This is a genomic window from Sphingomonas sp. PL20, assembly GCF_017875905.1.
Classification (GTDB): Bacteria; Pseudomonadota; Alphaproteobacteria; order Sphingomonadales; family Sphingomonadaceae; genus Sphingomonas; species Sphingomonas echinoides.
Genome location: NZ_JAGINH010000002.1, coordinates 1,741,201 through 1,798,133 on the forward strand (window position 1 = coordinate 1,741,201; position 56,933 = coordinate 1,798,133).

Genomic DNA, 56,933 nt, shown 5'->3' on the forward strand with positions numbered 1-56,933 from the left:
CGCGGTTTCATCGAACGGACTCATGGGGAGCGCGCCGTCTTTGCATTCGATCGCTGCGACAACTCCGCGATGAAGGCCGATTTTTTCCGTGTCGCATATCTTGTCGCGGAAGGCGGGCTCTACATCGAGGCCGACGACGCGTGCCTGCGCCCGCTGGTGGAACTGCTCGGAGCGATCGGCGGTGCCGACTTCGCAGCCTCGTTTTCCGGCGACGTCGCACCCTACGTGCACAATTGCTTTGTCGCGGCCGCACCGGGGGCACCGATATTGAAGCTCGCGCTCGCGGATATGATCGATCGCATCGACCGGGCGCATGTGCGGGGCATCAAGGCCGACATCTGGCACACAACAGGCCCCGGTCTGATCACGCGCTCGGTCGCGCGATGGCTGGCGGAAAATCCGGAGGCCGGCGGCGACGCCGTGTTCCTCACGACCCGGCAGTATCGCGGCTTTGCGAGGAGCGTCGAGGATCTTGAAGACAAGAAGGCGTCGGCGGGCAAGCTCGACGTACCAGTAACGGAAACGCAGGGTACACCAATGCAGAAAACGGGTTTCGATCAATTCTCAGGTCTCGCCATGGAAGGCCGCGTGAACGGGGGCGGGGGCGACGCGCTAATCTCCACCGACATGCTGGCTGGCCGGTCGTTTCGATTTGGTCGACTGGACGGCTCGGTCATCGGTCATCTCGAATTGGCTCCCGGGGGTACCATCGCCGGACATCGTCACCCCAATGAAAGCGCCTGGTCGGTCGAGGCGGGCAAGCTCGTCTTTCGTGATGATGTCGGCGTCCCTTCGACGGTCTTCAGCCTGCTGCATCGGGACGATGGCCTGTATGTCTTTCGGGGCGAATTTCTTCCCAGAGGCCCGGAGCCGTGGCATACGCTTGACGAGGTCGACAAACGCCCCGTCACACGACGCATCCTCGATGAACTGCGCGACGAATTGTACGGCGGTGACTCGCCGCTCGCCCATAGCGACCCACGACACGAAGACACCGGCTATCCGCACACGAATTTGGTATCCGACATCGTCGAGAGTGTGCTCGACGTCGTGCGTCCGTCCTTCTGGCTTGAACTCGGCTCCATGCTGGGCGGCTCCGCCATCCGGCTCGCTGACACCGTCAAACGCAATGGCCTTGATGTCGATATTGTGTGTGTCGATCCGTTCACCGGCGACGTGAACATGTGGGCCTGGGAGCAGCCAAAGAGACAGCAGGGCCACTGGCAGTTTTTGAGGCTGGAGCGCGGCCGACCCTCGATCTATGATCGGTTCCTGGCCAACGTCACGGCCGCTGGTCACGCGGATATCATTCTGCCGATCGCCGCGACGTCGATCGTCGGGATCAAGCTGTTGCGGCGCCTTTTGGAAGAACATCGCATCTCGTCGCTGCCGAGCGTCATCTATCTCGACAGCGCGCACGAGCCGGACGAAACCTTGCTCGAGCTGCAAAACTGCTGGGCACTGCTTGAACCGGGCAGCGTGTTGATGGGCGATGATTGGAATTGGCCGGCGGTTAGGAACGACGTTCGTCGCTTCGTGAAGACGGTTTCGGTCAATCGCGACGTGATCGAAAAGCTGGTCTTGCGCCACAGCCAGTTCATCGAGGAGGGGGGAGTCCTCCTCGATCGCGGCCAGTGGGTGATTGCCAAATAAGCAGCGGGCAGTCGCGTGTTCCCGGTGCGCGCCTATTGGCGCGTCCGGCTACGGTTCGACGAAGAAGGCGGGCAACGGTGCGCCGTGGCGCGTCAGATCGAGAATTTGATCTGCGGCGGCGAGTGCTTCCCCAATCGTCACGTCCATATCGAGATACCGATATGTGCCAAGGCGTCCGACGAAGCTGACGCCGGATGTGGCGCGTGCGAGGTCGACATATTTTTTGAGCATCGCCTGCTCGTCCACCTGCCGGACCGGGTAATACGGGATGTCGCCCGGACGCATGGCGCGGCTATATTCGCGATAGCAAATCGTATCCTCAAACGCATCCTTGCTCCACGGCGCAAAGTGCTTGTGTTCCGTTATCCGTGTAAAGGGGACGTCGACGTCGCAATAATTCATCACAGCGGTGCCCTGAAAATCCCCTTTGGTCCGGAACGTTTCGAAATCAAGCGTTCTATAGCCCAGTCGCCCAAGACGATACTCGAAATATCGGTCGATGGGTCCGGTGTATATAATGTGATCGAACGCTTCGGGGAGATCTTCAAATTTGGTCGCGAGGCGTATTTCCAGCTTCGGCGTCGCCAATATTCCCGCGATCAGCATCGTATAGCCTTCTTTCGGCATACCCTGATAGGGATGTGCGAAATAGCTATCGTTATAGTCAAACCGGAGGGGCAAGCGCTTTAGCACGGAGGCCGGCAACATCGTCGGATCAAGACCCCATTGCTTTTGCGTATAACCCCGGAAAAAGGCGTGATAGAGTTCAGCACCAATGGTGCTGAGCGCTTGCTCCTCAAAATTGCGCGGCTGTTCGATCTGGATTGCTTTGCTGGCGACAAAGGCGCGCGCCTCGTCGGGGCTCATCGTTGCGCCGAAGATCTGGTTTATGGTCGCGAGGTTGACGGGAAGGGAATAGACCGCGCCGCCGAATATCGCCTTAACCCGATGATCATAAGGCTGCATCGTGGCGAATTGCTGAACATAGGACCAGACCCGCGTATCGGCCGTATGGAAGATATGCGGACCATAGACGTGGGTTAAGATGCCGGTTTCGGCATCGGTGGCGCAATGGCAATTGCCACCGATGTGGCTGCGCTCGTCAACGATGACGACGTCGTGATCCGCTTGCGCGAGCGCGCGCCCGATTACGGCCCCGCTGAATCCGGCCCCGACAATGCAAAATTTCATCGCTAAGCCTTCTGTGCCTGGTTGTGATCATGGGCGCGTTTCAGAAATCGCTCTCTAATGTCGCGAGCAACCAACTCGGCACCGAGACCGTTCAAATGCTCAACGAACGGCCTTGTGTTTTCCCCGATTTTGTAGCGACTTAAGAGCCTCCCCAAATATTCCGCGGCATCCAGGACCGGATGGACCATCTCTATATTTGGTCTGAAAGAATATTTCCCACCAAGAAGAAAATTATAGCTTGAAGGACTCGACGCGTAATAGGACTGCCCATTCACGCAATTCGGAATGACATCATTGATTGCCTTGCAGCGAAATTCCGGATGATTCATGATCGTCGTCAAGACAAATGCCTCGCAATGGGTGAGTTCGCCTTGCGAGTTTGCGCTCACTCCCTCGGCTTGCCGGACTTCCAGCAGTCGCTGCGCAGCACGTTTTGAAACGGCGATGACCGCAAACAAGCCTCCCCAATAGACGTTTTCATACAGTCGCGCAGCCTGCTTATACCAATCCCCTGTGGGGCCGATCGGCGCGATATGGCCGCAAATGAGATCCAGCGCCTGTCCGTCGAGGCTTTGGAGGCGATTGATCAGCGCTTCGAGCAGGAATGGATTTTCGCGCGTAAAATGCACATCATATTCGATCATGAAATAATAGTCGTAATTCGGTTGCGCCGATATGCCGCAATACAGCGCATAGTCGCCGCACAGCCAAAGTGCGTTCTCATGATTGCTGGGATTTGTTTTCAAGCCCAGCGAGGCGCACATCTCGATGCTATGTGAAAGGACCGGAGCCATTGAATCGGCAAGCGGAAGGGGCCCGCGTGTTTCGTCCGCAAGAACATAAAGATCGAAAAGCGGACTGCCATTGAGGCTGTCGATGAGATGGTGGAGCTTCTCGTTCGCAAGATGTGTTCTGATGAAGACGGCGACTCGTGGCTTTTGAAGCAGCGGTTGCCCGCGCCCCCATGCCGTTCCCAACGCTTCCAGGGCATGAAAGCCGGGTTGATCCGGGGGTGCCACGAGCACCTTTCCCGTCAGTTTCAGCGATCCTTCCTGTGTTGCGTCCGCGAGATTGAAGCGCGTGGTGACGATCCCGTCTTGGGTGCAAAATTCGAGCGCCTCGTCGGTGAGCCGCCAGCTATATTCATTAGGGTGGCTGTAATTTCCGATCCGACCGTTCGGCAGAAGCCGAAGATTGGCAGAGAATATTTCTCCACCGACACGCGAGAACTGCCAGTGTTCGCGCAACAAGCGGCTTCGAAGGTTGTCGGAGTAGGACATCAGCTTGATTTCCCTCGCAAATGCTTCACCGGTCGAACTGGTCTGCATCTACCGCGCCTTGTACCAGTTCGGGCGCAGGGATCTCTGCGCAAATCGCCTCGACGATAAGGACCGCCCCCTCCGCCGCATCGGGCAGGATTGGCATCTCGTCCGGCAGAGTGCCGGAGCCATCCGTTTCTTGATCCGCGACAATGGGTTCGGGAGCATTTGGCGATGCCGACAGCACTGCCGGGATATCAATAATGGGCGTTTCTGTCATGCTGGCGAGCAGTGCCCCTGGCAGCATCACGCCGGTCGCGAGCGCTTCGACAAAGGCCAGACGCGCGCCGATGTCATCAGCCCGGCAGGCGTAAAAGCCCAATAGACCGGGGCCGACCGTGCGACCGTCCTCGCCGTTGGTGACGGATGAGAGGTTGACCACGCGGTCGCTGCGCAATTCGATGAGAACGGGCTCATCAGACGGTTGAAACGCCAGCGGGAGCCACCGGATTTCCGATCCGGGAAGCTGTGTTTCGATGACGTCCTTACCGTCGACGGACACCGTCACCACCGTTGCTGCCCCGGGCATGCCCAGCAGGCCCAGATATGCCCTTATGGGGCTACCGGCTGGAAAACGTCCTTCGATAGCCACCGCCAAACCTCTGGTCCAAGAACCAAAGTCCTCTGGCGAATACCACCCGGTCCCTGTGCGCAGCGCGTATCCCGAAACCAGATCGGGCCGCAGCCGGCGCGCTTGATTGCGGCCGAACGCGTAAAAGCTCCCGAGCCGGACCTCGGGAGTGCCGGGAAGGGGATCTCCGGCGTCTCCCGCGAACCGTTCTGCAATCGCGTCCCTGATCTGGGTGGCGAGTTCATCCCAAGCCCGCGGCTTGAATTCGGTGGCGATGCGTTGCTCAAGTTCCCTGCGGTAATCAGCATCGCCAATCAGCTTGCGCAACGCGGAAACCAAAGCGGGTTGGGAGCCGCTTTGAAAATAAACGCCAAAGGGACCAGCCGCTTCCGGAAGCGACGAGCTATCCGACAGCAGCGGAATCTTGCCGTGGCAAAGGGACTCGGTAACCGGAAGCCCCCAACCCTCATAGTGGCTGGGGAAAAGCGTGAACAGGCAGGCGTCGTAACAGGCCCCGAGCTCGACATCCGAAAGCCCGTGAAGGAATGTCACGTGGCGCGCGAGTTCCTCGTTAGCCGACACCAGCCCGAAGACGTCATCATTCATCCATCCCTTGCCGCCGACGCAAATAAGCTTGGGCATGTGCGGCCCGAACTCGCGGAGCAGCGTGGACCAGGCATTGATCGCGGCAAGATGGTTCTTCCTCGGCTCTACCGTCGATACAAATAGAACGAATGATTGAGGTTTCAGCCCTTTGCTCCGTAAGAAAGCGCGTCGCGCTTCGGGAGTGTCGGCCGGCGAGCTGAACTGTGCATCGAGGGGAATGACGAGGACATCCTCTTCCGCAAGCATGTGCCCGAGGCTGTGCGCCGCCGCAATGAGATCGGCGCGCGTCGACCGCGAGTTGGTGAGGAAGAAGTCGGCATGATCGAACACCGATAGCAGCCACGCGACATAGTCGCGGGTCAGATCGGCAAGCACATATTGCGATGCGACGATCGGAATGAGATCGTGAACGAAGGGTACGAACCGGATGCCGAACTCCCGTTTCGCCGTGCGGATCTTGAGGAGATAGTCCACGTGCCAGGACGTGCCGAGATTGATGAGGCACGCGCCAGCGGGGAACTGATAGGATCGGTCGGTGTTGAGCGCGATCTCCAACCGTGTTGCGGCGGTTCGCCAGTCGGGCGCGTTGATGTCCCCGCCGCGCGTCGAAAGGTCCGCCAGCGAAAGGAAGAGGCTGGTCGGGATATGTGTCCAGCGTTCGTCATAAGAGGCGCAGATCTGAACTGTCTCGGGATCTGCGCGCACCACGCTTCGGATGATTTCGAGCTGGACGCGCTGGATGCCCGTCGGAAGTCGACTGTGCCGCAGGTAGTGGACCAAGTCTGACGCGTCGAAAACGATCGAGATTTCCGATTTTCCCCGATCCTCGACTCCTTGCAAGCCGTCGTTTGAAAGCTCTCGTAGACGTGCGGCAACACGGTCTAGCATGGCTTTATCGTCGGCACCGAGTTTTGCAGCCCCCAGGCGTTCAAGCGCTGCTGCGAGCTCTGCCGCATTGCCGCCCGATGGCGACGGCGCGATGTCGAACTCCGCTTTGGGGGAAAGCCGGTCCATGGCGGCCTCCAGCCTGTCGGCGGGCACGGGCGTGCCGCGCAAGGCCAGGTCCTGAATTTCGCGCAACGCTTCCGACAGGCTGGGGTCGAGTTCAAACGCGGCCATATAGGCTCGGGCCGCCTCCGCCAACCGACCGCTGATCTTGAGTGCGTGGCCGAGCTGGACATGCGAATCCGCATTTTGGTCGTCGATGGAGATTGCGCGTCGATACGCCGCTTCGGCTTCCTCGACTTTTCCGCTTTCCTTGAGCGCATGGCCGTATTGGACCCAGATCGCCGCGCGGTTGGGATCCAAATCGAGGGCCTTTTCATAGGCGTCGGCGGCACCCGCCCAATTACGGGCATCCCGCAGCGCATCGGCCGCCGCAACGGCGCGTCTTGCAGGCGATCGCGTGAGACGCTTGATATTCTTCGCAACGTCCATGGCTTGGCTTTCTATGGTTATGACGGTCAGGCCGCGTGCTCACGGACCCCGGCGGCGATGAGCCAGCCGATACCGTAAGCGAGGAGAAGGCCCCCGAAGATGGACAGAAGGGTCACGAGACGCTGTGGATAGAGCGGCTTCACCGGCCAGTTGGGCTCAACCACGCGCACCACGAACAATTGTTGACGCCCGGCTTGCTCGCGCGCCGCTTCAAGCGCCGCTGCGGCGGCAGAATAGCGCTTTGCCGCAAAATCCTGGCGAAGTTGAAGCTCTTCATAGACCCCGAGACCGACCGCCATCGTGCGACTGGTGCCCGTCATCCGCGCTTCCTGGGCACCGAGCTGCGCGGCGAGCGCGTCGACCCGCTTTTTCGCAACGCGATATTGCGGCGCGGACGGACTGATCCCACCCGCCATGCTCGCAAGTTGAGCGCGCGCCGCTGCAAGCTGACCGCGCATTCCCGAGACCAGCTCGATTTGGGCGGTGCTCGAACGGACCGGGTCGATATCATGGCCTTTTTGACGAAATTGCGTCAGCCGTTGCTGCACCGACGTAAGCTCGGCCTCGGCCTCGGCAAGTTGAACACGCGTTACCCGCAGCGCGTCGTCATAGCCGCGCTTGTTGAGCGTGTTGACGCGGGCCTCGCCGATATCGAGCAAGGTGGAGGCGATGCGATAGGCGTCGTCAGGTCGGAACGCACGGACGGTCATCGTGGTGATGCCGGTTTCGCTGCTGTAATGGAGATTGACCTGCTTCCGATAGTATTTGAGCAGGGTTTCCGGTGCCGCTTGCTGCCAAAGGCGGCTGAGGAGGTCGATTTCAGGACGCTGAAACAGGCTGGCCAGGTGCAGGCGCGTGTCGAGCGCCGTCACCGCATCATGCGATGTCAGATAGTCTCCGAGCGCCAGCGATTCTGTCTGGGAGGCCGGCATCGCGCTGTTTATCCCGAGCAACTGCCCGAGGCCCGAGGCGGCAGTCTGGCCACTGCCGGCGGCGCGCACCACGAAATGCGCCTCGGACACATATTGGTTCGACGTGATCGGGCCGAGATACAGCGCCACAAGGAGCATCGGTACCACCACCACGAGAAGAAAGGCGCGATGGGCCTTTAGCCGCGTGCCCAGCGATGCGAGCCTGTCACGGTGCGTGGCCGGAGCAGTATCCTTCGGCACCTCGAACAATTCTGGCGGCGTATGGGCGTGCATGCGGGACGCTTTCACTAGAGATGGACGCTGCGACGCACGGCCTTGAGCGCCAACAGGCCGATGAAGAGCAGGAACAGGTTCGTGCCGATGAGATAGGGAAAATCGACATAGGTCAGGGTTGCGCTCTCGAACTGACCGTAGCGGGCGAGCTCGAAGATTTGCGTCAGCGGAAACCAGGACAGCCAGGTTCGATAGGGTTCGGGCAGCCATTGCACCTGGAAGAAGGCACCAGACGCCGGCATGAGCAGATAGGTCACCGGATGGATGAACTTTGTGACCAACTTGTTGTCGTAGCTCACCGCCGCAAGCAGCATCGAAAGCCCGAACGACAACCACAGCATGAAGAAGATCGCGCCAACCAGCGCGACGGGACGCACAGGCAGGTCGGCGAACCCCAAGACCGTCGCGAAGAGGATCAGGATGCCCAACGTGCAGACGGTCGACGCACCTTCTATCAGGGCGCGTGCTGTCAGCATGTCGTAGATCGTGACCATGCGGTGAAACAGCAGCGCTTTGTTGGAATCGATGGTCGATTCGGCGCGGGTGATGATCGAGCGGAAGAGAATGAAGATGCAGTAGCCGAGGATCGCGAACGGGACCGAGCGAATATCCGACGCGTAGTGCGTCCGTTCGCCGACATGGATCGCCGCGACCGCGCCGGCGAGCAGCATGGGCTCGACGATCACCCAGAGATAGCCGATATTCTCGCGGCCATAGCGCGTGTGCAGTTCCCGCATCATCAGCGCCCCGATGACGTGGCGCTGATTGTCGAAGGCGAGCCGGAATGCCGCGAAGCTGCCGGTGCGCGTGTCCGCGTTCAGCATGCTGCAACCTCCTCGATCAAAGACAATGCAGTTTCGACATGTTGTCGCCACGTCACGGGCTGCCAGCGCGTGATGCGCTCGATCTGCGCGAAGCGTCGGGGATTAGCAGGTGCCTGATAGGCCAGGATTGCGGTGCGCCATCCGGCCCCATCGATCGGATCGATATATTCGGGAATTGCGCCGCCAGCTTCACGATGGGCGGGAATGTCACTCGCCAATACGGGAACACCGGCGGCCAGCGCCTCGGCGATGGGGAGGCCAAAGCCCTCTATGAAAGATGGCATGAGCAGCGCGCGCGCGCCGTGTAACACACTGCGCAGCTCGGCATCTGCAAGGCGGGGCATTTCATGCACGACCCCTTTGAGGCTGGGGCATCGCTCGAGCATGTCGATGATGTTCTCATTCTCCCATCCGCGGCGTCCCACCAGCAGAAGCTGCGGGGCTTGCTGCGGACCGATCGCTTCGACGATCGATCGCCAGATGTTGAGGAGAAGCAGGTGGTTCTTGCGCGGTTCAATGGTTGCGACACAGACGAAATAGGGTGCCCTGTTCCGCTCCGGCGTGCGAACCGGTCGAGAGACCTCGACCCCGAGATGCGCGATGCGGGAAGGCCGGTGTCGAAAGCCGACCCCGGCACCATGGATCAAGGAATCGAGCGTCGCTTGCGAGTTTGCCAGAATGCCGTCCGCGAAGGCATCGATCGTCTGTAGCCGGCGGGTGTGCCGACCATGGCCGTTTGGCCGGGCATATTCAGGGTGTGTGATTGGGATCACATCGTGGACCAGGCACACGAAGCGGGCGCGCTCGCGCTGCAGCTTCCGCGCAACGGTCGATGGGCGGTCGAGGTGATGCGGTGAAACTTGCAGGAGCACACGCGGGCCAGTTGTTCGAGCAACCGTGCCCGGTCGCAGCGCCCAGCATTGCTCCAAGCCGAACCGGCGGGAGGTGGCCGCCGTCTCCCAATGTCCAACGCTCTCCCAACGCCGTTCGGTCTGGTCCAGGAATCGCTCTACGCTCGGGCCGTTGAGACGGCCGTAGACTCCACTCGGATGGAGCGCAGCATAGCGGAGTTGGTTCGGAACCAGCCGCTCAAGCGTGCGCGCATAAGCGAGCTCCACGCGGTCAACGCCAGTGGGCGAAGGATGGAGCACACGTGAGAGCAACCTCGACAGATCAAGGACAATCTCGATGGCAGACCGATGGGTTGGCAGGCGGGTTGAACCCATCGGGCGATCTTGAAAGGGCTTTGCAGCCTCATATGCCGGTTGGACGATCGTCATGCCGGAACCTTGATCACGGCCATAGGCTCGTCGGTGGCAGCCGCGACGCTGGCTGCGCTCAACCGCGCCACCGCGGATGGAACCAGATGCGCGCGGCCGGCATGGCTGCTGAACCCGCCGCGGAGCAGACACTGTGCCACGAGGACTCGGCAGAACGCGTCATAGATTTCAAGCTGCGGGGTTCCGGGATGCTCCCAAAAGTCGTCCAGGGAGCCTTGATGGGTGACGCCGGAAAGGTTGTACACCGCAGTCCCGAGGACGGCGACGGGCTTGCCGGCGGCAAGCGCCAGTGTTCCGGTCGTGCTGTTGACGGTGACCACGCCTCGCGCGGTCCTGATGAGGTCGTGCGTGTCACCGTGCTCGATAAACACCACGCGATCCGGGGTACCGTGGCGTGCGGCGCTCTCGCGTACGATCGGCCGCCATGCTTTGAGGCCGTTGTCGAGCGGATGTTCCTTGACGACCAGGACATGCGGAGTCCGGGAATATCTCGCAAAGGATGCGATGATTGCCTCAATGGCGTCTGGCATGCCGGCGAACGGCGAATGGACCCGGATTTGATGATCCGAGTCCAATTGCAGCGGCAGCACAAAATATGGTCGCGCGCCTATCCTTTTCCTGGCCAGATAGGAGCGAAAGCGGGCCTGCGGCCTCCGGAGCATTCGGCCGACCCAGCCGATCATCTCCGCGAACGAACCATGCGGACGGTGGGACCGATACCTCCAGAAGACCGGTGCCAAAGCCCAATTGGCGAAATAGTAAAGCAACGCTTCATGCGCGCGCACGCGAAAGCTGGCCGGAATAGGCGGATAATCGGGGACCGGCGGCAAGCTCTCGGCAAGCTGAAGATAGACCTGCGGATCCTTGGGCAGGCTCGAATTGCCATTCACGCCCCCGCGCTCGAGCGTCACCCAATCGGGCCGGATATACCCCTCTTCGAAAACATGCACCGTCGTCGCGCGCTCGTCAGCGATCCGCCGGGCCACTACGTGCACTGGGCGGCAATCGCCAAACAGAACAATATCGGTGACCTGTTCACGCTCCAGCAGATCCGCGAGAATCGCGGGCCACGCCTCGATCGTGCCGCGATAGTTGAAGGCAGGGCCGCGCCAGTTCATCCAGTCGCCGCCGTTGAAATTGACCCGATAGCAGCGGTGGCCCGCTCGCCGTAGCCCGTCGGCGAGCATCGCGTAGAACGGACCCGGCGGCCCCTGGAGGAGCAGAAAGCTGCGGGCGAGGACCGTCCTCATGCCAGCGCTCCGCTAAGCCGCCGACCCGCAACCAACGCCCGGCCTTGCAGCGACCGAAGGCGGTTCAGCAGGTGTGGTCGCGCGTTTGGGGCATCGGTGTGCCGATCGACCAGCACTTCGGGCGGGCAGGGCAGGCGGGTGACGGGGTCGAGGTAGCGCGGATAGAGAATCAGCGCGCCCGCTGCGAGTTCGGGCACCGTGAGGCGCCGGTGCCTGCGCGGGATATGCGGTGCCAGGTCCGTCGTCAGCCCCCAGCCCGCGTAGAAGGGCTGGCCATGGGTTACGACCTCCCGACCGCGCAGCAGAGCTTCGAAGCCAGCGAGGGAGGTGAGAACATGGACGCAGTCGACCCGCTCGAGCAGCCCGGCCATCGAACCTTCGATCAGGATCGCGTCTGCATAGCTAAGCGCCTCCGCCGTGGAGACATGACCCTTGCGCAACCCTGCGGTCACATCCGGATGGGGGCGATAGGCAATCCATGCATCAGGCTCGGCCCTGCGCACGCGGCGGAGCAAATCGAGATTGCTGCAGACTCCGGCACCGCCGAGGCGAACCGAGAGATCGTCTTCGACTTGCCCGGGCACAAGCACGCGCCGACCGCGCGCCGGTATTGCCGATGACGCGGTATCGCCTGCTGCATATTTGGTGACGCCGCCGCGGACCAGCCGCTCGATCAAGGCAATTGAGCGCTCGATGAGGCGGTCCGTAAATATCGTTTCGGCCAGGATATGCTCCAGGTCGTTCGGACCTGCGGGGTCGTAATATATCCCCCGGGTATCGAACACGATCGACGACGGCTGATGAAGATGCGCGCCAAGGCCGATAGAGCGGACAAAACCGTCCTCGACCCGGATCACGGGGAGCCCTCTGTCGGCTACCCGCTTCAGCATGTGCTTCGACACCCGCGATGGCCACAGCGCGATTGCGCTCCCTTGCGGGAGGGACGTCGGGATCGCGTTTCGCACCGCCCGGGTCGGTCGGTTCGACCAGAGGAAGTGCTTGAGCGTTCGCCGCTTCCACGCGGTGATGCCCGCAACGGCACCGATCGAGCGGTTCATATCGATCGCAGCCCGCCAGGTGCCGAGCACCTCGATCCACTCAAGAATATCGATCCGGCCTCCCGAAAAGGGGTCGAAATAGGTAAAGCCGTTGAGCCTGCCGACGAGGTGCTCTCGCATTTCCGCTGGATCTATCGGTTGTGCCGTGGCGAGATCGGTAACGGTACGGCCCGCCGCGACCGCCAAGAGCGCCACTTCGTCCTGCGGCGCGGCGACGATGTGCTGTGCATGGTCGAGAAGCGACCAGGGATCCACCGGCCCGACCAGCAAGGCGGTTTTGTCGTCGATCTTCTTCAGGTGCCGTGATCGAGGCCCTGGTACGGACAGGAGCATTGGCCCGTCGAACCGATCGCGCCACTGGCCAAGACGATGGCGGGCGTCCGGTGCGCTGGATGCTCTGATCACCGTTCCGAACATTTCTTCCGTCGGAAGCGGCGACCAGAACGCCCCGCCGACGCGCGCGCTGGTGATCGCCCGCGCTACAACATCCAAGGCGTCGCCCGACCACTGCCGCGCATAATGCGACGACACTCGTATGGGAGCCCCAGCCGGTTTGGCTCCGGGAAAGGGCGGCGCACGCAGCAGCACCTGGCTCGCACGGTCGAGGCGAGTGGTCTCAAATGATGAAGCGAACGTGTCGGCCATGCCTCGTCGATGTATCTGCGATGTCGAAAGCAAGAGCCTCTTCGCAGGCATTGGACCGACTTCGGCTGGGGATTTCCCCAGTCCTGACCAGAAATTGACAAAAAATCGGACGAACCAAAATCAGCGAGAAAATGCGCTGCAGATCCGGCTGCACCGGCGTCTTGGGTAAGATCGGCGCTTGGAGGTCTTTTGTGCAAGCGCGGACGGCGCGGCACCGCACCAAGTCGCGGATTTTGTCGGAAATTGACCCCGTCGAATCCCTAGCAACGACGCGAGTGCACGCACCTATTGAACCCGCGTCCCTGTGTCGCCGTCTCCCTGTGTCCGTGCGGTTGGCCTGTGACCTTGCCGATCGGGTGCCATCGGATGGCGGCCGAGTGGCGAGTGCGTGGTTTTATGATTGGAAGGCGATGACAAACGAACCGACGTTGACCGCGCAGCACCCGCTAGCCGCCGACGCGCTGTCACCCTTATCGGTCGATCGCCATTGGACGTGGCGGCTTATGCCCGGCGATTTCGGCTTCGCCATCGATGCCCCGTCCATTCCTATCCTCGCGGAAGAATTTGCGCCGATCGCACGCAGCTATCCGATCGTGTTCGCCGCCAAAGACCCGTCACCGCTGGCAATCTTGGGCCTTGGCGGAACCAATCTCTTCGTGACGGCCTGGGATGAAAGTACAACGGTCGCAGCCGACGATCCGGTGGCCAAGCCAGCGTCCGATGTCGCACTGGCCTCCCACTATATTCCAGCCTTTGTTCGACGGTACCCGTTTGGCTTCCTCCAGGCTCCAGACGGCCGTCTGGTGCTCGGGATCCACGAAGACTGTGCCCGGGTTCGCAAGAACGGGGACGACGGCGAAGCGCTCTTCGTGGACGGAAAGCCTGCCGAACTGGTCCGGCGCGCGCTTGCGTTTTGCGAAGCATTTCACACCAGCGCTGCGACCACGATGGCCTTCGTCGCCGCGCTTGAGGAGCGGGGACTTCTGGTCGATCGCCAAGCGGATATCGTGCTCGCCGATGGCCGAAAGCTTGGTCTGACAGGATTCCGAATTGTCGATCCAGACAGATTTCAAGCGCTCGATGGCCCCACCGTGGTCGAGTGGCATGGAAAGGGGTGGCTCGCACTGGTGCACCATCACCTTGCCTCGCTGGACCAATGGCGCGCGCTGTTGCGCTGGCAGTCCAATCACGGCGCAACCTCGCCGATAACGGCGGCGAAAGCCGAAGATCCCGTCACTCCCGAGCTCGTTCCAACAGAAGGATGATCATGATGCGCAACGTTCTATTGGTTGCTCTTGCCGCCACCCTGGCGAGCCCGAGCCATGCTCAAACGGCACCCGCGCCGTCGGCTTCCGGCCATGCCGCGAATGCGCTGGGCGGGCCGGCCATCGCAGGCGTGTGCCTGTTGTCGCGCCAGGACGTGCTCAACACCTCCATGGTCGGTAAGGCCGCGACCGCTCGGCTGCGCGTGCTTACGGAGCAGGCGAAGGCCGAGATTGACGCCGACCGTGCATCGCTCGAGCCGGACGTCCAGAAGTTCAACGCCGAGCAAGCAAAAATGACGGACGCGCAGCGGCAAGAGCGTCGGACAGCGCTGGCGGCGCGCGTGAAGCCGGTCCAGGACAAGGCCGAACTTCGCGAACGCGAGATCGAGGCCACGCGCGTCAAGGTAACCACCCGCCTGGCGGGGGAGCTCGAGACGCTGATCGCCCAAGTCTATAAGCAGCGCAATTGCGGGTTGCTGGTCGATCGCAACGCGATCCTCGGCGGCAACCTGGCCAACGACTTGACCGGGCCGGTAGTCAGCGCGCTCGACGCGAAAATGCAGACAATCGCCTTTGATCGGGAGAATTTGGCCGCAGCTTCGACCTCTGGACGCACCGCCGGTTCGAATTGACGGGCGTGAAGTTCGTCAAACGGGCGGAAAAGCGCAGAATAGTCACGATTTTCGCTTGAAAATGGTGACCCCTACGGGAATCGAACCCGTGCTTCAGCCGTGAAAGGGCCGCGTCCTAACCGCTAGACGAAGGGGCCGTGCCCGAATGCTCGGGAGCGAAGGGCCGGTTAGGCAAAGCGGACGGGTTGGTCAACCCATTGTGTCGCATTTGTTGAAATCAATCGGCCCAGGCGGCGTCATCGATGTGCAGTTCGGCGGCGGGGCGGGTGCCCCAATCGTCGATGCGTGCGCGGCCCGCCAGCCACAGGCGGCGGTGCGGGGCGGCCCCCAGCAAGGCCTGGCCAAGCGCGGTCTCGGCCTGGCGGAAGGCGACGGCCTTCAGCGTGCCGCCGCCCCCACCCGGGCAATCGCCGCTGACGATCGCGCGGACATGGCCGTTGCCGACCACATCGGCTTTGAGGATGCGGACCGGCCCGGCAACCACGCGCGGTTGCGGCCAGCCCATGCCATAGGGGCCGCCGGCCTCCATCGTCGTCACCAGATCGGGCGTCACGCCGCGCGCGCTCAGCACGGCGTCGAGCAGCAAGGCGCGGTCGCCCATCGCGCGGGTGACGGCGGCGTCGAGGCGCTCGCTCAGAAAGTCACCAAAGGCGTCGATGCGGTCCTCGGCAATCGTCAGGCCCGCGGCCATCGCATGGCCGCCGCCCGCCACCAGCAAATCGGCCTCTTTCGCCGCGAGCACGGCGGCCCCCAGATCGACGCCGGGGATCGACCGCCCCGAGCCCTTGCCGACGCCCGCATCGTCAAGCGCGATGACGAGCGCGGGGCGACCGAACTTCTCCTTCAGGCGTCCAGCCACGATGCCGATCACGCCGGGGTGCCAGCCATGCCCGGCAACGACGATCACCGCGCGGTTGCTCTTGTGCGCGGCGAGCGTTTCGGCGGCTTCCTGCACGATGCCCTCTATCGCGCGACGTTCTTCGTTGAGCTGGTCCAGCTCGGTCGCGATTCGCTCGGCTTCGCCGGGGTCGCGCGTGGTCAGCAGACGGACACCGAGATCGGACTTGCCGACGCGCCCACCGGCATTGATGCGCGGCCCGAGCGCGAACCCAAGGTCGGTGCTGGTCGGCGCGCGGGTGAGCCGCGAGGCGGTTAGCAGCGCGTCGATCCCGATATTGCCGCGCTTCGCCATCACCTTCAACCCTTGTGCGACGAAGGCGCGGTTGAGGCCTTTGAGCGAGGCGACATCGGCGACGGTGCCGAGCGCCACCAGATCGAGCAAATCGAGCAATTTCGGCTCGGGACGATCGGTGAAAAAACCGCGCGTGCGCAGTGTCCGGATCAGCGCGGCACCGAGCAGAAAGGCGACGCCGACGGCAGCGAGATGGCCGTGCGCCGCCCCCTCGGTCTCGTCGAGCCGATTGGGGTTCACCAAAGCAAGCGCATGGGGCAGGGCGCTCGCGCATTTGTGATGATCGACCACCACCACGTCGACACCCGCGACGCGCGCCATGTCCAGTGCCTCGAACGCCTGCGCGCCGCAATCGACGGTGATGATGAGGCTCGCGCCCTCGTCCTTCAGGCGCACCAGTGCCGGGCCCGACGGGCCATAGCCCTCCATCAACCGATCCGGGATATAGGGGCGCGCCTCGAGCCCAAGGTCGCGCAGCAGCAGGATCATCAGCGCCGCCGAGGTGGCACCATCGACGTCATAATCGCCGAACACCGCGACCTGCTCGCCTGCTTGCACCGCGTCGGCAAGGCGGTCGGCGGCGCGGTCCATGTCGCGGAAGATCGACGGATCGGGCATGAAGGCGCGGATGCTGGGGGCCTTGTGCGCCGCCAGCGCCTCGCGCGGGCAGCCGCGCGCCAGCAGCAATTGCGTGACGAGGTCATCTGGCGCGAAGCCGGGGTCGCGTGCGTCGGTCTCCAGCATGCGCCAGCGCCACGGCTGGCCAAGAATCGAACGGGTGATGTTGAGGACAGTGTTCATTGCCGCCCTCCTACGCCGATGTCGCCTTCGCGCAAATCATCGGGCCGCTGGACCGGGCGAACGCGCTGTGCGACGAGTATCAGAAAATAGGGGAGGACGGACGATGCGGTATCTGGCGAGCACGGCATTGGGATTGGTGCTGTTGGCGGCGACGCCCGTGACGGCGGCCCCGGCGCCGGCGCATTACGCCGCGACGATCACCCGCACGACCTTCGGCATTCCGCATATTCGGGCGACCACCTGGGGTGGCCTCGGCTACGGCGTCGCTTATGCCTATGCGCAGGACAATCTGTGCATGTTGGCCGAGGAGTTCGCCACCGTCGCGGGCGAGCGATCCCGCTGGTTCGGGCCGAAGGAGAGCGCGGTGCTCGGCTTCGAGAAGATCGACAATCTGTCGTCGGATGTCTTCTTCCGTTCGGTGATCGATGTGCCGACGCTCCGGGCGGGCATGGCGCGCGGCAATCCCACCACGCGTGCGCTCGTGCGCGGCTATGTCGCCGGGTATAACAAGCTGTTGCGCGACATCGGTCCAGCGGGTGTACCGAGCGACTGCCGGGGCAAGGGCTGGGTTCGCCCGATCACGCTTGATGACATGCTGCGACTGAACGAGAAGCAGATGTTGCTGGCGAGCTCGCTGGCGCTTGCGCCACTGGTTGTCCACGCGGTGCCGCCCGGCGCGGCGCAGGCTGCGCTGGTTCCGGGTGAAGACCCGCTGCGGCCGCGCGACATTGGTTTTGGCAGCAATGGCTGGGCGTTCGGCAAAGACGTCACCGCCAATGGGCGCGGCCTCGTTGTCGGAAACCCGCATTTTCCGTGGAACGGGCCGTCGCGCTTTTATGAAATGCACCTGACCTTGCCCGGCCAATATGATGCCATGGGCGTGGGGATCGCCGGCGCGCCGGTCGTCACGCTTGGCTTCAACAAGGATGTCGCCTGGACGCACACGGTGACGGCGGCGCAGCATTTCACGGTGTTTCAGCTCAAGCTCGATCCCGCTGACCCGACCAAATATCTGATCGATGGCAAGAGCGAGGCGATGGGGCGACAGGTGATCTCGGTGCCGATGCCGGATGGCGCTCCGCCGGTAGAGCGCACCACCTATGCGACGCGCTACGGGCCGATTGTCTACAATCCGCTGGCCGGGTTCGGCTGGACCAAGACGCAGGCCTACGCCTTGCGCGATGCCAACCACAACAACCAGCGGGCGCTGGAAACGTGGGTGGCGATCGGGCAAGCGCGCAGCGTGGGCGAGGTGCGGGCGGCGGTCGAGCGGACGCTGGGCATTCCGTGGGTCAACACCATTGCCGCCGACCGCGCCGGAAATGCCCTCCACGCCGATGTGACGGCCGTGCCCAACCTATCGGCAGACAAGGTGCGAGAATGCGGGATGCCGCTGTCGGCAGTGCTGAAGGGCAAGCTCATTTTGCTCGATGGCAGTCGCTCGGCCTGCGATTGGGATCGGGCTGCGGGCACGCCGGTCGCCGGGCTGATGCCCGCGCGCGACCAGGCAGTGCTGGAACGCCAGGACTATGTCGCCAACAGCAATGACAGTTATTGGCTGAGCAACCCCAAAGTGCCTGCCCTGATCCGCTCGCCCATCCTCGGCACGACCGAGAGCGAGCGGACGCTGCGGACGCGTTCAGGCCTGATCGAGATCGATCGGCGGTTGAGCGGCAGCGATGGATTGCCGGGCACCAAGGTCGATCCCGCCGCCGCCGAAGCGATGGCCTTTGCCAATAAGAGTCTGGCGGCGGAACTCGCGGTGGACCCGCTGCTGGCTTTGTGTCGCGGGCAGGAGGATGTGGCGGCGGCGTGCGCGGCGCTGAGCGGATGGGACCGGCGTTTCAATCTCGATAGCCGCGGCGCGTATCTGTTCGCGACCTTCTGGGAGGGCGTGCGGTCCCTGCCGGGGCTGTGGGCGGTGCCGTTCGACAAGGCCGATCCCGTCCACACGCCGCGCGATTTCGTGACGAGCGGCGCGCAAGGGGCGAAACTGCTCGCCGCGCTGAAGGCGGCGGCGGCTACGCTGGCAAAGCAGGGCATCGCGCTCGACGCGCGCTGGGGCGAGGTCCAGTTCGCAGTGCGCGGGCAGGACCATATCCCGATCCACGGCGCGTCCGGTCAATTGGGGGTGCTCAACGTCCAGCAATCCGACGCCGTTCCAGGCGGGATCGTGCCGAAGCATGGGTCAAGCTACGTTCAGATTGTCACCTTCGACACGGTGGGGCCGGTGGCGGACGCGCTGCTTAGCTATTCGCAGTCGACCGATCCGGCATCGCCCTATTTCGGCGACCAGACCCGCGAATTTTCGGCGAAGCGGTTCCACCATTTGCCATTTACCGAGGCGCAGATCCTGGCAGACGGGGGCCACAAGAGCGTGCGGATCAGCGAATAAGCGGATCGATCACGCCTTGATCCAATTGCCCTCGCGAAACCATTTGGTGACGATGTATTTGGTCCCCTGAACCACGGGCATGCCTTCGTGCAGCGTGGCGGTGTTGCGGTCGCCATCGGGCTTCATGTTGTTCCAGGTGAGCAGCAAACCCTTTTTCGGGGCGACGCGGATGCCGATGGTGGGAAACCATGTCGCGCCGCCTTCCTCGACATCGTTGAGGTAGATCATCGCCGTCCAGGTGCGCTGGCCGCCGGTTTCCACCATCTTGGGCCAATAGGCCTGGGCTTCGTTGAAATAGTCGAAATGTGCGCGGAAATGCTGGCCGACCGCATAACGCTGCCCTTGCATCGTTTCGCCGTGGACGGGATCGATGCCAAGCAGATCGGCAATCGCTTCATCGGTCGGGCGGACGTCGGGCGACCAGCGATCCATGTCGCAACTGTCGCTGGTGCGAAAATCCTGCACCGATTCCTCGGCCAAGACGGTCGAGCGGCGGCGATTGGCGTCGATCAGCGCCACCAGCCGGTCACAGGTCGCGGCATCAAGGAAATCGGGGTGATAGAAAATCTGCGCTTCGTCGACCTTGGCGCGCTTCACGGCCGGATTGGCATCGAGCCGACGGGAAACGGATTCGCCGACCAGGCGGCGCACAGGCGAGGGGCCGCCGGGTTTCTTTGCAAACAGAGCCATGGCGCGGGACTTTGCCGTGCGCGCTCGAAAAAACAACTCGAAAAAAGAGGGGCCGCAAACCCTGGTTTGCGGCCCCTGATCGGGTGGTTACCAGAAAATGTCGTACACCGTATCGACGACATAGCCGGTGCGGATATCGACGAGCAGCGCATCATTGTAATAGCGCACCCAGCGATAGGGCCCGTAGGCCGGCGGCAGCCGATAATAATCGGCGTCGTCGATCCAATAATCCTGGTCGTATAGGAACGAATTTAGCGTAAATCCGATCGAGAAACGGCGATAGCCATAGCCCCAGCCCGGGGGAGCGTAATAACGGGGCAGGTGGTAAATGTTGCGGTTCTGGATCCGGTAATAGTTGTAATTATACCGGTTGTCCCGCCGCCAGTCGCGATTCCAGCCGCGATTGCCGTTGGTGTTCCAGCCGTTATTGTAGCCAGGACCGCCATCGTGCCGGTCACCGCGCCAATCGCCGCCGCGACCATCATTGCCGCGATGGTCCCACCGCCCGGGTTGCGAACCGCCACCGTCGCGTGGGTCGCGGCCAGGCTGCGGTCCCTCAAAGGCCGGTCGACCACCATTTGCTCCCCCATTGAAGCCAGGGCGACCGTCAAACGGCGGGCGATCGGGTTGCCGTGGCGGCTGGCCCTGAGGCCGGTCGCCGCGATCATTGCCAAAGCCTGGACGGAAACCGGGTCGACCAAATTGGCCATCGGGACGTCCACCCCGATCACCGCGGCCATTCCACCGTGGGGGCTGAGATGGTTGCGGTTGCGGTTGTGCTTGCGGTTGGGGCTGCGCTTGCGGCTGGGGTGCAGGCGGACGGGCAACCGGCGCTTGCCCGGCCGGCTGGCCCTCCGGACGCCGCCATTGCGGGCGACCCTCGTCTCCGATCATCGCCGGGCGTTGCGGGCGACCTTCGCGTTGGCCCTGACCCTCGCCGCGATGCGGCCGGTCGGCACCTTCCTGCGCCATCGCCGCCGCCGGGATCAGTGCCGAGGCCGCCATGATTGCGGCGAGCAAAGACTTGCGCATCAAAACATCCTTCTCTTCGTCCAGACGCCATGTCCGGTCGTTGAACCCTATATGGTCCAGTGTCGATGAGCCGTCGCTGAATTGGGCTGACAGCTTTGCGAAAGGTATTATTTACTTCGCGGGATCAGCGCCGGAACTTCGCGCGCCGCGTCGGTTGGGGAAATGCCGGGCGATGGCGGGGCGTCGATCGTCTCGTCGCCGCGCTGCACGCTTGCTGCCAGCAACACCGTTTCGACCAGGCGCGGATAGATGCCGCAGCGGCACAGGTTGGTGATGCTGGCGCGGATGTCATCCTCGCTTGGGTTGCGGTTTTTCTTGAGCAGCGCCGCCGTCGCCATGATCATGCCCGGAATGCAAAAGCCGCATTGCGGTACGTTCTTGGCGAGGAATGCCATTTGCGCCGGATGCGTGCGATCGCGCGACAGGCCCTCGATCGTGGTGACAAAACTCCCCTCGATCGCGCCGATCGTACGCTGGCACGATCGCACAGCTTCGCCATCGATTTCGACGGTGCACGCCCCGCACTCGCCATTGCCACAGCCATATTTCGTGCCGGTGAGGTTGGAGGCGTCGCGCAGCGCCCATAATAACGGCGTGTTCGGGTCCATCTTATATTGAACGGGCTGATTGTTGACGGTGAAGCGGGTCATGTCGGCACGATAGGCCAAGATGTGTCGGTACGAAACGGGTCGTTTCCCGTCCTGCGATTGTCGGGCGCGGACGGTCGGCCGATATAACCCTCATGACCCTTCCCACTCTCTTCATCCCGCATGGCGGCGGCCCCTGTTTCTTCATGGATCCCGCAGGCGGGCCACCCGACCCGATGTGGCGGCCGATGCAGGCCTATCTGGCCGGGGTGATCGCATCACTACCCGAGCGACCGCGCGCCATCCTGATGATATCGGGGCATTGGGAGGAGCCGGAACTGACCATCAATGGCGGCGACGGGCATCCCATGCTGTTCGATTATTACGGCTTTCCAGAGCATACCTATCGGCTCGACTGGCCGTCGCACGGCAGCCCCGCCGTGGCGCGGCGCGCGGTGGCGCTGCTTGAGGACGCCGGGTTCTCCACGCAGGAAGATTCGACGCGCGGCTGGGATCACGGTGTGTTCATCCCGATGATGGTGGTGGTGCCGGATGCGGATATCCCGCTGGTGCAGCTTTCGCTGCGCGCCGATCTGGACCCTGCCGCGCATATTGCGATCGGCCGTGCGCTGGCACCGCTGCGTGACGAAGGCGTGCTGATCGTCGGCTCTGGCATGAGCTTCCACAATTTGCGTGCGCGCGGCCCGCAAGTGACGGCGGTCGCGGACGCATGGGATGCAGCTCTCACGGCGGCGGTGACCGATCCCGATCCAGCCTCGCGGGCGGCCAAAGTAGCGGCGTGGGAGAGTCTGCCCCACGCCCGCTTTGCGCATCCGGAGGCCGAGCATCTGCTGCCGCTGATGGTCGCGCTCGGCGCGGGCGGCGATGGCCCGGCCGTGCGCGATTATGCCGATCATGTGCTCGGCTGGGCGGTCTCTGGCTATCGCTTCGGCTGACGCCTCAGGCGCGCCAGCCGGTATCGATCTTGTCGACCAGGCGCACCATCGCGTCGAAATCGGCCTTGCCCGGCCCGCCTGGCACCTGCGCCATGTGCAAATCGCGCTGATGCACCGCGATCACCTCGGGCGACACCTCGATCGGCGTGCCCATCGACATCGTCGCGATCTGGATTTCGCAGGCGCGCTGCAGCGACCAATGTTTGATGAACGCCTCGGGCAGGGTGCGGCCCATGACGAGGATGCCGTGGTTCTTGAGCAGCATGACGCGCTTGTCGCCGAGGTGTTCAAGCAGACGGGAGCCTTCCTCGTCGCGAACCGTCACGCCTTCGAAATCGTGATAGGCGATTTGCCCGGCAAAATTGCAGGCGTAGAAGTTGCTGGCGCGCAAGCCGCCCTCAAGCGAACTCACCGCCATGCCCGCCGTGGTGTGGGTGTGCATGATGCAATGCGCGTCGGGCAAATGGCGATGGAACAGCGCATGTTGCACGAAGCCAGCGCGATTGACCGGATAGGGGCTGTCGTCGAGCTTGTTGCCGTCAATATCGATCTTGACCAGGCTGGAGGCGGTAACCTCGCTGAAATGCAGGCCGAACGGGTTGATTAGGAAGGCACCCTCTTCCTCGGGCACTTTCAGCGTGATGTGGTTATAGATCATTTCCGACCAGCCGAGCATCGCGAACACGCGGTAGCAGGCGGCGAGTTCCTGTCGCGTCGCCCATTCGGCTTCGGACATCTTCGCGGTGCGAAGGATTGCGGTGGCCATAGCGGACTCTCCTAATCCGGGTCTTTTTTTCTAGGGTCGGTATCGCATGAGATTTACCGAATTGCCAGAGCCCGGGGGATTGCCAGACCCGGCTTGGTCCGGGCATGGGGGCGGCGAGCAGGAAACGGCGCGTTAGCGGCCGGGAGAGGATCGCATGCACATCAACGCCGCCAACACACCGCAGGATGCCGACAACATCGCCACCAAGGGCGTGAATGCGCCCGATCTGCAGGTGTTCGTGTTCGCCTTGTTCTTCATCTTCGGCGGCATCACCAGCTTGAACGATGTCATCATCCCCAAGCTGAAGGAGTTGTTCACGCTCACCTACACGCAGGCGATGCTCGTTCAGTTCTGCTTCTTCACCGCCTATCTTTTGATCGGCATTCCGGGGGCGGCGCTGGTCAAGCGGATCGGCTATATGCGCGGCGCGGTCGCCGGGCTGGTGACGATGTTGGTTGGCTGCCTGCTGTTCATTCCGGCGTCTAGCACAGCGACGTACGCACTTTTCCTGTTCGCGCTTTTCATCCTGGCGGCGGGCGTGGTGCTGGTCCAGATCGTGGCCAATCCGCTGATCAGCCTGCTCGGCAAAGCCGAAACCGCATCCAGCCGACTGACCTTCGCCCAGGCGTTCAATTCGCTCGGCACGACGATCTTTCCGTATGCAGGCGCCATCATCATTTTGGGCAGCCTTTCCAAGATTTCGGCGTCGGACCTGACCGGCGCGGCGCTGGATGCGTATCGCACGGCGGAAAGCGGCGCGATCGTTCGTGGCTATCTCGGTCTGGCGGTTGCGCTGGCGGTCGTCGCGGCCGCAGTCTGGCTGTTTCGCAATCGGCTGCCGCATGATGCCCATGCTGCGAAAGACAAGCCCCTTGTCGGTGCCACGCGCTACGTCGCGGGCCTGGCTCTGGCCGCGCTCGGTGCGGTCGTCGCCGTGGAGGTGCAGGCGTGGATCGGGTTGGTCCTCATCTTGCTGGCACCGGTAATCTGGTTGTACGGTAACGACCTGATGCAACGTCCGCGCTTCGCGCTCGGCGCGCTTTGCATCTTCCTCTATGTCGGTGCGGAAGTGTCGATCGGCTCGCTGATCGTGAACTACCTCAAACAGCCTGGCGTCATGAACCTCGACATCACCAGCGCTGGCAAGATGATCCCGTTTTACTGGGGCGGGGCGATGATCGGCCGGTTTGTCGGGTCTGCGGTGTTGCGTGTCGTCAACCCGGGCAAGGTCCTGGCGGGCGTCGCCGTCGGTGCGGTCGCGCTCATCCTGATCTCGAGCTACACAACGGGGGCGGTCGCGGGGTACAGCCTGCTGGCGGTCGGGCTGATGAACGCCATCATGTTCCCGACGATCTTCAGTCTTGCCTGTGAAGGGCTCGGCGCACGTGCGGCTGATGGATCGGGAATCATCAACGTTGCGATCTTCGGCGGTGCCGTGCTGCCCCTGGCGACCGGAACGTTGGCGGATGCGAGCGGAAGCCTGACGCTTGCGCTGCTTATTCCGGTGGCGTGCTATGTGGTGATCTGCGCATTCGGCGTTTACGCCGCGCGGCCGGCACCCCAATATGCCGACGCCTGAGTTCAGAAGCGCAGCGCTGCAATCTCGGCTGGGGTAAAGCCTGCCTCGGCCAGGATCGCGGCCCCGTCGGGTGCGCCCGCCATGCGCGGGGGCACTGTCGCGCTGACCGAATAACGCGGCGCTGGAGCGGGCTGCGTCACGCCGTCGGCAGTGACGAACGCGCCGCGCGCGACGTTGTGCGGATGCGCCACCGCCTCGTCGAAGCCGAGCACCGGGGCGATACAAGCTTCGTGCCCCGCGAACGCGGCGATCCAGGCATCGCGGGTGCGGTGTTTGAAGCGTTCGGCGAGGTCTGCCTTCAATTTCCGCCACAGGGCGGGCGCGAATTGCGCATCCCACTCGGCCCCGTCGAGTCCCATAACCCGGCGCAACGCCGCGTAAAATTGCGGTTCGATCGCCCCGACCGCGATCCATTTGCCATCGGCGGTTTCATAGGTGTCATAGAAATGCGCGCCGCCATCAAGCAGGTTGGTACCGCGCTCCCCGCTCCAGCGGCCCATGGCGCGGAAGCCCCAGATCATGCTGGTCAACACCGCCGAGCCCTCGGTCATCGCGCAATCGACGACTTGTCCTTGGCCCGTCGCTTGCGCGCTCAGAATCGCGGCGAGCATGCCGAAGGCCAGCATCATCCCGCCTCCCCCGAAATCTCCGACCAGATTCATCGGCGCGACCGGTTTACGCCCGGCTTCGCCCAGCGCGTGCAGCGTGCCCGAAATCGCGATGTAGTCGATGTCGTGGCCCGGCTCGTCGGCCAGCGGTCCGGTCTGGCCCCAGCCGGTCATGCGGCCATAAACGAGTTTGGGATTATCGGCGAGCAGCGCCTCCGGCCCTAGGCCAAGCCGCTCCATCACGCCCGGCCGAAAGCCCTCGATCAGTCCGTCGCAGGTTGCGGCGATGCGCCGGACGGCGGCGATTGCCTCGGGCTTCTTGAGATCAAGTGTGATCGTCCGGCGCGAGCGTAACAATGGGTCGCGTGCGGCCTCGGTCAAACCACTGGCACCAGGGCGCTCGACCCGGATCACCTCCGCGCCGTGATCGGCGAGCATCATACCGCAGAACGGCCCAGGCCCGATCCCCGCCATTTCGAGGATGCGAAGTCCGGCGAGGGGCGGGGATGCCATGCTGTCTCTCCTGTTTGACCTTAGAATGCGGCGATCCCGGTGATCGCGCGACCAAGGATCAGCGCGTGGACGTCATGCGCGCCTTCATAGGTGTTGACCGTTTCCAGGTTCATCAAATGGCGCATCACTTGATATTCGCCGGAAATGCCATTGCCGCCGTGCATGTCGCGGGCGTTGCGGGCGATATCGAGCGCCTTGCCGACATTGTTGCGCTTGACGATCGAGATCATTTCCGGCGCGAACTTGCCCGCATCCATCAGGCGGCCGACCCGCAAGGAAGCCTGCAAGCCGAGCGCGATTTCGGTCTCCATGTCGGCCAGTTTCTTCTGGTACAACTGACGTCCGGCGAGCGGGGTGCCGAACTGGTTGCGGTCGAGCCCATATTGGCGCGCGGCGTGGAAGCAGAATTCGGCCGCACCGAGGGCACCCCAGCTGATCCCGTACCGCGCGCGGTTGAGGCAGCCGAACGGGCCCTTAAGACCCTGCACATTGGGCAGCAGCGCATCGTCGCTGAGTTCGATGTCGTCCATCAGGATCATGCCGGTGATCGAGGCGCGGAGCGACAATTTGCCCTCGATCTTTGGCGTCGCGAGGCCCTTGGCACCCTTTTCGACGATGAAGCCGCGAATGCCATCGCGATGCGCTTCCGACTTCGCCCAGATGACGAACACGTCGGCGATCGGCGCATTGGAGATCCACGTTTTCGCGCCCGACAGCAGATAACCTCCATCGACCTTCTTCGCGCGCGTTGTCATGCTGCCGGGGTCGGAGCCTGCATCGGGCTCGGTCAGGCCGAAGCAGCCAATCCATTCGCCAGTCGCGAGCTTGGGTAGATATTTGCGTTTCTGTTGTTCCGATCCGTAAGCGAGGATCGGGTACATGACGAGGCTCGACTGCACCGACATCATCGAGCGGTAGCCCGAATCGATCCGCTCGACCTCCCGCGCGACGAGGCCGTAGGCGACATAGGATGCGCCGACGCCGCCATATTCCTCGGGCACCGTCGGCCCGAGGAGGCCAAGCGCGCCCATCTCGCGGAAGATGTCGGGATCGGTGATTTCGTTCTGAAACGCGTCGATGATGCGGGGTGCGAGCTTGTCCTGCGCATAAGCGCGCGCGGAGTCGCGGATCATCCGTTCATCGTCCTCTAGCTGGTCGTCGAGGAAGAAGGGATCGGCCCAATCGAAACGCGCCATCTCGGCCATGTGATGCTCCAGCATTGATCAATCTGAGTGCTTCCCCGGCGAAGGCCTGGGCCCAGTAGCGAAACGACTGGGAGCGAGGGCGATGCCCGCTACCTCCGTCATTTCAACTGGGCCCCGGCCTGTGCCGGGGAAGGGTAGAACGAACTTACGTGTCCAAAATCCGGTCGTCGAACAAGCCGAACGCCAGCGTCGAGGCATAATAGCCGATCGCGCGCTCGCGCGTCATCGTGTGCGCCCATTTGCGCATATCGAAGGCAGCGTTCTGCATCGCCATCAGCGCTTGCGCGGCGATCAGCGGGTCGACCGGACGGATCGAACCCTCCGCAATGCCATCGCTCATCGTGCCGGCGAAGCGGCGCGCGATCCGGTTCGAACGGTCGACCATCGCAAGCCGCGCTTGCGTCGGCAGCCCGGACAATGCGGTGGTGCGCAGAAGTGGCCCACGTTCGGAGAACTGAACGTCGAGCAGCGTGGCGATCGTGCCGGAAAGGCGACCCCAATGGCTGCCGCCGCGCTCATCGGCGAGGCGCTGCGCATCGGCCACGGTGTCGAGGCTGCGCTTGTAGCAGGCCAGCACCAGATCGTCCTTGGCATCGAGATGGTGATAGAAACTGCCCTTGGTCACGTTCAGTTCGGAGGCGATTTTCTGGACCGACGCACCGCGATAACCCAGCTGATTGATCAGCCGCGTCGCCGCGAGCAGGAACGCCTCGCGGCCTGGCTCGGGCTCGTCATGGGCGAGGTCGATCAACTCGGGCGACCAGCGTGCGTTCGGCCCGGCAATGCCGTGCGCGAACACGTCCATCAGACGCTCCTCGACGCGCGGATATTGGTCGAGATCATAGCGGTTGAGCCAGACCGGCAGCCAGAACGTGTTTTCCAGAAGCACGTGCGCTCGGCCACCATGCAGGTCGGTCTGCGCACGGTTGGTGGTCGGGCCCCACAGGCTGCGGGTCTTTCGGAACACTTCGCGCCAGCCCGCCATCAGCCGACCGAGCACGGGCTCCTCCATCGCGCGCAGATCCGACAGAATCGCGAAGGATGTCTCCTCGCCCCGCTGAATCCGCGCCAGCCGCGCCATGTTGAGCGACAGATATTTCGCGACTCGGGCGCGGGGCGTCGGCTCGGCGAGCGACTCCTCGAGCATGCCCAGCAGACGGTCCAGTGTATGCTCGAAACACGCTGCCGCCAGATCTTCCTTGCGCTTGAAATAATAGGTGACGCTGGTGGTATTGAGGCCGACGCGGCGCGCGACATCGGCGAAGGTCATGCCCTTCGCGCTCTGTTCGTTGATCGCTTCGGCCGCGGCCGCCAGAATCGCGTCGCGCTTGGCGCGAAAGCGCTTGGTGCTGGTGTCTTCCTCGGGCGGAATCGTGTCGGGGGCCTCCATGCCGGAAACTGTAACATCATCTTTTAGAAGAAACAGTCATTTTTGTTGGCTATGGCATTCCCCGCATTTTGAGCGCCAAAGACGCTTTACCGAATACGCGGTACGGTCTAACCAACGATCCGATAGCAAGATCGGAGAGCGCAGATGGACTTCAGCTTCAGCGAACGCGAAACCTATTTTCGGGACCGCGTGAAGGGGTTCATCGACCAGCAAATCCGCCCGCGCCAAGCCGAATTTGACGCGCAACACGACGCGGGCGAGCGCTGGAAGGTCATTCCCGTGATCGAAGAGATGAAGGAAAAGGCCAAGGCGGCGGGCCTGTGGAATTTCTTCATGCCACCGCATTCGGGGCAAAGCCATGTCGATGACAGCTTCGTGTTCGAGGGCACCCAACTGACCAATCTCGAATATGCGTTATGCGCCGAGGAGATGGGCAAGGTTGGCTGGGCGAGCGAATGTTTCAACTGCTCGGCCCCCGATACCGGCAATATGGAGGTGCTGCATCGCTATGGCACGCGCGAACAGAAGGAGCGGTGGCTGCGGCCGTTGATGAACGGCGAAATCCGCTCTGCGTTCCTGATGACCGAGCCGGCGGTTGCCTCGTCGGACGCGACCAATATCGAGACCTCGATCGTGCGCGACGGCGACGAATATGTCATCAACGGCACCAAATGGTGGTCGTCCGGCGTGGGCGATCCGCGCTGCAAGATCGCCATCACCATGGGCAAGACCAACCCCGACGCATCGCGCCACAGCCAGCAGAGCCAGGTGTTGGTTCCGATGGATGCGCCGGGCGTGACGATCAAGCGCATGCTGTCGGTTTATGGCTATGACCACGCACCGCATGGCCATGGCGAAGTGGTGTTGAAAGACGTGCGCGTGCCCGTGGAGAACGTGCTTCTGGGCGAGGGGCGCGGCTTCGAGATTGCGCAGGGTCGGCTCGGCCCCGGCCGCATTCATCATTGCATGCGCACGATCGGGACGGCGGAAACCGCGATCGAAGCGATGGCCAAGCGGCTTTTGTCGCGCGTCGCCTTTGGCAAGCGCATCGCCGATCATAGCGTGTGGGAGGAACGCATCGCGCGCGCGCGCATCGACATCGAGATGACGCGGCTGCTGTGCCTGAAGGCTGCCGACATGATGGACAAGGCGGGCAACAAATCCGCCCAGCTCGAAATCGCGATGATCAAGGTGCAGGCCCCGAATATGGCGCTGCAGATCCTTGATGACGCCATTCAGGCGCATGGCGGTGCCGGTGTTTCCAGCGATTTCCACTTGGCGCACGATTGGGCCGGGATGCGGACGCTGCGCTTCGCGGATGGCCCGGATGAAGTCCACAACCGCGCGATCGCGCGTAACGAGTTCGGCAAATACGCTGAATTCAAGGCGGATCGTCCGTCGAGCGGTGATCTGGCGGTATCCCGGTGAAAGCCGCTGTCCTTTACGCGCCCAAGACGGACTTGGTGATCGAGGACATTGCCGTCTCCGATCCGGGCCCACGCGAAGTGCTGATCCGCACCGTTGCCTGCGGCGTCTGTCGCTCCGACCTGCATTTCGTCGACGGGGCGTTTCCGCACCCGATGCCAACGGTGCCGGGTCATGAAGCGGCCGGGATCGTGGAGGCGGTTGGCTCCGACGTCGCCCATCTGAAGGTCGGCGACCATGTCATCACCTTTTTCACGGTGTTTTGCGGAGCGTGCGAGTTTTGCGTCAGCGGGCGACCGTCGCTGTGCATTGACCCTTCGACCCGACGGGCAAAGGGCGCGCCGCCGCGGCTGAGCCTGCAGGACGGCACGCCTTTGGCACCCTTCCTCAACCTCTCGGCCTTTGCCGAGATGATGCTGGTGCATGAAAATGCCTGTGTCGCGATCAGCAAGGATATGCCGCTGGACCGGGCAGCCTTGCTCGGCTGCGCGGTGATCACTGGCGCGGGCGCGATCTTCAATGACAGCCGGGTGCGCCCTGGCGAAAGCGTGGCGGTGATCGGCTGTGGCGGGATCGGACTCGCTGCGATCAACGCCGCCAAGATTGCGGGTGCTGGGGAGATCATCGCGATCGACCCCGTCGCCGACAAGCGCGCGCTGGCGGAGAAGCTTGGCGCTACGCACACGCTTGATTCGACCGATCCCGATCTCGCGAAGAAGGTCGCCGGGATGACCGGAGGCGGGGTGGATTATGCGATCGAGGCGGTCGGGCGGCCCAACACTGCCGAACTCGCCTGGACGATCCTGCGGCGCGGCGGGACCGCGACGATCCTCGGCATGATCGCGCCGGGCGGCGAAGTGAAGATCGCTGGGCCGACCTTTCTGACGGGCAAGAAATTGCAAGGGTCGCTGCTGGGGTCGACCCGCTTCCCGATCGACATGCCGCGGCTGGTGCAACTGTACCTCGACGGCAAGCTGGATCTCGACGCCATGGTGGCGGAGCGGATCGTGCTTGGCGATGTCAATCAGGCGCTGGCGAAGTTGCGCACCGGGGACACGGTGCGCTCCGTGATCGAGTTCGCATGATGGTCGATAGCGCGGATCTCACGATGGTTGGCACGATCCCGGTGCCGACGGACGACACGATCGATGCGGGCGCGGTGGCGGCGTGGATGAAGGGGCATATGCCCGAAATCGATGGTCCGGTCAGGCTGTCGAAGTTCAAAGGTGGTCAATCAAACCCGACATACCGCGTTGATGTATCTGAAAAAAGCTATGTCCTGCGGCGCCAGCCGTTCGGCAAGCTATTGCCCTCCGCGCATGCCGTGGACCGTGAATATCGGCTGATCGCGGGGCTCCATCCGACGGGTTTCCCGGTGCCGACACCGTTCGGCTTGTGCGAGGATCCGAGCGTTATCGGATCGATGTTCTATGTGATGGAACTGGTCGAGGGGCGCAGCCTGTGGGACGGCGCGTTGCCGGGCATGACCCCGACGGAGCGGCGCGCGCATTACGATGCGATGGTCGATACGCTGGCGGCTCTGCACAACACCGACTATGTTGCTGCAGGACTTGGCGATTATGGCCGCCCCGGCAATTATTTCGAGCGCCAGGTCGCGCGCTGGACCAAGCAATATCGCGCGTCGGAGACCGAGCATATGCCAGCGGTCGAGGCGCTGATCGCTTGGCTCCCCGCGACCCTGCCCGAGCAGACCCGCACGTCGATTGTGCACGGCGATTATCGCATCGATAACATGATTTTTGCGCCAGAACACGCCCAAGTTCGTGCGGTTTTGGACTGGGAATTGTCCACTTTGGGCGATCCTTTGGCCGATATTGCCTATTTTTTGATGAATTGGGTCACCGAGCCGGAGGGCCGATCGGGCGTTCGCGGGCTCGACGGGCCCGACACCGGCATCCCGACCGTGGACGAGGTGGTCGCGCGCTATTGCGCGGCGACCGGGCGCGATGGGCTGCCCAACCTCAATTGGTATTTCGCGTACAGCCTGTTCCGCCTGACCGGCATCGTCCAGGGCATCAAGAAACGCATCGTCGATGGCACCGCCTCCAGCGCGCAAGCGGCGCGGACAGCCGAGCGCGTTGGGCCGCTGGCTGAGGCTGCATGGGATTTCGCCAAAAAGGCAGGGGCGTAAGCGCGAGGCGCGAGAGGCAAAAGCATGAGCCAATTCGATCTGACCGATAAGGTCGCCATCATCACTGGCTCCTCGCGCGGCATTGGCAAAGCGAGCGCGTTCGAGCTGGCGGAGCATGGCGCCAAGGTGGTGATCTCCAGCCGCAAGCAAGAGGCGTGCGATGCCGTCGCCGCCGAGATCAACGCGCGTTACGGCGAAGGCCGCGCGATCGCGGTTGCGGCCAACATCTCCGACAAGGCCGGGCTGCAGCATCTGGTCGACGCGACGCGCGCTGCCTTTGGGCCGATCGACGTGCTGGTGTGCAACGCCGCCTCCAACCCTTATTTCGGACCGCAGGCGGGCATTGCCGACGAGCAGTTCCGCAAGATCCTCGACAACAATATCGTCTCCAACCACTGGCTGATCGCGATGGTCGCGCCCGAGATGCGCGCGCGCAAGTTCGGCAGCATCATCATCGTCTCCTCAATCGGGGGCCTGCGAGGATCGACGATGATCGGGGCTTATTGCATCTCCAAGGCCGCCGACATGCAATTGGCGCGCAACCTGGCGCACGAGTTCGGGCCCGACAATGTGCGGGTCAATTGCATCGCGCCGGGCCTGATCAAGACCGACTTTGCGCGCGCGCTGTGGGAAGATCCCGAGCGGATCGAGGCCGCCAACAAGACCGTGCCGCTGCGCCGGATCGGCGAGCCCGAGGAAATCGCCGGAGCCGTCGTGTTCCTCGCCGCGCCAGCGAGCAGCTTCATGACCGGCCAGACGATCGTGCTCGATGGCGGCGTTACGATCTAGGAGAAGCAGCTATGGCGCGTTTTACGGGCAAATCGATCATCGTCACGGGCGCAGGATCGGGCATCGGGCGGGCGACAGCCTTGCTGTTCGCGCGCGAGGGCGGATCGGTGATCGTGGCCGACCAGGCCGAGACGGTCGAGGAAACCGCGGATCTGATCGATCGCGCGGGCGGCACCGCGCATGCGATCCGGATCGACGCGGGGAGCGAGGATGATGTGGTCCGCGCGGTGACCGTGGCGTGCGAATATTATGGCGGTCTTGACGTCATGTTCGCCAATGCCGGGATTTCCGGCGGGATGGCGAACATTTTCGATACCGATGTCGCGCTGATCACCGAGGTGCTGCGCGTCAATCTGATCGGGCCGTTTCTGGCGATCAAGCACGCCGCACCGAAGATCGCCGAGCGCGGCGGCGGGGCGATCGTGCTGACCGCGAGCGTCGCCGGCATCCGCTCGGGCGCTGGCTCGCCGGCCTATTCCGCGTCCAAGGCCGGGGTGATCAATCTGGCGATGGTGTCCGCGCAGCAGCTTGCGGGGTCGAATGTCCGCGTCAACGCGATCTGTCCCGGCCTCACCGAAACCGGCATGACCAAGCCGACCTTCGATTACGCACGCGATGCGGGCAAGATGGACCGGCTTGGCCGCCTGAACCCGTTGCGGCGCGGTGCGCAGCCCGAGGAACTGGCCGAGGTCGCGGCGTTCCTGGCATCGGACGCGGCAAGCTATGTCAACGGGCAGGCGATTGCGGTCGATGGGGGGCTGTCGAGCAGCCACCCCGTGACCCGGCAGGACTATGGCAAGACGGCAGTGTAACCCATTCTTTTTTAGGAAGAACGTCGCTCGCAAACCCCGTTCGGGCTGAGCTTGTCGAAGCCCTCCTCACCCAGGCACCGCCCTAGCGTAGGGGAGGGCCCTTCGACAGGCTCAGGGCGAACGGCAGCCCATTCATTCGCGCAGGCGGATCAGCCCTTCCTGCGTGACGCTGGCGACCAGGCGCCCCTCGCGGGTGAAGATCTTGCCGCGGTTGAAGCCGCGGGCGTGCCCGGCCCATGGGCTGTCGCAGGCATAGAGCAACCAGTCGTCGGCGCGAAAATCCTCATGCAGCCATAGCGCATGGTCGAGACTGGCGCTTTGCAGCTTGTGCGTCAGCCAATTGACGCCATGCGGCAACGTCGCCGTGCCCAGCAACGACATGTCCGAGGCATAGGCCAGCACGGCGCGATGCAGCGCGGGATCGTCCGGGATGGGGGCGACGACGCGGAACCAGCTGTTTTGGAAGGGGGCTTGCTTGACCGGATCGAGCCAGCTGCGCGGCGACACCGGCCGGATCTCGATCATGCGCGGGCGCAGGAAGTTGGCGCGGAACCGTTCCGGGATGCGATCGATCATCGCCAGGCGCAAATCGCGATCGTTGGTCAGGCCTTCGGGCGGCGGCACCTCCGGCATCGGATCCTGGTGCATCAGGCCGCCCTCGGGGATTTGCAGCGAGCATGCCAGATTGAGGATCGGCACGCCGCGCTGCGTTGCGATCACGCGCCGGGTCGAGAAGCTCTTACCGTCGAAATCGCGCACGACGCGGTAGAGGATCGGATGATCTTCGGCACCCGGGCGCATGAAATAGGCGTGGAGCGAATGCGCGGCGCGCGGGGCCTCGGTCGAGCGCTGCGCGGCTTGCAGCGCCTGGGCGATCACCTGGCCGCCGAATACCCGGCCGAAGCCGTCTTGCCCGCGGATGCCGCGATACAGATCGGTATCGATTTCCTCGATATCAAGCAGATCGACGAGGTTCTGCGCGAGCTGGGCTGGGGTGGGATCGGTCATGCGTTCCTTCTTCTCCCTCTCCCCTCCGGGGAGAGGGCGGGGAGAGGGGCTGTCCTAAAAACATCGGCCGTTCGCGTGACTGCCCTCTCCCGACCTTCGCTACGCTCGGCCACCCTCTCCCGCAAGCGGGAGAGGGAGAAGGGTTAATACCCCGCCGCGCGCGCGATGCGATCTGCGTGGAAATTGGCGTCACCGAACATCTCGGCCAGCACGCGCGCGCGCTTCATGTAGAAGCCGATGTCATAGGCATCGGTCATGCCGATGCCGCCATGCATCTGTACGCCTTCCTGCACCGACAAGGTGGTTGCCATTGCGGTCATCGCCTTGGCGACCGAGACTGCGCTATCGGCTGCCTCCGACCCGGCATCGAGCAGTTGCTGCGCCTTGAGTACGGCGGCGCGCGCCACCTCCATTTCGGAATAGAGGTGCGCGGCGCGGTGTTGCAGCGCCTGAAAGCTGCCGATCAGCGTGCCGAATTGCTTGCGTTGCTTGAGATAGTCGACGGTCATGTCCATCGCGCCGCCGCCGACGCCGAGCAATTCGGCCGCCGCCCCGGTGCGCCCGGCGCGGAGCAAGCGGTCGAGCGGGGAACGGCCATGATCAACCTCGCCAATCACCGCATCGGCATCGACTTCGACCCCGTCGAACTCGAGCCGCGCGGCAAGGCTGGCATCGGCGAGCCGTTCGGGCGTTGCGGTCAGCCCGGCGGCACCCTTGGGGATGGCGAAGAGCGTGATGCCGGCGGCATCTTCGGCATTGCCCGCCGTGCGCGCGGCCACAATCAGCAGGTCTGCGACGTGGCCGTGGGCGACGAACTGCTTCTTGCCCGACAGCTTGAAGCCATTGCCCGAACGCTCGGCCTTCAGCGCGATCGTGTCGCGATGCTTGGCGGCTTCATCGATCGCAAGCGCGGCGACGGTATCGCCGGCGAGAATGCCGGGAAACCAGCGATCGGCATGGGCTGTGCCTTTGAGCGCTGCGACGGCTGCCACTGCGGTGGTGAGGAAGGGCGAGGGCGAAAGGTTGCGGCCGATTTCTTCGAGCACGACACCCGCTTCGACATGGCCGAGGCCGAGGCCGCCTTCGGCCTCTTCGATCAACAGGCCGGTAAAGCCCATTTCGGCGAAGCTCTTCCACAGCGCGCGGCTGAAGCCGGTGGCGTCGTTGGCGTCGCGGAGCGCGCGCATGTGGCTGACCGGCGCTTGCTCGGCGACGAAATCGCGGATGGTGTCCTGCAGGGCGGTTTGGTCGTCGCTCAGATAGAGTGGCATCATCATCTCCCTCTCCCCGTTTGCGGGGAGAGGGCCGGGGAGAGGGGCAGTCTCTCGCGCCGGCCCAGTGTGTTTGTGTATCGACTGCCCCTCTCCCGACCTCGCTTTGCTCGGCCACCCTCTCCCCGCAGGCGGGGAGAGGGAATTTACGCCGGCAGCTCCAAAATCCGCTTGGCGATGATGTTGAGCTGAACTTCGCTCGTGCCGCCCTCGATCGAATTGGCCTTGGTGCGCAGCCAGGCGCGCGCCTCGCGGCCGCCGCCAGACGCCTCGCTTTCCCATTCCAGCGCATCGGAGCCGCCCGCCGCCATCTGCAGTTCGTGGCGGGTCTTGTTCAGCTCGGTGCCGTAATATTTCATCATCGACGGCTGGGCGGGGTGGGCACGTCCTGCTTTCAGCTCGTCGATAAAGCGTTCCGACATCGCGCCAAAGGCCTGCGACCGGATTTCGAAAGCGGCGATTGCGGCGCGCAGCAACGGGTCGGCCAAGCGCCCGTCATGGTCGAGGCCGATTGTAGCAATCGCGCCTTCTATCAGCGGGTTGCCGCCGGTACTTGCCAGCCCCATGCCGGAGATCATCTCGCGTTCGTGTCCGAGCAGATATTTGGCGACGTCCCAGCCCTTATTCTCCTCATGCACGCGCTGCGATTTGGGCACCTTTACGTTGTCGAAGAAGGTTTCGCAAAAGGGCGAGTAGCCCGAGATCAGCAGGATCGGCCGGGTCGACACGCCTTCGCTCGCCATGTCGAACAGCAGGAAGCTGATGCCGCCCTGCTTCGAGTCCTTCGAGGTGCGGACGAGGCAGAAGATCCAGTCGGCCTTGTCGGCATAAGAGGTCCATAACTTCTGGCCGTTGACGATATAATGATCGCCCGCATCCTCGGCGGAGGTGGCGAGGCTGGCGAGATCGGAACCGGCATTGGGCTCGCTATAGCCCTGGCACCAGCGGATTTCGCCGCGCGCGATCTTGGGCAGATAGTCAAGCTTCTGCTCTTCGGTGCCATATTTCAGCAGTGCCGGTCCGAGCATGGAAATACCGAAGGAATTGAGGGGATTGCGCGCCTTTATTGCCGCCATCTCTTCGCGCAGAATCTTGGTTTCGGCGGGTGACAGGCCACCGCCGCCATAGGCCTTTGGCCAATCGGGCACGGTCCAGCCGCGCGACGCCATGGCGTCCATCCATTCCTTTTGGCCCGGCTGGAAATCCGGGTTGCGGCCGCCCCAGCAGGCGTCCTTTTCGGAGCGGACGGGTTGGCGCATTTCGGGCGGGCAGTTTGCCTCCAGCCAGGCGCGGGTTTCGTGGCGGAAGGTGTCGAGCGTGTCGGTCATCGGATCAGCTCCTCATCAAATCATGCGCCGCGCGCGCGACGGCGATCGCGGTGAAATCGCGGTTATAATCGGCGATCACCTGCACCCCGATCGGCAGGCCGTCGGGATCGGTGCCGATCGGCACGCTGGTCGCGGGCAGCATCGGGAAGGTGGCGAGGCCGGGATAGGCCATTTGCAGCGCCATCGGCGTTGGCGTGCCATCGATGTCGATCGTCCGCGTCGCCAGTGGGGTGTCGTCGTGGCGGTAGGCGGTGGTGCCCCAGATCGGGGCGATGACCGCGTCATAGCTGGCGAACAGGCGTGCCCAGTCGCGGCGGCATTTGGCTTGCGCGTCGATCAGCGTGAACCAATCGGGCAGCGCGAGCGGTGTGCCGCCCTCCATTGGTGCGCCCCGGGCCATCGCCACCAGCAGCATGTGGATATAGGTGCCGTGCTGCGCGACGAGATTGGGTAGCAGCGCGCTGTTATCGTCGACCTGCGCGCCCGCAGCGGCGAAGGCGGCACCGAGCGTGGTGATCGCGCCTTGGACCGCGGTTTGCGAGCGGGCGAGCGGATGTTGGGGCAGCAGCAGGATCTTCCAGTCGCCGGGGCCGCGCGGTGCGGGCCGTGCCAGCGCGTCTCCGCCCATGACGCCGAACAGCGCTTCGAGATCGTCAGGATCGCGCGCGAGCGGGCCGACGACGTTGAGCGCAACACCACAACTCTGTGTTCTCGGGAAGTTATGGCCGAAAGAGGAGAGCGTGTTGTAAGTCGGTTTGTGGCCCCACACCCCGCAAAAGGCGGCAGGCAAGCGGATTGAGCCGCCAATGTCCGAGCCGATTTCCACGGGCACGAACCCAGCCGCCAGCGCCGCCGCCGCGCCGCCCGAGGAGCCGCCGGAGACGCGCGACGGATTGTGCGGGTTGCGGGTGCGGCCATAGACCGGGTTGTTGGTCTGGAGATCGGCGAGCGCGACCGGGATGTTGGTCTTGCCGAGGATGACCGCGCCCGCGCGTTTGAGGCGCGCGACCTGGACGGCGTCTTCGGTGGCGATGAAGTCGGCGTGTTCGGTGAAACCCCAGCAAGTGACGAGACCTGCGACATCGAAGCTTTCCTTGACCGTCATGGGCACGCCGAGCAGCGGACGGCTGTCCTTCGGCCCGGCGTCGATCGCAAGGGCGGCGTCGCGCGCACGGTCGAAATCCCGCACGACGACGGCGTTGATCTCGGCATTGCCCGCTTCGATGCGGGCGATAGCGGCTTCGCATTCGGCGAGCGCGGTGGTTTCACCGGCGCGGATTGCGGCGGCGGTTTGGAGGGCGGTCTTCACTTCTCCCTCTCCCCGCTGGCGGGGAGAGGGTGGCCGAGCGCAGCCAGGTCGGGAGAGGGGCAGTATAGAGACGTGGCGCTGCTGAACTGCCCCTCTCCCCGACCAGTTTGGGGTAAACATCGCCCCGCGATGTTTAGGCCATGCCGGGGGCATGGCCGACCCCAAACTCCCCGGAGGGGAGAGGGAGAAGAAGATTGGTTATCCATTGAAACGACCGCCGCTTTCCGCCTTCGACTTCAGCAGTTCGGCGACCGCGAACCCGTGCTTTTCGAGCCCCGCGACGATCTTCTTTAAGCCCTCGGTATCCGCCCAGAACATCGGTCCGCCGCGATAGACTGGCCAGCCATAGCCGTAGATCCACACCACATCGATGTCCGACGCGCGCTGCGCCATTTTCTCTTCGAGGATCAGCGCGCCTTCGTTGACCATGGTGTAGAGCGTCTTTTCGACGATTTCCTCGTCGCTGATCTCGCGCTTCTGCAGGTTGGATTTGGAGCGGAAATCCTCGATGATCTCGGCAACCCGGGCGGAAGGTGTCGGGTTGCGCTTCTCGTCATAGTCGTAAAAGCCCTTGCCGGTCTTCTGGCCCCAGCGGCCCTCGGCGGCGAGCGCGTCGCGGATGTTTTCGATGCGGGTCGGGTCGCGGTGCCAGCCAATGTCGACACCGGCGAGATCGCTCATCTGGAACGGCCCCATCGGCATGCCGAAGGCAACATGCACCTTGTCGATCTGCTCAGGCGTGGCACCTTCCAGCAGCAGCTTCATCGCCTCGATTTGGCGCGGTTTCAGCATGCGGTTGCCGATAAAGCCGTCGCATACGCCCGCGACCACTGCGACCTTCCGGATCGTCTTGGACAGCGCCATAACGGTCGCGAGCACATCGTCCTCGGTCTGGGCACCGCGCACAACCTCGAGCAATTTCATCACATTGGCGGGTGAGAAGAAGTGCATGCCGAGCACGTCGCCGGGGCGCTTGGTGACCGAGGCGATCTCGTCGATGTTGAGATAGGAGGTGTTGGAGGCGAGGATCGCACCCGGCTTGGCGATGGCGTCAAGACGCGAGAAGATGTCCTTCTTCACCTCCATATTCTCATACACCGCTTCGATGATGAGGTCGCAGTCGGCGAGCGCGCTGAAGTCGAGCGTCGGGGTGAGCGCTCCCATTGCGGCTTCGACCTGCTCGGGCTTCAAGCGGCCCTTGGCGGCAGACGCCTCGTAATTCTTGCGGATCACGCCGGTGCCGCGATCAAGCGCTTCCTGCGCCATTTCGACGATCGTCACCGGGATGCCTGCGGAGAGGAAGTTCATCGAAATGCCGCCGCCCATCGTGCCCGCGCCGATCACGCCGACACGCTTGATCTTGCGCAGCGCGATTTTGGGGTCGATGCCGTCGATCTTGGCGGCCTGGCGCTCGGCGAAGAAGATGTGGCGCTGCGCGGCGGATTGTACGCCGAACATCAGTTTCATGAACTCCTGCCGCTCAAAGGCGATGCCCTCGTCGAAGCTGGAACCGTCGGTCGCTTTCTCGACACAGGCAATGTTGGCGGCGGGCGCGTCGAAGCCGCGAAAGCGCTTGGCGTTCTCCTTCTTGAACGCCGCCACGGCTTCGGGATCGGCCTGCGCCACCTTGTCGCGGGCGCGGGGCAGGGGCTTGGCGTCGGCCACTTCGCGCGCAAAGGCGATCGCGTCGGCTGCTAGGCTGTCCTCGCCTGCGATCCGGTCGATCAGCCCGGCGGACAAAGCGAGCTTGGCCGGGATCGGATCGCCCTTGGCGGTGAGTTCGAGTGCGAGCTTGACGCCTGCGATGCGCGGCAGGCGCTGCGTGCCGCCAGCGCCGGGAAGCAGGCCGAGCTTGACCTCGGGCGTGCCGATCTTGGCCGAGGGCACGGCGATGCGGTAATGACAGCCGAGCGTCACCTCGCACCCGCCGCCGAGCGCGGTTCCGTGGATCGCGGCGACGACCGGCTTGTCCGAGGCTTCGATCATGTCGACCACGGTTGGCAGGCCCGGCTCCTGCATCGGGCGGCCGAACTCGGTAATGTCGGCCCCGGCGAAGAAGGTGCGGCCATCGCAACGGATGACCATCGCCGTCACCTGCGGGTTGGCGAGCCCTTCCTTGATGCCGGCCTCCAACCCCTGCCGCACCGCCGCGCCGAGCGCGTTGACGGGCGGATTGTTGGAGATGATGACGAGGACGTCGTCGTGCAGTTCGGTGGTGATCGGGCTGGTCATGTGTCTCTCCTGTTTCCTTCCCCGACGAAGGCCGGGGCCCAGTTACGGGACGGGTTTTGCCGGGCGTTGCGCTCTCCCATCCAGGTTCGCGCAACTGGGCCCCGGCCTTGCCGGGGAAGTAAAAAATAGCCTATGTCAGCGCACTGTAGATCAAGGTCTTCAGCTCGCGCCGGATCGGGTAGACGTTACTCGGGCTCATTTGCGTCATGAACACCATGTGCAACTGCTCGACGGGGTCGACGAAGAAGGCGGTCGAGAACATCCCGCCCCAATAATATTCGCCGACCGAACCCGGAATCATCGAGCGCGCGACATCGATATTGACCGCGAAACCCAGACCAAAGCCGGTGCCGGCATTGGCGGTTTCGCTGAACAGCGACTTGGACATTTTCGACAGGTCGGATCCGCCGGGCAAATGGTTCATCGTCATCAGCTCGATCGTCTTGCGCCCGACGATGCGCACGCCGTCCAGTTCCCCGCCGTTCAGCAGCATCGAACAGAAACGATGATAATCGAGCGCGGTCGAGACCAGGCCGCCGCCGCCCGACACCAGTTTGGGCGGCCGGCTCCACGCGCTCGCTTCGCCGCGATCATAGAGGAAGCGGCCCTTTTCCGGGGTGAAGGTGTAGCAATCGGTCAGTCGGTCGATCTTGTCTTCGGGCACCGCGAAGAAGGTGTCGTCCATCTTGAGCGGGGCGAAGATTTGCGTGCGGAAGAAGTCGGCGAGCGACTGACCCGAAACCTTCTCGACCACCGCGCCCAACACGTCGGTCGACACCGAATAATTCCACGCCTCGCCGGGCGAAAATTCGAGCGGCACGTTGGCGACCGCTTCGATGAAGCCGTCCAGATCGAGATTGCCGTGCCAATTCTCGATTTTGCCCTCGCGATACGCCGCATCGACATAAGAACGATTCTGGAAACTGTAGGTCAGCCCCGATGTGTGGCGGAGCAAATCGAGCATGCGCATCGGCTCTGTCGTCGGGCGTGTCTGGAACGGCACGCCGCCACCGCCGCCATTGTAGACGCCAATGCCCTTGAATGCGGGCAGCACGTGGTGGACGGGGGTATCGAGCGCGACCTTGCCCTGTTCGAGCAGCATCATGAAGGCAATCGAGGTGATCGGCTTGGTCATCGAGGCGATGCGGAACAGCGATCCTTCGTCGATGCTCTTGCCGCCTTCGCGCGCGGGCCCTTGTGACGAGAAATGCGCGATTTCACCGTCCCGGGCGATGAGAATCTGCGCATTGGCGAGCCGCCCGGAATCGAGATAGCGCTCCTTCAGGAAGGCATCGATCCGCCCCAGCCGTGCCGCGTCGAATCGCCCGATTCCTGGCATCGTCTCGCTCATGTCGATTTCCATACCCTCACTTCGAAAGTTGTATCCCCCTATTGCCTTGAGTCACGCACGAATCAACACTAACCTTGTGATGAGCGCTGGTTTCGACAAACCCGAGTTTCAACTTGGGTGGCCCGGCAGGCTTTGGAAGAGGATGCATCGTGGATACAGAACCGCTTGTCGCGCTCGATCCGGCATGGCCGAGAACGACGCTGGCGCAGGCGACCGCCGCGCTGACCGCTGCGGGCACCAAGTTCGAGATGGAGACGGTGACGATCGGTGGCATTCCCACCCGCGTCTGGAAACATGCGCCGCCGTCGCTCGCCTGGCTGATCTCCGCGTCGCGGATGCACGGCGAGCGCGTGTTCACCATCTATGAGGACGAACGCGTCAGCTATGCGGCGAATTTCCGCGCGGTGGCGACGCTGGCGCATGCGCTGGTCGCGATGGGCATCGGCAAGGGCGATCGGGTCGGCCTGGCGATGCGCAATTTGCCCGAATGGCCGGTGATCTTCTTCGCCGCCGCCAGTATCGGCGCGATCGTGGTGCCGCTCAATGCGTGGTGGACGGCGGGCGAGCTGGAATATGGCATCGCTGATTCGGGCTGCCGCGTGCTGTTCGTCGACGACGAACGCTATCAGCGGCTGGTGGCGCACGCCCCCGATGTGCCTGCGCTGGAGACGATGATCGTGGCGCGCGCATCGGGGCCCCTTGGCGACGGGGCGCGGCGGCTTGAGGATCTGATCGGCACACCGCATGGCTATGCGAGTTTGCCTGATGCCGAGCTGCCCGGGGTGGCGATCGCGACCGACGACGATGCGACGATCTTTTATACCAGCGGCACCACCGGCCATCCCAAGGGGGCGCTGGGCACGCATCGCAATTTGATGACCAACATCCTCAGCTCCGCTTTCTCCGGCGCGCGCGGCTTTGTGCGGCGTGGCGAGGCGGTGCCCGATCCCCAGCCCAAGACCTATCTCACCGTCATCCCGATGTTCCATGTGACCGCGTGCAGCGCGACGATGATGGGATCGATTGCGGCGGGCAACACGCTGGTGTTCCTGCGCAAATGGGATCCGGTGCGCGCGATGGAAATTATCGAGGCGGAGAAGGTCCATGCGACCGGCGGCGTGCCGACGATTGCCTGGCAGATTTTGGAGCACCCAGACCGCGCCAAATACGATCTCTCGTCGCTGGAGATGATCGCTTATGGCGGTGCGCCGTCCGCGCCCGAGCTGGTGCGTCGGATCTACACCGAATTTGGCGCGCTGCCGTCGAACGGCTGGGGGATGACCGAAACGATGGCGACGGTGACGGGCCATGGTGCCGAGGATTATCTCGCGCGGCCGACCAGCGCCGGGCCGCCGGTGCCCGTTGCCGACCTCAAGATCATGGACGAGGACGGCGTGACCGAGCTGCCGATCGGCGAGGTCGGCGAATTGTGGGCGCGCGGGCCGATGGTGGTGAAGGGCTATTGGAACAAGCCCGAGGCGACCGCCGTCACTTTCGTCGACGGCTGGGTGCGCACCGGCGATCTCGCACGGCTCGACGAGGAAGGGTTCGTCTATATCGTCGACCGCGCCAAGGACATGATCATCCGCGGCGGCGAGAACATCTATTCATCGGAGGTCGAAAACGTCCTCTACGCGCACCCGGCGGTGACCGATTGCGCGCTGATCGGTATCCCGCATCGCACGCTGGGCGAGGAACCGGCGGCGGTGGTCCACCTTGCCCCAGGTACGACCGCAACCGAGGCGGAATTGCAGGCGTGGGTGCGCGAGCGGCTGGCGGTGTTCAAGACGCCGGTGGCGATCCGCTTCGTTCCGGAAACGCTGCCGCGCAATGCCAATGGCAAGATCCTGAAGAAGGAGCTGAAAGGCCTGTTCGAGGATCGTGCAGCCGCCTGAGCGATCAGGCGTCGAACGCGGTCGCGCGGCGCGGCAGCGTGCGGTGGATGATGAACACCGTCAGCAGCAGCGTTGGAACGACGAGAATGCTCCCCTCCGGCCCGGTGTCGCCGCCCGACAGCAAGGCGGCCCCCGCCGGGTGCGAGGCCAGCAAATGCCCCTCCATCGCCAGCCCGGAATCGCGCACGCCGTAGAGAAAGGACTGCGCCCAGTCCCACGTCGCGTGAAAGCCGATCGCCCACCATAGCGAGCCGGTGCGATACAGCACATAGACGAAGGTGAGCCCGGCGAGCGCGACGCTGACCAGGCCCATCGCCGTTTCGCCCTTATTGGCGAGGTGCCCGCCCGCGAACACCCCGACCGAGAAGACCAGCGCCGCCACCCAGAAGCCGATCGTGCGGGCGTTTTTGTTGTCGGGAGCAACCGCCCGCACGATTCCGGCGACACCGCGCGCCAGCGTATATTGCAGGAAGCCGCGGGTCAGAAATTCCTCGAACAGGCCAACCAGGCAAAAAGCGAAAAACCATGCAGCGCCGTATCCCAGCGCTGTGCTGCCGCTAATCGCAAAGCCATCGAACACCAGCGCGCCGGACAGCGTCAGCATCCCCACCAGCAGCGACAGCATCGCGATGCCCCATGCCATGCCGGTGAGCAGATCGGGCACAGCGCGCGTCCGGCGCAGGCCATAGGTGGCGAAGGGCCGCCGCTCGATCAACGACATCAGCCACGAGGTTACCAGCAACACCACGAAGGTGAGCGCTTCGCCCTTGATCGATGGGATGACGCCTTGCTCCGACCCTGCGGGGGCGTGGGGCGGCTTTCCGTTAATGAAGGTTCCCGCCGCCACCGCGCCAATCGTGAGCACGGTCAGGATCAGGCAAAACAGCAGGAGACTCCATCCCGCGCGCAAGCCGTCGCTGCCGATGAAGATATAGCGAAGCCCCCGGTTGCGGGGCTGGATGGTCGCGGTGTCGGTCATCAATATCCCCCGGCGATTGTCCGTGTCGGCGATGCGTGTTCGTTCAGTCGTGCGCGATAACCCGCTGTACTGCGCTGCGCCACCCGTCGAGCCGGGCGGTGCGCGTGGTTTCGGCAATGTGCGGGGTGAAGGTTTCAACATGCCCGCGCATTGCACTGGCCTCCGCCAGATTGGCGAAAAGACCACGGCCAACCCCCGCCAGCATCGCCGCGCCGAGCGCGGTGGTCTCGGCAAATTTGGGGCGTTCGACATTCACGCCGAGAATGTCGGCCATGTCCTGCGCCATCCAGTCATTGGCGACCATGCCGCCATCGATCCGCACAGACGCCCAATCGACTCCGTCGGCGGCAAAGGCGGTTTTCAAGTCATGCGCCTGATGCGCCATCGCCTCCAGCGCGGCGCGGACGATGTGCGCCTTGCCGGTCGAAAAGCTCAAGCCCGAAATGGCGGCGCGCGCCTCCGGTTCCCACCATGGCGCGCCCAAGCCGGAGAGGGCAGGCACGAGGAAGGTTCCGCCATTGTCGGGAACGCTGCGCGCCAAAGCCTCGGTTTCGGCAGCGGTGCCGATCAACCCGACCGCGTCGCGCAGCCATTTGATCAGGCTGCCCGCGACGAACACCGATCCTTCCAGCGCGTACGCGCGCCGCCCGTCAATCTGCCACGCGATTGTGGAGAGCAGCCGGTTACGCGAGGTCGGGGGGATCGGCCCGGCCTGGCTCAGGACGAACGCGCCGGTGCCAAAGGTCGCCTTGGTCTCGCCGATCTGCAGACAGGATTGCCCGATCGTTGCCGCTTGTTGATCCCCGGCGATGCCGCAAATCGGGATCGGCGCGCCGAACAGCCGCGTTTCGCCGAAACGCCCGGCGCAATCGACGATTTCGGGCAAGGCCGAGCGCGGCGCGCCGAACAGCTCGATCAGGCCGTCATCCCAATGGCCGCTGCCGATTGCCATCAGCGCGGTGCGGCTGGCATTGGTGGCATCGGTGATGTGCAGGCCGCCCGTCAGCTTCCAGATCAGCCAGCTTTCGACCGTGCCGACGGCAAGCCGTGATCCGGCGGTTTTCACCGCATCCCAATGCGCCATCGCCCAGCCGATCTTGCTCCCCGAGAAATACGGGTCGAGCAACAGGCCGGTCTTGGCCTGCACCATCGGCTCATTGCCGGCCTCCTTCAGCGCGCGGCAGGTCGTGGCGGTGCGCCGGTCCTGCCAGACGATGGCGGGGGCGAGCGGCTGGCCCGTTTCGCGGTCCCAGAACACGATCGTCTCGCGCTGATTGGTGATGCCGATCGCAGCGATCTTTTCAGCACCGCCCACTTGGTCGATCACCGCGCGCGTGACCGCGAGCGTTTTCGTCCAGATTTCGGCCGCGTCATGCTCGACTCGGCCGGGTTCGGGATAATGCTGGGTCAGTTCCGCGCCTGCGGTCGCGACACAGCCGCCGTCGCGCTGAAACACCATCGCACGCGTCGAGGTCGTGCCTTCATCGATTACAAGAATAAGGTCTGACATGCGACAAGGGCTAGCGCGGTTTGCGCGGCGATGGAATGCCGCTAGGAACGGGATATGGCAGATCGGGATGACAGCAAGAGCGACGCGTTCGGCCTGGCCGCGACGCGGGCCCACGATACGGAGGAGGAGCGCCGCGTCGGAATGCGGCGCGACCGCCTGCTGGCGGCGCTGACCCTGATCGCGGGGATCGGGTTGGCGCTGGCGCTCCCGTTCGCGCTGAAGGCCGGGGCGGAATTCTTTTTGCCAACCACCGCCGCCTTGGTGATCGCGATCGCGTTGGTCCCGATCCTGGAATGGTTTGAGCGGCGTGGCGTCCCGTCCGCGCTCGCCGCGTTGATTTGCGTGCTGTTGTTTCTGGTGGCGGCGAACGTTGCGCTGGCCGCGATCGTCGTTCCCGCTACCGAATTTTTCCGCCGCTTGCCCGAGCGGATCGACCGGATCCAGATGAACGTCGCGCCGTTGATCGATTTCTATTCGAGCTTCGAGCGCTATCTCAATCGCACGGTGCAGCATCTGGCTGCGTCGGGACCGGTTCGGGCACCCGCCACGACTGCGGTTGCGCCGCCGAGCTCGATCCTGGAGCTTGCCGCGAGTTTCGCGCCCTCGGTGATCGTGCAGGTCTTCTTCGGCATCCTGGTGGTGTTCTTCTTCCTCTCGGGCTGGACCGGTCTGCGCAAGAAGACGATCACCAGCCGCGCCAGTTTCGGCGGGGCGATGGCAACGGCGCGAGTCATTCAGGATGTCGTGGACGATACCTCAGCCTATCTGGGCACGATCACGATCATCAATCTGTCCTTTGGCCTGATCATCGCCGGCGTCTTGTGGGTGATGGGGATGCCCTATCCGTTGATGTGGGGCGGGATCGTCGCCTTGCTCAACTATGTCCCGTATTTCGGCCCGATCACGGCGGCGTTGTTGTTGGCACTGGGCGGGTTGATGACGTTTCATGACATCTGGGTGGCGCTGGTGCCCGCCTTCGTGATGATCGGCTGCCATTTGATCGAGGCCAATGCGGTGACGCCGTTGATCGTCGGCCATCGCTTGACGATCAACCCGATCATGATTCTGGTCTCGATCAGTTTCTGGAGCTGGGTGTGGGGCACGGCCGGCACGCTGCTGGCGGTGCCGTTGCTGATCATCATCCAGACCGTGCTGGGAGCGGCCGGCAAGCCTGATATTGCGGGTTTCCTGTTTGAACACGGCACTTTGACCCGGCCTGGCCGCACGCGCGCCGATGCTTCTTTTGAAGAAAGTGAAACGGAACGTTGACAGGCCAAGGGGCGTCGCTTAGGAGCCGCGCCTCACGCTTCTCAAGCGGGTGTAGCTCAGTTGGTTAGAGCGCCGGCCTGTCACGCCGGAGGTCGCGGGTTCGAGCCCCGTCACTCGCGCCATTCCCCGCAAAGCGCCGGGAAAAGGCAGCGATAACCCCTCGATTTTTCAACGTGCCGAGCCTTGGCGGAGACGTTTGTGTTTCCGGTTCGATGGTCAATCGTATCGTCTTCGCCGGAGGTCATTGACAGGGTAGGGGGCGTCGCTTAGGAGCCGCGCCTCTCGCTTCTCAAGCGGGTGTAGCTCAGTTGGTTAGAGCGCCGGCCTGTCACGCCGGAGGTCGCGGGTTCGAGCCCCGTCACTCGCGCCATTCCCCTTCATGCCAAGGGGAATTCAGCGAAATTTCCCGGTTTCCATCCACGCCAGCATCCGGCGCATCGGCAAGATCCAGATCCAGGCAATCCCCGCGATCAAATAGAAGGCCGCCTGCAGCAGCGGATGCCAGCCGCCGACATACCGCGACAGGCTGGCGACGAGGATGCACCACACACCGATCAACACGAGGATCGCCAGCATCCCGATGGGTTTACGCCAAGTTGGGGTCATGGTCGGGGAATCCATCCACATTCGGTAATGACGGCATGAAGCGGCATGTCCCACGCGTCGGTCGGCAAGGTCTCGACCTGTTGCACGCTCCACGCAACCCCGATGCGCCACGCATCTGGGAAGGTCGCAAAGGCGCGGTCATAATAGCCCGCACCTTGCCCCAGCCGATCGAGCTTGGCGTCGAACGCCAGCAACGGCGTGAGGATGATGTCGGGTTCCACGTCCGGTGCGTCACTGGGGGGCTGGGAGAGCCCGTACCGGCCCTCGACAAGCGCCGAGTGTCCATCCCAGCCCAGAAAGCGCATGGGCGCTTCCCGCGTGGTTACATGGGGCAAAGCCAGACGGCAGCCTGCGGCCAGTGCCGCAGCGGCGAGGTGTTGCGGATCCGCTTCACTGCCGACGGGGATATAGGAGGTAACGATCCGCCCCGCTTCCAGCAGCGCAAGCAAGGCCGGCGGTGCCGCGATCGGTCCGGGGGAGTGGGCGAAAAAGCGGTCGCGCTCGGCGCGAATCCGCGCGCGCAACGCCCGCTTGTCGATCGTGGTCTGCATCACGGTCTCTCGTCCGGCGATGGCCAATGCGTGGCCTGAGCGCCACGGGAAAGCGGGGTGGCGGGACCGCCGTGGCCGTGTGCCGGGTTATCCTCTGACGCACGGTACGTCAGGTGGGGACCATGTGCGTCGGGCCAGGGCCCGGGCAGGGACAGCCCCCTTGGATGATGAATAGCCTCAGGGATAATAAAGGCTCGTACCGGGCAGTGCCCGCCGCCGACCGATATAGGCGCTTGTGCGCTATTGCTCAAGGGATGTGGCGAGCGCTTCGAGCCGTTCGGCGATGTGGGTGAGCAGGACCTCGTCCTGGATCTTGGCCGGGCGACGTTCCGCCTCATCCAGCGCGTCTGCCAGCATCAGGGCGACGAACAGCATCGTGCGCTCGCCATTCATTCCGCCCGAGGCGCGCGCTGCGGTGGCCCATTTCGCGTCGAGCAATGCGCCGAGACGAAGCAATTGATCTTCCTGCCCGTCGGGACAGGCCACGGTATGGCGACGGTCCCCGATTGTCAGCGTAACGTCGCCCATCACTCGCCCTCGCGCTGCAGGATCGCGTCGAGCGCGGCGATGGCTTCCGCCATGCGGGTGCGCAGCGTTTCATGGCGGCGGGCCAATACTTGGCTGTGGGTTATCCGCGCTTGGGCTGCGGCGTCGATACGAGCGAGGGCACGGTCGATCCGGTCGAGCGCGGCAGGATAAGGGACGTCTGCCATCCTCACGAGATAGCATGGCGCGAGGCGGGGACAAGGCGCATTTGTGACGAGTTCGTGTCATCCGTTCGGATTGCACGATGAAGGGCGATGAAGAGGGCGGGCGGTTGACGCGCCCGCCTGTCGCCCGCAAAGACGCGCGCATTCGAAGGACTCGGTGGCGCGCTGCTACAGGGTCAGCCGCTTGAAGGAGCCAGCATTATGACGATCAAGGTAGCGATCAACGGTTTCGGGCGCATCGGCCGCCTGGTCGCGCGCGCGATTCTCGAGCGGGGCGATAGCGGGCTTGAGCTCGTCACGATCAACGATCTGGCTGACGCAAAGTCCAACGCCTGGCTGTTCAGCCGCGACTCGGTGCATGGCAAATATCCCGGCGAAGTGTCGGCCGAGGGCAATGACCTGGTCGTCGACGGCAAGCGCATTCGCGTCACCGCCGAGCGCGACCCCGCCAACCTGCCCCATGCCGAGCAGGGCATCGACATCGTGCTGGAATGCACCGGCTTCTTCACCGATCGCGCGAGCTGCCAGAAGCATCTCGATGCCGGTGCCAAGAAGGTGCTGATCTCGGCTCCTGGCAAGGGCGTCGATCTAACGGTCGTTTATGGCGTCAACCACGACAAGCTGACCGCCGAGCATACGATCGTCTCGAACGCGTCGTGCACCACCAACTGCCTGGCCCCGGTCGCCAAGGTGCTGAACGATGCGCTGGGCATCGAGCGCGGTCTGATGACGACTGTCCACGCCTACACCAACGACCAGAAGATCCTCGACCAGATCCACCCCGATCTGCGTCGCGCGCGCGCCGCCGCGATGTCGATGATCCCGACCACCACCGGTGCTGCCCGCGCGGTCGGCGAAGTGCTGCCGGAGCTGAAGGGCAAGCTGGACGGGTCGGCGATTCGCGTGCCGGTTCCCGATGGCAGCCTGATCGACCTGACCTTCATGCCGTCGCGCGAGACGACCAAGGACGAGGTCAACGCGATCCTGAAGGCCGCGTCCGAAAGCGGTCCGCTCAAGGGCGTGCTGGTCTTCTCGGACGAGCCGCTGGTCTCGGTCGACATCGTCCACACGCCTGCTTCGTCGACGGTCGACAGCCTGGAGACTGCGGTGATGGACGGCAAGCTGGTGCGCGTCGTCAGCTGGTATGACAATGAATGGGGCTTCTCCAACCGCATGGTCGACACTGCGGGGGCGATGGGCAAGTTCCTCTAATGGGGGTTCTGGCGGGCATCGCCCGCCATGGCCGCCCGAAAGGTCCGATGGAGACGCTCGCCCAGGTCGACGTGACACTGGAGGGCGGACTCCACGGGGATTTTCGCGGGGTCATCAAGCCCGGCGGCAAGGGGCGACGGCAAGTCACGCTGCTCGAACGTGGCGATTGGGACGCGGCAATGGCCGAGGTCGGCCACAGCCTGCCCTGGTTCGAACGCCGTGCGAACTTGCTGGTCGAAGGGCTTGATCTACCGCAGACCCCGGGCACGCGGCTGCGGATCGGCGAAACGGTAGTTCTGATGATTACGCGCGAAACCGATCCGTGCGAGCGCATGGAAGCGCTCGCGCCAGGATTGAAGGCGGCGCTGCTGCCCGACTGGCGCGGGGGTGCGTGTTCGCGTGTTGTGGTCGGCGGGACGATCCGCGTCGGCGATGCAATTATGGTTCTTGAGGAGTGATGGACATGACGCGGGCCTTCAAGACGTTGGACGACATGGGCGATGTGCACGGCAAGCGTGTGCTGGTGCGCGAAGATCTCAACGTGCCGATGCACGATGGGGCGGTGAGCGACGACACGCGGCTGCGCGCGACCGTGCCGACGGTGACCGAACTTGCCGACAAGGGCGCAATCGTGCTGATCCTGGCGCATTTCGGGCGGCCAAAGGGCGTTCCCTCCGCTGAGCTTTCGCTGAAGCAGCTGGTTGGCCCTTATGCGGTCGTGCTGGGGCGGCCGGTGACCTATGTCGATTGGGAAGGCGATGCGGCGGCAGTGGCGGCGTTGCAGCCCGGCGACATCGCCGTGCTGGAGAATACGCGCTTCTTTGGCGGCGAGGAAAAGAACGATCCGGCGGTGATCGATCGCTTTGCGGCGCTGGGCGACCTGTATGTGAACGATGCCTTTTCGGCGGCGCACCGCGCCCACGCCTCGACCGAGGGGCTCGCGCATAAGCTGCCGGCCTTTGCGGGCCGGGCGATGGAGGCCGAACTCGACGCGCTCGACAAGGCGCTGGGCAATCCTGAGCATCCGGTTGCCGCCGTCGTTGGTGGGGCCAAGGTTTCGACCAAGCTCGATGTGCTGAAGCATCTGGTCACCAAGGTCGATCACCTCATCATCGGTGGCGGGATGGCCAACACCTTCCTTGCGGCGCGCGGGGTCGATGTCGGCAAGTCGCTGTGCGAGCATGACTTGACCGGAACCGCCGAGGAAATCTTCGAAGCCGCAGACAGCGCCAATTGCACCATCCATCTGCCGTATGACGTGGTGGTCGCGAAGGAATTCCGCGCCAACCCGCCGGTCCGCACCGTTAATGTGCATGAAGTCGCCGCGGACGAGATGATCCTCGACATCGGGCCGGCGGCGACCGAGGCGCTGGCCGATGTGCTCAAGAATTGCCGGACTTTGGTGTGGAACGGGCCGCTGGGCGCGTTCGAGACGCCGCCGTTCGACACGGCCACGGTTGCGCTGGCGAAGACCGCTGCTGCTTTGACCAAGAGCGGATCGCTCGTCTCGGTGGCGGGCGGTGGCGACACCGTTGCTGCGCTCAATCAGGCGGGCGTGGCGGACGACTTCACCTTCGTGTCGACCGCCGGTGGCGCGTTCCTGGAATGGATGGAAGGCAAGGACCTTCCCGGTGTCGCCGCGCTCTCGCGCGGGTGATCAGCTTTGCGGGGCCGGCGGTGCCGGTTCCCGCAACAGCGGGACGAGTTCGGCGTTCAGCGAATCGAGATCGAACGCCGCCGCCTTGGCGTACCGGACATGGCCCGATCGATCGATGATGTAGTTGGTGGGAACCCCGCTCAAGATCGGGTAATTGCCCTTGATCCGGCGTGCCGAGGGCATGTGCATCACCGCAAACAGCTTCTTCAACTGGAAGAGCGGCAGCGAATCCTCGGTGGCGATGGTGAAAACCTTGAGGCCGTGGACCTTTTGCATCTCGTAATAGGTGTCGAGCGTGGGCAGTTCGCGTTTGCACGGCCCGCACCATGTCGCCCAGAAATTGAGCACGACCACCTGGCCGCGCAAAGCCTCCGACGAGACCTTTGTACCATCGATCAGCGTCAGTTCGAATGGCGGTGCGATGTCGCCGACTTTGGGCGGCCCGCTGCCCCCGAGCAAAGCGATTGCGGCAAGCCCCAGTGCAAGGCGCTGCGATATCTTGGACAAAGGCAGCATCGGATTCCCCCCCGGACAGGAGCGCGAAGGTGACGCGTCGATAACGGTGCGTCAAGCGTTGCCCCAAATGCCGCGCAGGGCTAACAGCCGCTGCAACAATCATAGGTAATGGGAGCTTCCGATGACGCCACAGGTCAAGGCCATTCTCGACAAATATGAGTCGGACAACCCTGCAACCAAGGCCAATCTCGCCCGCATCCTGATGCAGGGGAAGCTCGGCGGCACCGGCAAGCTGGTGATCCTGCCGGTCGACCAGGGTTTCGAACACGGGCCCGCGCGCAGCTTCGCGGTCAACCCACCCGCTTATGACCCCCATTATCACTATCAGCTCGCGATCGATGCCGGCCTGTCGGCTTATGCCGCGCCGCTCGGCATGCTGGAGGCGGGGGCGGAGACCTTTGCCGGACAGATCCCGACGATCCTCAAGGTCAACAGCTCGAACAGTTGGGCGCAGGGTGCCAATCAGGCGCTGACCGGCAGCGTCGAGGATGCGGTGCGGCTGGGCTGCGCGGCGATCGGCTTCACCATCTATCCGGGGTCGGACAACCTGTTCGACATGATCGGGCAGATCCGCGAGCTCTCGGCCGAGGCCAAGTCGGTCGGCATCGCCACCGTGATCTGGTCCTATCCGCGCGGCGGCATCCTGCCCAAGTCGGGCGAACTGGCGCTCGATGTCGGTGCCTATGCCGCGCACATGGCGGCGTTGCTGGGCGCACACATCATCAAGGTGAAGCTGCCGAGCGACCATATCGAGCAGAAAGAAGCCAAGCCGATGTATGAGGGCACCGACTGGTCGAAGCAGGCGGATCGCGTCCGCCATGTCGTGCAGGCGAGCTTTGCCGGACGGCGGATCGTAGTGTTCTCGGGCGGCGCGGCCAAGGGCGCTGATGCAGTCTATCAGGACGCGCGCGACATTCGCGATGGCGGTGGCAACGGCTCGATCATCGGCCGCAACACCTTCCAGCGCCCGCGCGCCGAGGCGCTTGAGATGCTCGCCAAGATCATCGCGATCTACAAAAACGAGGAGTAAGCCGGATGTCGGGGGCGGCGTGGGATGCGGTCGACGGCTATATCGTCGACCATTTGCTGGGTGACGATGCCGCGCTGGACGCAGCCCTCGCCGCCAACGCTGCCGCCGGACTGCCGCAGATCGATGTGTCGCCCGCACAGGGCAAGATGCTGCATCTGTTCGCGCGGATGGTAGGCGCACGCCGCATTCTGGAGATTGGGACGCTTGGCGGCTATTCGACGATCTGGCTGGCGCGCGCGTTACCCGAAGGCGGACGCGTGGTGACGCTGGAGATCGATCCGCACCATGCGGCGGTCGCGGGCGATAACATTACGCGGGCTGGCTTTGGCGACCGGGTTGAGATCCGCGTCGGTGCGGCGCTGCAATCGCTTGAGGCGATGATCGCGCAGGGCGAAGCGCCGTTCGACCTGGTGTTTGTCGATGCCGATAAGGAAAATTGTGTCCCCTATGTCCGCGCGGCGATGGCGCTTGCGCGACCTGGCACGACGATCGTGGTCGATAATGTGGTGCGCGAGGGCGAGGTGCTCGATCCGGCAAGCCCCGATTCGCGCGTTCACGGAGTCCGCGCGCTGTTCGACATGATCGCAAGCGAGCCACGCTTGAGCGCCACCGCTGTGCAGACCGTTGGCGCGAAGAAATGGGATGGTTTCGTGCTGGCCGTGGTGGAAACGGTCTGAGCGCGATGCGCCAAGAGTTCGCCTATCATCGCAGCCTCGGTCCGATGATCGGCGTCCTTCTCGGGATCGCCATTGTCGAGATGTGCGTGGTCCATCTGGTGGTTGGCACCCTATTCGGCTGGACGGTTGCGCTCGGTGTCGGCGTGCTTGACCTGTCACTGGTGCTTGGCCTGATCCTGGTGCTGCGCTCGCTCCGGCGGTTGCCGGTGACGCTGACGGGGGGCGTGCTGATGATGCGGGCTGGCCTGCTGAAGTCGGTCACCGTTCCAACGCGCCAGATCGCAGGTTTGCGCGCTACGTGGGATGCTGCGGCGCTCAAGGAACCCGGCGTGCTGAACCTTGCTTTGGCGAGTTGGCCCAGCGTCATGGTCGATCTTCACCCGCCTGTTCTTACGCGGCGCGGCAAACCGATCCACGCGATCGCGCACAAGCTTGACGATCCCGCCGCTTTCCATGCCGCGATCGCCGCGCTATCGCGCGACCATGGACATTGAAGACCCCCTCGGCCCGCTCGACCCCGATTTCGCGGTGCAATTCCAGCGCGACGACCGTCGCCCGCGCTGCCAGCTCTACCTGGTATCGCCGCTCGACGTGGGCGGCGGCTTTCCCGATCGCCTGAAGCGCGCGCTGGGCGCTGGCCCGGTCGCGGCCTTTCAGTTTCGCGTGAAGGACATCGACCAGCACAGCGCCGCGGCCCTTGCCGAACCGTTGCAGCGCATTTGCGCCGATGCCGACGTCGCCTTCATCGTCAATGACAGCATATCGCTCGCCAAGCGGCTGGGTGCCGATGGCGTCCATCTGGGGCAGGGTGACGGCGACCCGCGCGAGGCGCGCGCGCAGCTTGGACCGGCGGCGCAAATCGGCGTGACCTGCCACGACAGCCGCCATCTCGCGATGGAAGCGGGCGAGGCGGGGGCCGACTATGTCGCGTTCGGCGCGTTTTATCCGACCACCACCAAGACGACCGAGCATGTCGCCGATCCGGTGCTGCTGAGCTGGTGGTCGACGGTGTTCGAAATTCCCTGTGTGGCGATCGGCGGGATCACGCCAGTCAACGCGCCGCCGCTGATCCGCGCCGGGGCCGATTTCGTCGCGGTGTCGGGCGCGGTGTGGGGCGGGGACGAGGCGGCTGCCGTGCGCGCGTTCGAGGCCGTGCTCGCCGCCTGATGGAGTTTCAGTAGGTATTCCGCCCGGCGCGAATTTCGGCCTTGGCGGTGAACAGCTTGCGCGCGGCGGTGCCGGCATCGCGGACCAGAACCATCACTTCGTCCTCGACCTGGATTTTCTCGTCCGGCGAGGGCCGCAGGATTGTGGCACCGCCGCGCTTGATCTGGACGGTGAAGAAGGCTCCGGCCGCCTGACGTTCCGCCTCGCCGACGGTCAGCGCGCACATTGCCGAACCCGCCCGCGCCGATACGATTTCCAGATCCAGCCCCATTTCGCCCAGCTCGCCGCGCGCTCGCTTGAGCGCCGCGTCCGACCCGAGATCGGCGCTTTTCGGGAACAACACCATGCGCGCAATGCGTTCGGCCCCGATATGCGTGGGTAGCACGACATGGTCCGCCCCGGCCCGACGCAACTTGCGTTCGGTGGTCGGTGCCTCGCCACGCGCGATGATTTCGAGCGTCGGGTTGAGATTTCGCGCGCTGAGCGTGATGAACACGTTCGCCGCATCGTCGGGCAGAACCGTTGCCAGCACGTGCGCTCGGTCGATTCCGGCCGCGAACAGGATCTCTTCCTCGGTCGCGTCGCCGCCGATGCACAAATGTCCTGCCGCTTCGATTTCGGCCAGACGATCGGCGCTGCGTTCGATCACGACCAGCGGCATGTTCGCCTCTGCAAGGTCGCGCGCCAGCATCGTTCCGATGCGCCCGAAGCCGCAGATCACGACATGGCCGGACAATTTGTCGATTCGCGCGCGCATACGGTTGGCTCCCAGGATCTGGCGCAGTTGCAGGACGGTGAAAAACTGGACGAGCGCGCCGGTCAACAGG

General features: G+C 63.8%; 50 protein-coding genes and 3 tRNA genes (2 of these 53 only partly in view). 22 read left to right on the plus strand and 31 right to left on the minus strand.

Annotation, left to right across the window (positions count from 1 at the left end; genetic code table 11):
• Positions 1-1,653, plus strand: partial view of a class I SAM-dependent methyltransferase gene (locus H4W01_RS07865; protein WP_209610586.1) — the 3' portion only. The gene continues 1,128 nt to the left of window position 1, outside the view; 1,653 of the gene's 2,781 nt are visible here — the last part of the coding sequence; its start codon lies off the left edge, out of view; the stop codon is at positions 1,651-1,653.
• 48 nt (positions 1,654-1,701) lie between these two features.
• Here H4W01_RS07865 and glf read toward each other — a convergent pair whose 3' ends face one another.
• From glf to H4W01_RS07905, 8 genes are all read right to left on the minus strand, one after another.
• Positions 1,702-2,844 carry a UDP-galactopyranose mutase gene (gene glf / locus H4W01_RS07870; RefSeq protein ID WP_209610587.1) on the minus strand — a complete coding sequence of 381 codons (1,143 nt, stop codon included), beginning with the start codon at positions 2,842-2,844 and terminating at the stop codon, positions 1,702-1,704.
• A gap of 2 nt (positions 2,845-2,846) precedes the next feature.
• Complete coding sequence (locus H4W01_RS07875) at positions 2,847-4,172, minus strand: hypothetical protein (RefSeq protein WP_209610588.1); 1,326 nt, start codon at positions 4,170-4,172, stop codon at positions 2,847-2,849.
• Positions 4,150-6,777 carry a glycosyltransferase family 4 protein gene (locus tag H4W01_RS07880; protein ID WP_209610589.1) on the minus strand — a complete coding sequence of 876 codons (2,628 nt, stop codon included), beginning with the start codon at positions 6,775-6,777 and terminating at the stop codon, positions 4,150-4,152. The genes H4W01_RS07875 and H4W01_RS07880 overlap by 23 nt, the downstream gene beginning before the upstream one ends.
• 26 nt (positions 6,778-6,803) lie before the next feature.
• Positions 6,804-7,982 carry a lipopolysaccharide biosynthesis protein gene (locus H4W01_RS07885; protein ID WP_209610590.1) on the minus strand — a complete coding sequence of 393 codons (1,179 nt, stop codon included), beginning with the start codon at positions 7,980-7,982 and terminating at the stop codon, positions 6,804-6,806.
• A gap of 14 nt (positions 7,983-7,996) precedes the next feature.
• Positions 7,997-8,806 (minus strand): ABC transporter permease, encoded by an 810-nt coding sequence (locus H4W01_RS07890; protein ID WP_209610591.1) that lies wholly within the window; start codon positions 8,804-8,806, stop codon positions 7,997-7,999.
• On the minus strand, positions 8,800-9,924 hold the full coding sequence (locus H4W01_RS07895) for a glycosyltransferase family 4 protein (protein ID WP_334685202.1): 1,125 nt from the start codon (positions 9,922-9,924) through the stop codon (positions 8,800-8,802). Before H4W01_RS07895 ends, H4W01_RS07890 begins: the two co-directional genes overlap by 7 nt.
• Positions 9,925-10,082: 158 nt before the next feature.
• Positions 10,083-11,336, minus strand: a complete 1,254-nt coding sequence (locus tag H4W01_RS07900; protein ID WP_209610593.1) for a capsule biosynthesis protein — start codon at positions 11,334-11,336, stop codon at positions 10,083-10,085.
• Positions 11,333-13,039 (minus strand): capsular polysaccharide export protein, LipB/KpsS family, encoded by a 1,707-nt coding sequence (locus H4W01_RS07905; RefSeq protein WP_209610594.1) that lies wholly within the window; start codon positions 13,037-13,039, stop codon positions 11,333-11,335. Before H4W01_RS07905 ends, H4W01_RS07900 begins: the two co-directional genes overlap by 4 nt.
• A gap of 410 nt (positions 13,040-13,449) precedes the next feature.
• Here H4W01_RS07905 and H4W01_RS07910 point away from each other — a divergent pair, with 410 nt between their 5' ends.
• A complete protein-coding gene (locus tag H4W01_RS07910; protein WP_334685422.1) occupies positions 13,450-14,304 on the plus strand; it encodes a SapC family protein in 855 nt (284 codons plus the stop codon).
• A 2-nt stretch (positions 14,305-14,306) separates the two neighbouring features.
• On the plus strand, positions 14,307-14,936 hold the full coding sequence (locus H4W01_RS07915; RefSeq protein ID WP_209610596.1) for an OmpH family outer membrane protein: 630 nt from the start codon (positions 14,307-14,309) through the stop codon (positions 14,934-14,936).
• Between the two features lie 62 nt (positions 14,937-14,998).
• On the opposite strand, the gene H4W01_RS07920 is transcribed toward H4W01_RS07915, so the two are convergent.
• Positions 14,999-15,073: transfer RNA gene (locus H4W01_RS07920), tRNA-Glu, on the minus strand.
• Between the two features lie 80 nt (positions 15,074-15,153).
• Entirely contained in the window at positions 15,154-16,929 is a 1,776-nt protein-coding gene (gene recJ / locus H4W01_RS07925; RefSeq protein WP_209610597.1) for a single-stranded-DNA-specific exonuclease RecJ, read from the minus strand.
• A gap of 103 nt (positions 16,930-17,032) precedes the next feature.
• Between recJ and H4W01_RS07930 the strand changes: the two genes are divergently transcribed.
• Positions 17,033-19,324 carry a penicillin acylase family protein gene (locus tag H4W01_RS07930; protein ID WP_209610598.1) on the plus strand — a complete coding sequence of 764 codons (2,292 nt, stop codon included), beginning with the start codon at positions 17,033-17,035 and terminating at the stop codon, positions 19,322-19,324.
• A 9-nt stretch (positions 19,325-19,333) separates the two neighbouring features.
• Here H4W01_RS07930 and H4W01_RS07935 read toward each other — a convergent pair whose 3' ends face one another.
• The 3 genes from H4W01_RS07935 to H4W01_RS07945 all read right to left on the minus strand — a co-directional run bounded on the left by H4W01_RS07935 (position 19,334) and on the right by H4W01_RS07945 (position 21,696).
• A complete protein-coding gene (locus H4W01_RS07935) occupies positions 19,334-20,014 on the minus strand; it encodes a prolyl hydroxylase family protein (protein WP_010402524.1) in 681 nt (226 codons plus the stop codon).
• An 87-nt stretch (positions 20,015-20,101) separates the two neighbouring features.
• Entirely contained in the window at positions 20,102-21,046 is a 945-nt protein-coding gene (locus H4W01_RS07940; protein WP_209610599.1) for an RcnB family protein, read from the minus strand.
• A gap of 107 nt (positions 21,047-21,153) precedes the next feature.
• The gene (locus tag H4W01_RS07945) at positions 21,154-21,696 is read right to left on the minus strand and encodes a (2Fe-2S)-binding protein (RefSeq protein ID WP_209610600.1); all 543 of its coding nucleotides are present in this window, start codon (positions 21,694-21,696) and stop codon (positions 21,154-21,156) included.
• 92 nt (positions 21,697-21,788) lie between these two features.
• Here H4W01_RS07945 and H4W01_RS07950 point away from each other — a divergent pair, with 92 nt between their 5' ends.
• Positions 21,789-22,589 carry a DODA-type extradiol aromatic ring-opening family dioxygenase gene (locus H4W01_RS07950; protein WP_209610601.1) on the plus strand — a complete coding sequence of 267 codons (801 nt, stop codon included), beginning with the start codon at positions 21,789-21,791 and terminating at the stop codon, positions 22,587-22,589.
• Between the two features lie 4 nt (positions 22,590-22,593).
• Here H4W01_RS07950 and H4W01_RS07955 read toward each other — a convergent pair whose 3' ends face one another.
• Entirely contained in the window at positions 22,594-23,355 is a 762-nt protein-coding gene (locus H4W01_RS07955; protein WP_209610602.1) for a class II aldolase/adducin family protein, read from the minus strand.
• 154 nt (positions 23,356-23,509) lie between these two features.
• On the opposite strand from H4W01_RS07955, the gene H4W01_RS07960 reads away from it, so the two are divergent.
• The gene (locus H4W01_RS07960; protein ID WP_209610603.1) at positions 23,510-24,934 is read left to right on the plus strand and encodes a sugar MFS transporter; all 1,425 of its coding nucleotides are present in this window, start codon (positions 23,510-23,512) and stop codon (positions 24,932-24,934) included.
• A gap of 2 nt (positions 24,935-24,936) precedes the next feature.
• Here H4W01_RS07960 and H4W01_RS07965 read toward each other — a convergent pair whose 3' ends face one another.
• The 3 genes from H4W01_RS07965 to H4W01_RS07975 all read right to left on the minus strand — a co-directional run bounded on the left by H4W01_RS07965 (position 24,937) and on the right by H4W01_RS07975 (position 28,650).
• On the minus strand, positions 24,937-26,055 hold the full coding sequence (locus H4W01_RS07965) for a CaiB/BaiF CoA transferase family protein (protein ID WP_209610604.1): 1,119 nt from the start codon (positions 26,053-26,055) through the stop codon (positions 24,937-24,939).
• A gap of 20 nt (positions 26,056-26,075) precedes the next feature.
• The gene (locus H4W01_RS07970) at positions 26,076-27,260 is read right to left on the minus strand and encodes an acyl-CoA dehydrogenase (RefSeq protein ID WP_209610605.1); all 1,185 of its coding nucleotides are present in this window, start codon (positions 27,258-27,260) and stop codon (positions 26,076-26,078) included.
• A gap of 145 nt (positions 27,261-27,405) precedes the next feature.
• Positions 27,406-28,650 (minus strand): TetR/AcrR family transcriptional regulator, encoded by a 1,245-nt coding sequence (locus H4W01_RS07975; RefSeq protein ID WP_209610606.1) that lies wholly within the window; start codon positions 28,648-28,650, stop codon positions 27,406-27,408.
• A gap of 144 nt (positions 28,651-28,794) precedes the next feature.
• Here H4W01_RS07975 and H4W01_RS07980 point away from each other — a divergent pair, with 144 nt between their 5' ends.
• Genes H4W01_RS07980 through H4W01_RS08000 form a run of 5 tightly spaced genes read left to right on the plus strand, consistent with a single transcriptional unit; the run spans position 28,795 to position 33,828 of the window.
• Entirely contained in the window at positions 28,795-30,078 is a 1,284-nt protein-coding gene (locus H4W01_RS07980) for an acyl-CoA dehydrogenase family protein (RefSeq protein ID WP_209610607.1), read from the plus strand.
• The gene (locus H4W01_RS07985; RefSeq protein ID WP_209610608.1) at positions 30,075-31,160 is read left to right on the plus strand and encodes a Zn-dependent alcohol dehydrogenase; all 1,086 of its coding nucleotides are present in this window, start codon (positions 30,075-30,077) and stop codon (positions 31,158-31,160) included. Before H4W01_RS07980 ends, H4W01_RS07985 begins: the two co-directional genes overlap by 4 nt.
• On the plus strand, positions 31,160-32,227 hold the full coding sequence (locus tag H4W01_RS07990) for a phosphotransferase family protein (RefSeq protein ID WP_209613287.1): 1,068 nt from the start codon (positions 31,160-31,162) through the stop codon (positions 32,225-32,227). The genes H4W01_RS07985 and H4W01_RS07990 overlap by 1 nt, the downstream gene beginning before the upstream one ends.
• A 24-nt stretch (positions 32,228-32,251) precedes the next feature.
• Positions 32,252-33,016, plus strand: a complete 765-nt coding sequence (locus H4W01_RS07995) for an SDR family NAD(P)-dependent oxidoreductase (RefSeq protein ID WP_209610609.1) — start codon at positions 32,252-32,254, stop codon at positions 33,014-33,016.
• 11 nt (positions 33,017-33,027) lie between these two features.
• Entirely contained in the window at positions 33,028-33,828 is an 801-nt protein-coding gene (locus tag H4W01_RS08000) for an SDR family NAD(P)-dependent oxidoreductase (protein ID WP_010402547.1), read from the plus strand.
• Between the two features lie 132 nt (positions 33,829-33,960).
• On the opposite strand, the gene H4W01_RS08005 is transcribed toward H4W01_RS08000, so the two are convergent.
• The 6 genes from H4W01_RS08005 to H4W01_RS08030 form a co-directional block, all read right to left on the minus strand.
• The gene (locus H4W01_RS08005) at positions 33,961-34,836 is read right to left on the minus strand and encodes an acyl-CoA thioesterase (protein WP_209610610.1); all 876 of its coding nucleotides are present in this window, start codon (positions 34,834-34,836) and stop codon (positions 33,961-33,963) included.
• A gap of 143 nt (positions 34,837-34,979) precedes the next feature.
• Complete coding sequence (locus H4W01_RS08010) at positions 34,980-36,107, minus strand: acyl-CoA dehydrogenase family protein (RefSeq protein ID WP_209613288.1); 1,128 nt, start codon at positions 36,105-36,107, stop codon at positions 34,980-34,982.
• A gap of 146 nt (positions 36,108-36,253) precedes the next feature.
• Positions 36,254-37,435 carry an acyl-CoA dehydrogenase family protein gene (locus H4W01_RS08015; protein ID WP_209610611.1) on the minus strand — a complete coding sequence of 394 codons (1,182 nt, stop codon included), beginning with the start codon at positions 37,433-37,435 and terminating at the stop codon, positions 36,254-36,256.
• A 4-nt stretch (positions 37,436-37,439) separates the two neighbouring features.
• Positions 37,440-38,744, minus strand: coding sequence for an amidase family protein (locus H4W01_RS08020; RefSeq protein ID WP_209610612.1), 1,305 nt, complete (start codon positions 38,742-38,744; stop codon positions 37,440-37,442).
• Between the two features lie 198 nt (positions 38,745-38,942).
• Positions 38,943-40,976 (minus strand): 3-hydroxyacyl-CoA dehydrogenase NAD-binding domain-containing protein, encoded by a 2,034-nt coding sequence (locus tag H4W01_RS08025; RefSeq protein ID WP_209610613.1) that lies wholly within the window; start codon positions 40,974-40,976, stop codon positions 38,943-38,945.
• Positions 40,977-41,106: 130 nt separating this feature from the next.
• Positions 41,107-42,339, minus strand: coding sequence for a serine hydrolase domain-containing protein (locus H4W01_RS08030; RefSeq protein WP_209610614.1), 1,233 nt, complete (start codon positions 42,337-42,339; stop codon positions 41,107-41,109).
• A gap of 137 nt (positions 42,340-42,476) precedes the next feature.
• Here H4W01_RS08030 and H4W01_RS08035 point away from each other — a divergent pair, with 137 nt between their 5' ends.
• The gene (locus H4W01_RS08035; protein ID WP_209610615.1) at positions 42,477-44,222 is read left to right on the plus strand and encodes a class I adenylate-forming enzyme family protein; all 1,746 of its coding nucleotides are present in this window, start codon (positions 42,477-42,479) and stop codon (positions 44,220-44,222) included.
• A gap of 4 nt (positions 44,223-44,226) precedes the next feature.
• Here the strand turns inward: H4W01_RS08035 and H4W01_RS08040 are convergent, their stop codons facing one another.
• Positions 44,227-45,201, minus strand: a complete 975-nt coding sequence (locus tag H4W01_RS08040; RefSeq protein WP_209610616.1) for a CPBP family intramembrane glutamic endopeptidase — start codon at positions 45,199-45,201, stop codon at positions 44,227-44,229.
• 43 nt (positions 45,202-45,244) lie between these two features.
• A complete protein-coding gene (locus H4W01_RS08045) occupies positions 45,245-46,711 on the minus strand; it encodes an FGGY family carbohydrate kinase (RefSeq protein WP_209610617.1) in 1,467 nt (488 codons plus the stop codon).
• A 54-nt stretch (positions 46,712-46,765) separates the two neighbouring features.
• Between H4W01_RS08045 and H4W01_RS08050 the strand changes: the two genes are divergently transcribed.
• The 3 genes from H4W01_RS08050 to H4W01_RS08060 all read left to right on the plus strand — a co-directional run bounded on the left by H4W01_RS08050 (position 46,766) and on the right by H4W01_RS08060 (position 48,350).
• Positions 46,766-47,980, plus strand: a complete 1,215-nt coding sequence (locus H4W01_RS08050) for an AI-2E family transporter (protein WP_209610618.1) — start codon at positions 46,766-46,768, stop codon at positions 47,978-47,980.
• 45 nt (positions 47,981-48,025) lie between these two features.
• Positions 48,026-48,102, plus strand: a tRNA-Asp gene (locus tag H4W01_RS08055).
• Positions 48,103-48,273: 171 nt separating this feature from the next.
• Positions 48,274-48,350 (plus strand) — tRNA-Asp (locus tag H4W01_RS08060).
• A 23-nt stretch (positions 48,351-48,373) separates the two neighbouring features.
• Here H4W01_RS08060 and H4W01_RS08065 read toward each other — a convergent pair.
• The 4 genes from H4W01_RS08065 to H4W01_RS08080 all read right to left on the minus strand — a co-directional run bounded on the left by H4W01_RS08065 (position 48,374) and on the right by H4W01_RS08080 (position 49,850).
• Complete coding sequence (locus H4W01_RS08065) at positions 48,374-48,586, minus strand: DUF2842 domain-containing protein (RefSeq protein WP_010402562.1); 213 nt, start codon at positions 48,584-48,586, stop codon at positions 48,374-48,376.
• Positions 48,583-49,137: a 5-formyltetrahydrofolate cyclo-ligase gene (locus H4W01_RS08070; RefSeq protein ID WP_209610619.1), complete on the minus strand. Its 555-nt coding sequence runs from the start codon at positions 49,135-49,137 to the stop codon at positions 48,583-48,585. Before H4W01_RS08070 ends, H4W01_RS08065 begins: the two co-directional genes overlap by 4 nt.
• Before the next feature lie 240 nt (positions 49,138-49,377).
• Entirely contained in the window at positions 49,378-49,665 is a 288-nt protein-coding gene (locus tag H4W01_RS08075) for a cell division protein ZapA (RefSeq protein ID WP_209610620.1), read from the minus strand.
• Complete coding sequence (locus H4W01_RS08080; RefSeq protein ID WP_029622315.1) at positions 49,665-49,850, minus strand: hypothetical protein; 186 nt, start codon at positions 49,848-49,850, stop codon at positions 49,665-49,667. Before H4W01_RS08080 ends, H4W01_RS08075 begins: the two co-directional genes overlap by 1 nt.
• A 198-nt stretch (positions 49,851-50,048) precedes the next feature.
• Between H4W01_RS08080 and gap the strand changes: the two genes are divergently transcribed.
• Genes gap through H4W01_RS08095 form a run of 3 tightly spaced genes read left to right on the plus strand, consistent with a single transcriptional unit; the run spans position 50,049 to position 52,716 of the window.
• Positions 50,049-51,059 (plus strand): type I glyceraldehyde-3-phosphate dehydrogenase, encoded by a 1,011-nt coding sequence (gene gap, locus H4W01_RS08085; RefSeq protein WP_209610621.1) that lies wholly within the window; start codon positions 50,049-50,051, stop codon positions 51,057-51,059.
• On the plus strand, positions 51,059-51,517 hold the full coding sequence (locus tag H4W01_RS08090) for an MOSC domain-containing protein (RefSeq protein WP_209610622.1): 459 nt from the start codon (positions 51,059-51,061) through the stop codon (positions 51,515-51,517). Before gap ends, H4W01_RS08090 begins: the two co-directional genes overlap by 1 nt.
• Before the next feature lie 5 nt (positions 51,518-51,522).
• Positions 51,523-52,716 carry a phosphoglycerate kinase gene (locus tag H4W01_RS08095; protein ID WP_209610623.1) on the plus strand — a complete coding sequence of 398 codons (1,194 nt, stop codon included), beginning with the start codon at positions 51,523-51,525 and terminating at the stop codon, positions 52,714-52,716.
• Here H4W01_RS08095 and H4W01_RS08100 read toward each other — a convergent pair whose 3' ends face one another.
• Positions 52,717-53,232 (minus strand): TlpA family protein disulfide reductase, encoded by a 516-nt coding sequence (locus H4W01_RS08100; protein WP_010402574.1) that lies wholly within the window; start codon positions 53,230-53,232, stop codon positions 52,717-52,719.
• A gap of 121 nt (positions 53,233-53,353) precedes the next feature.
• Between H4W01_RS08100 and H4W01_RS08105 the strand changes: the two genes are divergently transcribed.
• The 4 genes from H4W01_RS08105 to thiE are packed head-to-tail and all read left to right on the plus strand — an operon-like array spanning position 53,354 to position 56,106.
• Positions 53,354-54,262: a class I fructose-bisphosphate aldolase gene (locus H4W01_RS08105; protein ID WP_209610624.1), complete on the plus strand. Its 909-nt coding sequence runs from the start codon at positions 53,354-53,356 to the stop codon at positions 54,260-54,262.
• Positions 54,263-54,267: 5 nt separating this feature from the next.
• On the plus strand, positions 54,268-54,939 hold the full coding sequence (locus H4W01_RS08110) for an O-methyltransferase (RefSeq protein ID WP_209610625.1): 672 nt from the start codon (positions 54,268-54,270) through the stop codon (positions 54,937-54,939).
• 5 nt (positions 54,940-54,944) lie between these two features.
• Entirely contained in the window at positions 54,945-55,433 is a 489-nt protein-coding gene (locus H4W01_RS08115) for a hypothetical protein (RefSeq protein WP_209610626.1), read from the plus strand.
• Entirely contained in the window at positions 55,423-56,106 is a 684-nt protein-coding gene (gene thiE, locus H4W01_RS08120; RefSeq protein ID WP_209610627.1) for a thiamine phosphate synthase, read from the plus strand. Before H4W01_RS08115 ends, thiE begins: the two co-directional genes overlap by 11 nt.
• A gap of 7 nt (positions 56,107-56,113) precedes the next feature.
• On the opposite strand, the gene H4W01_RS08125 is transcribed toward thiE, so the two are convergent.
• A protein-coding gene (locus H4W01_RS08125) for a potassium channel family protein (protein ID WP_209610628.1) crosses the window boundary here: on the minus strand, positions 56,114-56,933 show its 3' portion. It continues 260 nt past the right edge of the window; the window shows 820 of its 1,080 coding nt (coding positions 261-1,080); its start codon lies beyond the right edge, outside the window; the stop codon is at positions 56,114-56,116.

Coding starts and splice junctions, on each gene's coding strand:
- H4W01_RS08075 (WP_209610620.1), bottom strand. CDS start 49,665: ATGGGCGACGTTACGCTGACAATCGGGGACCGTCGCCATACCGTGGCC.
- H4W01_RS08000 (WP_010402547.1), top strand. CDS start 33,028: ATGGCGCGTTTTACGGGCAAATCGATCATCGTCACGGGCGCAGGATCG.
- H4W01_RS08095 (WP_209610623.1), top strand. CDS start 51,523: ATGACGCGGGCCTTCAAGACGTTGGACGACATGGGCGATGTGCACGGC.
- H4W01_RS07980 (WP_209610607.1), top strand. CDS start 28,795: ATGGACTTCAGCTTCAGCGAACGCGAAACCTATTTTCGGGACCGCGTG.
- gap (WP_209610621.1), top strand. CDS start 50,049: ATGACGATCAAGGTAGCGATCAACGGTTTCGGGCGCATCGGCCGCCTG.
- H4W01_RS07935 (WP_010402524.1), bottom strand. CDS start 20,014: ATGGCTCTGTTTGCAAAGAAACCCGGCGGCCCCTCGCCTGTGCGCCGC.
- H4W01_RS07965 (WP_209610604.1), bottom strand. CDS start 26,055: ATGGCATCCCCGCCCCTCGCCGGACTTCGCATCCTCGAAATGGCGGGG.
- H4W01_RS08090 (WP_209610622.1), top strand. CDS start 51,059: ATGGGGGTTCTGGCGGGCATCGCCCGCCATGGCCGCCCGAAAGGTCCG.
- H4W01_RS07930 (WP_209610598.1), top strand. CDS start 17,033: ATGCGGTATCTGGCGAGCACGGCATTGGGATTGGTGCTGTTGGCGGCG.
- H4W01_RS07905 (WP_209610594.1), bottom strand. CDS start 13,039: ATGGCCGACACGTTCGCTTCATCATTTGAGACCACTCGCCTCGACCGT.
- glf (WP_209610587.1), bottom strand. CDS start 2,844: ATGAAATTTTGCATTGTCGGGGCCGGATTCAGCGGGGCCGTAATCGGG.
- H4W01_RS08065 (WP_010402562.1), bottom strand. CDS start 48,586: ATGACCCCAACTTGGCGTAAACCCATCGGGATGCTGGCGATCCTCGTG.
- H4W01_RS08005 (WP_209610610.1), bottom strand. CDS start 34,836: ATGACCGATCCCACCCCAGCCCAGCTCGCGCAGAACCTCGTCGATCTG.
- H4W01_RS08110 (WP_209610625.1), top strand. CDS start 54,268: ATGTCGGGGGCGGCGTGGGATGCGGTCGACGGCTATATCGTCGACCAT.
- H4W01_RS08015 (WP_209610611.1), bottom strand. CDS start 37,435: ATGACCGACACGCTCGACACCTTCCGCCACGAAACCCGCGCCTGGCTG.
- H4W01_RS07915 (WP_209610596.1), top strand. CDS start 14,307: ATGATGCGCAACGTTCTATTGGTTGCTCTTGCCGCCACCCTGGCGAGC.
- H4W01_RS07990 (WP_209613287.1), top strand. CDS start 31,160: ATGGTCGATAGCGCGGATCTCACGATGGTTGGCACGATCCCGGTGCCG.
- H4W01_RS08050 (WP_209610618.1), top strand. CDS start 46,766: ATGGCAGATCGGGATGACAGCAAGAGCGACGCGTTCGGCCTGGCCGCG.
- H4W01_RS07875 (WP_209610588.1), bottom strand. CDS start 4,172: ATGCAGACCAGTTCGACCGGTGAAGCATTTGCGAGGGAAATCAAGCTG.
- H4W01_RS07890 (WP_209610591.1), bottom strand. CDS start 8,806: ATGCTGAACGCGGACACGCGCACCGGCAGCTTCGCGGCATTCCGGCTC.
- H4W01_RS08080 (WP_029622315.1), bottom strand. CDS start 49,850: ATGGCAGACGTCCCTTATCCTGCCGCGCTCGACCGGATCGACCGTGCC.
- H4W01_RS08025 (WP_209610613.1), bottom strand. CDS start 40,976: ATGACCAGCCCGATCACCACCGAACTGCACGACGACGTCCTCGTCATC.
- H4W01_RS07940 (WP_209610599.1), bottom strand. CDS start 21,046: ATGCGCAAGTCTTTGCTCGCCGCAATCATGGCGGCCTCGGCACTGATC.
- H4W01_RS07900 (WP_209610593.1), bottom strand. CDS start 11,336: ATGAGGACGGTCCTCGCCCGCAGCTTTCTGCTCCTCCAGGGGCCGCCG.
- H4W01_RS07885 (WP_209610590.1), bottom strand. CDS start 7,982: ATGCACGCCCATACGCCGCCAGAATTGTTCGAGGTGCCGAAGGATACT.
- thiE (WP_209610627.1), top strand. CDS start 55,423: ATGGACATTGAAGACCCCCTCGGCCCGCTCGACCCCGATTTCGCGGTG.
- H4W01_RS07975 (WP_209610606.1), bottom strand. CDS start 28,650: ATGGAGGCCCCCGACACGATTCCGCCCGAGGAAGACACCAGCACCAAG.
- H4W01_RS08010 (WP_209613288.1), bottom strand. CDS start 36,107: ATGCCACTCTATCTGAGCGACGACCAAACCGCCCTGCAGGACACCATC.
- H4W01_RS07960 (WP_209610603.1), top strand. CDS start 23,510: ATGCACATCAACGCCGCCAACACACCGCAGGATGCCGACAACATCGCC.
- H4W01_RS08100 (WP_010402574.1), bottom strand. CDS start 53,232: ATGCTGCCTTTGTCCAAGATATCGCAGCGCCTTGCACTGGGGCTTGCC.
- H4W01_RS07995 (WP_209610609.1), top strand. CDS start 32,252: ATGAGCCAATTCGATCTGACCGATAAGGTCGCCATCATCACTGGCTCC.
- H4W01_RS08045 (WP_209610617.1), bottom strand. CDS start 46,711: ATGTCAGACCTTATTCTTGTAATCGATGAAGGCACGACCTCGACGCGT.
- H4W01_RS07880 (WP_209610589.1), bottom strand. CDS start 6,777: ATGGACGTTGCGAAGAATATCAAGCGTCTCACGCGATCGCCTGCAAGA.
- H4W01_RS07945 (WP_209610600.1), bottom strand. CDS start 21,696: ATGACCCGCTTCACCGTCAACAATCAGCCCGTTCAATATAAGATGGAC.
- H4W01_RS07970 (WP_209610605.1), bottom strand. CDS start 27,260: ATGGCCGAGATGGCGCGTTTCGATTGGGCCGATCCCTTCTTCCTCGAC.
- H4W01_RS08115 (WP_209610626.1), top strand. CDS start 54,945: ATGCGCCAAGAGTTCGCCTATCATCGCAGCCTCGGTCCGATGATCGGC.
- H4W01_RS07910 (WP_334685422.1), top strand. CDS start 13,450: ATGACAAACGAACCGACGTTGACCGCGCAGCACCCGCTAGCCGCCGAC.
- H4W01_RS08070 (WP_209610619.1), bottom strand. CDS start 49,137: ATGCAGACCACGATCGACAAGCGGGCGTTGCGCGCGCGGATTCGCGCC.
- H4W01_RS08105 (WP_209610624.1), top strand. CDS start 53,354: ATGACGCCACAGGTCAAGGCCATTCTCGACAAATATGAGTCGGACAAC.
- H4W01_RS08030 (WP_209610614.1), bottom strand. CDS start 42,339: ATGGAAATCGACATGAGCGAGACGATGCCAGGAATCGGGCGATTCGAC.
- H4W01_RS07950 (WP_209610601.1), top strand. CDS start 21,789: ATGACCCTTCCCACTCTCTTCATCCCGCATGGCGGCGGCCCCTGTTTC.
- recJ (WP_209610597.1), bottom strand. CDS start 16,929: ATGAACACTGTCCTCAACATCACCCGTTCGATTCTTGGCCAGCCGTGG.
- H4W01_RS08040 (WP_209610616.1), bottom strand. CDS start 45,201: ATGACCGACACCGCGACCATCCAGCCCCGCAACCGGGGGCTTCGCTAT.
- H4W01_RS07955 (WP_209610602.1), bottom strand. CDS start 23,355: ATGGCCACCGCAATCCTTCGCACCGCGAAGATGTCCGAAGCCGAATGG.